Here is a 57,671-nt window from a genome sequence, read left to right as displayed (position 1 = left end):
CGTCTGGTCGCTAGTCAGTGTGGTTCTGCTGATTGCCGGTGTTGGCGGCCTGATCTGGGCATGGGCATTCCTGCGTAAAGAGGACGAGGAGCCGGAAGCTCCGCTCAAGGACCCACTGAGTGCTGTTGGACTCACCCCCTCCCAGAAGGCATTGGGCAAATACCTGGTCCTGGTGGTGGGCCTGTTTACCTTCCAGGTTATGCTCGGCGGCTTTACCGCACACTATACGGTGGAAGGGCAGAGTTTCTACGGTATCAACACCTCTGAATGGTTCCCCTACTCCCTGATGCGTACCTGGCACATCCAGGCTGCCATGTTCTGGATTGCCACCGGCTTCCTGGCCGCCGGCCTGTTCCTCGCCCCGATCATCAATGGCGGTAAGGACCCGAAATTCCAGAAGCTGGGTGTTGACGTACTGTTCTGGGCCCTGGTAGCTGTGGTTGGCGGTTCGTTCATCGGCAACTTCCTTGCCATCAACCAGATCATGCCAGCCAACCTTAGCTTCATGCTGGGCCATCAGGGTTACGAATATGTCGACCTTGGCCGTCTCTGGCAGATTGGCAAGTTCCTCGGCATCGTCTTCTGGCTGGTGCTGATGCTACGCGGCATTGTTCCCGCCCTGCGCCAGCCCGGCGACAAGAACCTGCTGGCCCTGCTGACTGCCTCGGTGGTTGCGATCGGCCTGTTCTATGGTGCCGGCTTCTTCTATGGTGAGCGTACTCACATCTCCATCATGGAGTACTGGCGCTGGTGGATTGTCCACCTGTGGGTAGAAGGCTTCTTCGAAGTGTTCGCCACCGCAGCCCTGGCATTTATCTTCTGCAGCATGGGCCTGGTATCCCGCACCGTGGCGACGTCCGCCAGCCTGGCCTCTGCTAGCCTGTTCATGCTCGGTGGTGTGCCGGGAACCTTCCACCACCTGTACTTCTCCGGCACCACCACACCGGTGATGGCGGTGGGTGCCACTTTCAGCGCACTGGAAGTTGTGCCACTGGTGGTACTCGGTTATGAAGCATGGGAGAACTGGAGGCTGAAATCCCGCGCGCCATGGATGGAGAACATCCGCTGGCCGCTGACCTTCTTCGTGGCTGTTGCCTTCTGGAACATGCTGGGTGCAGGCGTACTCGGTTTCATGATCAACCCGCCAATCGCGCTGTACTACATCCAGGGTCTGAACACCACGCCCACTCATGCCCACGCAGCCTTGTTCGGTGTGTACGGCTTCCTCGCCCTCGGCTTCGCACTGATGATTCTGCGCTACATCCGCCCACGCATCGTCTTTGACGAGCGGCTGATGAAAGTCGGTTTCTGGTGGCTGAACATTGGCCTGGTGCTGATGCTGTTCACCAGCCTGCTGCCCGTCGGCATCATCCAGTTCGTTGCCAGCGCCAGCGAAGGCCTGTGGTACGCACGCAGTGAAGCCTTCATGCAGAGCGACATCCTGCAAACCCTGCGCTGGATCAGAACCGTTGGCGACGTGGTCTTCATCGTCGGCGCCCTGGCAGTGACCTGGCAGGTGGTGAAGGGTGTGTTCTTCCCGGATCTGGAGCCGGCCACCCTCGACACTGATGAACAAGGTGCCGCCAGCGAGCTGCGCGCCTGATACAGCGGAGCCCGCGCCAGGGAAGGCCGGGCCCCGCCAAACCAACCAAGGAGTGCTGTCATGACAATCGCTGAACCTATGACCCAGGCATCCAACGAAGAACTGATCGAACATATCCTGACTCGTTACCACGACACCCACCGGGAGCAGTTGCCCGAACTGATACAGCTTTCCGAGCGGGTGGAGCGGGTCCATGGCGGGCACACCGCCTGCCCCGCCGGCCTCTCGGCCCACCTGACGCATATGGCTGATGAGCTGGAAACCCATATGTCCAAGGAAGAGCAGATTCTGTTTCCCATGATTACCCGTGGCATGGGCGCCATGGCCGGTGGCCCGGTGTCCGTGATGCGGAACGAACATGATGACCACGGCTCTGCGCTGAAGGAACTGGAGCGCCTTACCAACGGTCTGAGCCTGCCGGATGGCGCGTGCGGAAGCTGGCAGCGTCTCTATCATGGGCTGGCAAGATTCCGCGATGACCTGAAAGCCCATATCCAGACAGAGAACGACCTGTTGTTCAGCCGCATTGATGGGGGCCACTGAGAGGGGATACTCCCGCGGGGGTATCGGATTCGACAGGCTGATTTGCCATAATTGAGCTACACTCTCGAATGAGAGCTCATACAGCGAAGGACAGGAACGATTCCCATGCCCCAAGCCAAGCTGACCGACCGATTTGGCCGCACCGTCAACTATGTGCGTCTGTCTGTCACTGACCGCTGCGATTTTCGCTGTGTTTACTGCATGGCGGAGGAAATGACTTTTCTGCCCCGCCAGCAGGTACTGACTCTGGAAGAAATAGCCCGCGTGGCCAGAACCTTCGTTTCCCTGGGCACGGAAAAAATCCGCCTTACGGGTGGTGAACCCCTGGTGCGCAAGGACATTCTGGAGCTGGTCAAGGAAATCGGCAGCTATGGGCTACGGGATTTCGCCATGACCACCAATGGCAGCCAGTTGCCAACCATGGCCGAGCCCCTGCGCAAGGCCGGGCTCAAGCGGCTGAATATCAGCCTCGACTCCCTCGATGCCGACAAGTTCCACCGCATCACCCGTACCGGCCGACTAAGCCAGGTTCTGGAGGGAATTGATGCTGCCAAAGACGCCGGTTTTGAGGGCATCAAGCTCAATACGGTAGTGATGAAAGGCGGCAACGATCAGGAAGTGCCAGAACTGGTGGAGTTTGCTCGTAAGAAAAACGTGGACATTACCTTTATCGAGGAAATGCCGCTGGGTGAAATATCTGACCATGATCGCGGGCAGGTGCTGTGCACCAGCGATGAGGTTCGCGATATTATCGGCCAACGCCATAAGCTGATACCCACGCCAGAGGATTCCGGTGGCCCTGCCCGCTATTACCGCATGCCGGACAGCGATGTGCGGGTCGGCTTTATTTCACCCCATTCCCATAATTTCTGCTCAACCTGCAATCGCGTTCGGGTCACTGTAGAGGGTCGACTGTTGCTTTGTCTTGGTAATGAGCATTCGGTGGATCTGCGCCGCGTTCTGCGCGGTCACCCGGTGACTGACGACAAGCTGCGGGAGACCATCATCAACTCCATGGACCTGAAACCTGAGCGTCATCACTTTTCCACTGAGGGGGATGTTCAGATTCTTCGGTTTATGAACATGACCGGCGGTTGATGATTCTCACACGCTGATGCCACTGTGATCCTGACACTGCCCCAACTCATACTGTTCGGCGTCATATCGCAATTCCTGTTCCTGATTCTGCTTTGTATCGCGCCGTTGAAAGCTCGGCGCCTGCCTCGACAGCTCCTGGCGCTGATGCTTGCTGGCATGGCCGGCACTCTGTTTGAGGTATTTCTGCATACCACCGGCCTTGCCACCAGATACCCCGATACCGCCTTTACCGGCACCATCCTGGGAATGCTGCAGCCCGGCGCTATTTTCTTGTACGCTCAATCGGTTATGTATCGGGATTTCCGGTTAAGGTTGCGGCACCTGGTCCATTTTCTCCCGGTTCCGGGCGCCATTGTGATGTTCGCGATGGGTTACTACAGCCTTCCCGAGGAATCCCAGATAAGGATGCTGTCAGACAGTCACTACCCCGGCGTGATGAACTCGGTTGTACTTGCAATTGTCCTTCACGGCGTCGTAATCGGGTACCTGGCGGCAACACTGAAGAAAATCTCCCGCTTTGGTGTCGAGCTGCGGAATGTTTTCTCGGATCTTGGCAACAAGGAGCTGGCCTGGCTCCGGAATCTGCTGTTTGCTTACGGGACAGCCTGGTCACTCAGTCTTGTTTACTGCCTGCTCGCCCACGTGATGCGGGTCACTGGCAGCCATCAATCGCTGACCATTGCCACGACAATGGTCAGCATTGTAATCCTGCTGCCAATGTCGATACTGGCGTTCCGACAGCCCGCCGTGTTTGCTGGTATTGGTCAGACTGTTCTGGATGCCGAAGCGAACTCTGGGGCCTACGCTGCAGACTTGTCGCCGGGGTCACTAGCGAGTCGAATAGAGCAGCTCATGAAAGAACGTCAGCCGTACCTGTACTCGAACCTTACGGTAGAACGGTTGGCCCGTCAGGCAGAACTCACTCCCAGGGAACTGTCCCAATTCCTGAACCAGAAAATGGGCATCAACTTCTACGAATTCGTGAATGGTTATCGAATCGAACACGCGCGGCAACGTCTGGCAGACCCTTTAGAGACAGGGACCATCACGGATGTCATGTACGAATCGGGTTTCAATTCCAAGTCGGTATTTAACACACTTTTCCGTAAAACCAACGGCAAAACGCCATCCCAGTATCGCCGCTCTCTCCGTCAAAATTGCTAGTGGCCGTTCGGCAACACATCCGAACGTTCGCATTCCTGTATCCGAACGCCGGAGCTCCTCCTTTCGGACATAGTGGATTTGCAACCGGCAGCCTGCGGATTTTTCCCGGGCCGCCAAACAAATCCTGATAATACCGAGAGGTTAACCATGAACTCATTTGGCAAAACCAAACGAATCGCCACCCTTGCACTGATTGGTGGAAGCCTGCTCTGGAGTTCCGCGAGCTTTGCCCACTGCGACTCCATGGACGGCCCTGTTATCGAAGATGCCAGGACAGCGCTAAAGGAACAGTCCGTCCAACCGGTCCTGAAATGGATAGATCCCACCGATGAAAAAAATCTCACTGCCGCCTTTAACGACACTCTGGAAGTTCGAGTGGCCAGCCCCCAGGCCCGCAAACTGGCTGACAAATACTTCTTCGAGACGCTGGTGCGTTTGCACCGGATAACTGAAGGGGCTCCCTATACAGGACTAAAGCCGGCAGGTAGTGCTTCTGTCGCAGCCAAGGCTGCTGACAAAGCCCTTGCCGAAGGCAAGGTGGACGCACTGGCGCAAAAGCTGGGTGAGAATGTCACCAACTTTGTTACGAAGCAGTTTCGAGAAACCATTGAGGATGCTAACGCCGAATCCGTTCCGGACGGGCGCCAATTTGTCGACAACTACGTGCGTTATGTTCACGCCATTGAGGAGATCCACAGCATCATCGCAAATAAACACGACGAACACTGAAGCCCGTTCTGGTACATGAGACGTAACGATCTCAATGGTCCATGGAATGCTCGGTTGTTGAACGCTCACGCTCATCCATCTCGTGCATTCCGCTCATACCCCCGGCAGGACCACCTACATTCAGGTGGTCCATGGTGACTTCGTTATAGCTCAGAACCTCGCCACTGTAATTCATCGCAAATTTCTGAGCTGCCTCTTCCGTGGCAAATGAAGCCAGGGTTGGCCCCATGGCGCCAGTGCGCTCTGATCCCACCACAAAGAAAGCCTCCCGCGCATCGATCAATGCTGTGTCGTCAGGATGTTCCCAGTCGGTCTGAGCCATGTCGTGTACGTAGAGGGTGTGGTCGCGTTTGGCATTTTCGGGCTGCAGTACCCAGGAGAACATGTCACGGGTTGAGCAGAATTTATTCACCTTCTGTTCTCGGGCCGTTATGGCTTCACCCTTTGGCCCCGGGAAGCGCGTGATGGCCATGCCACACACGTGGCATTCATCACCGGATTCGAAATGGACCGGCTCTGGCTTTTCAGTAACCTGCTTTTCAGGGTCGGAGCAACCGGCCAGGAACACGGCAAACATCACCGCTACAGACAAGGTTTTAACAACACGCATGGAAATCTCCGGATCAGATTCGGCGGCGACGGAACAGAGCCCAGGCACCGGCAAGGGGGATAACAAACCACAGCACCAGGGCGAACCACATTCCTGCCGCCCCAATGGGCAGGTCTGCTCCAAGACTCAGCACGCCGCTTAATTGCGCGCCCTCGCCAAAGGCAACAATGTTGAGCAGGCGGTAGATGTCGGTGGGGTTGAGCATCAGCAACCAGGGCAGCAGCTCGGGGCTGAGTTTGCCTTCACTGGCCACCAGGATACCCAATAGCATCAGGTCGAAGACCAGGACAAAGAAAAACCAGATACCCAGGGCCAGCCCGGCTGCGACAGGCTTTTCGCTGACGCGCACGCTGATCATGTAGGCCAGCGCAATGAAGCCCCAGCCCAGCAGAATGGTGGAGACGATAAACCGGAACATGGCAGCAGCCAGGGCGCCAACAGCCACGTCTTCCACCAGCACGGCAATGGCAATGCCGGCAACACCGAAGCCGATCAGAGTGGCAAACGCCAGGGTCAGGCCATGGCCGAGGAACTTGCCGAACAACAGCTGACCACGGCTTAGCGGATACGTCATCAGCAGCAGTAGCGTGCCGCCTTCTTCCTCACCGACGATGGCGTCATAGGCCAGTAACAGGGCGATCAGGGGTATCAGAAATATACCCAGGCTGGCCAGGCTGGCAATGGTGGCCGGGGTGGAGGCGTAACCCACCTGCCCCGATGCCGCTGCGCCAAACCAGGCGATGCCCAGGGCCAGCACCGCAAACACCAGAGCGATGGCAATGAGCCAGCGGTTGCGCAGGCTGTCACTGAGTTCCTTACGGGCGATGGTCCATATGCTGCTCACTGGGCACCTCCACGGTGGGCCAGGCCACCGGAGCCAATAAAGTGCACGTACACATCCTCCAGAGTGGGCTGGTGAATACCCAGATCCCGAACCTCTCCTGAGCTCAGGAGATCCTGAATCAGCGCCATTTTCTCCGACGGGCGGACGTCCACCTGCAAGCGTCCGTTGTCTTTCCTGATCATCAGTCCATTACCCGCTGACGAGGCTTCAATCACTTTCTCCAGAGCGGATGAACCATTTGCAGGCTCAATGGACAGGGTTAACGCCATATTGGCCTGCCGACGCAGGGACGGCAGATCGCCCACGGCCTTGACAGCACCACCGGTAAGAATCGCAGCACGGTCGATATAGGGCTCTACGCCGGGAAGAACATGTGAACACAGTACGATGCCCGTGCCCTCGTCCCGAAGCTTACGCAACAACCGGTACAGATCGGCCGTGGCCACCGGGTCCAATCCCACCGTGGGTTCATCCAGCATCAACAGCTTCGGCTTGCCCAAAAGAGCCTGGGCCAGCCCCAGGCGCTGTCGCATTCCCTTGGAGTAGGTTTTCACCCGCGCATTCATCGCATCGCCAAGGCCCACCTGCTCCAGCAACTCCGGCACCTGTTTCAGAGTCGCCCCTTTGAGCCGGGAAAAATGATTAAGGATTTCCCGTCCGGTCAGTTGCGGGTAGAACATCACGTTCTCCGGCAGGTAACCAATATACTGACTGACATGAGGGTCACCGGCCTCGCCATCAAGCACCGACACCTTACCCTGGGTCGGCGTCATCAGGCCCAGGATCAGTTTGATGCTGGTGGTCTTGCCAGCGCCATTGTGGCCAAACAGGCCAAGTATTTCACCGGGCTCCAGGCGCAGGTCCACGCCATTCAGTACCAGTGCCTTGTCGTACCGGTAACTCACATTCTCAAGACGGAAGCAGCTCATCAGGACTCCGGTTGTAACGTTTCGGGCTGGCGCATCAGCGGGTGCGAATCGCTGACACCGGCGGCTTTGACCACCGGGAATGCATCCTGCACCCATCGCAAGGTGTCCACGGCCGGGCTGAACATCAGCACTTTGGCCTCCGGGTAGGTCCACAGCAACCGGTCCACATTGTCATTGGGCTCATAGGCCACATCGCCAATGCCATCCTGGTTGCGATCCCACCCCAGATAATCACTCCAGTAGTTGCCCCGCCCTTGCTTTGACCACTCCTGGGTGCGGGTGGCCACGTACTTCACCTGGCGCTGGTTGTTCACAAACGCATTATTGAATACCTCGTTCTCCTCCGACCCAGCCGTCAGATGAATCCCGATATTGCTGTCCCGGAACACATTGTCCTCGAAGGTGTTGTACAGCGAGTTGTAAATAAACACCGCCTTCCCCTCGGCCCCGGAAATCGAAACTCCCGCCGTCTGGCCCTGGGAAACCCCCGTCACCACATTACCCCGCAACTCGGAGTTGGTGATGAAATTCATCAGAATGCCGTAGTTCTCGTCATTCTCCGACCGGTTGTTGAACACCTTCAGATACTTGCTCTGCATCAACGCATACCCGGTACGCGTACCCCGGGTAACATTGCCTTCCAGCAGATTGTGCATCGAATACATATAGTGAATGCCATAACGCAGATCCGTCATCAGATTATCGCGGATCTCGTTGTTGTTGGCGGTCTCGATGTAAATGGCGTCCCGGGTCTGACTGATATCGTTGCCTTGAATCAGTGCTCCGGTGGTATTGAACAGATGAATCCCGTTACCCCGATCCTGGGAGCGAATAGAGGCGTCGCCGCGAATGTGGTTATTGCGAACCGTCACACCCTTCGTCGCATCCAACCAGATCCCGAACGCCGGCCCCTGCAAACGGTTATTCTCGATAACAGCGCCCCGAGCCTCAGGCGCCACAAAAATCCCCGCATCCAGCTCATTGAGATCACCGCCCCAGTTGCGGACCTCACAACCGGAAAACGTCACCTCCTCCGCCAGAATATCGACAGCGTTACCCTGCCCACCGCCGTCGATCACCGTATCGGCATGACAGGACACCATCACCCCGGGCACGCGGAGATCCAGCGACGAAAGTTTCTCGGGGGGAAGCTCAAAGACAGCACCGGGCTCCAGTGCATCAAGCTTTTGTTGCAGGTCCGCATGAGCGGTGAGCGATACCAGAGCGACTGTCAGGGCCACCCCATAACGCAATAATGGGTACATCAATTTCTCTCTGAGGATAAAAAAGTAAAGGCCGGCACCAAGGCGCGGCAAGCCAAGAGGAGACTGCTTTCCAAAACTGTGCGGAGCCATGGATGGCGGAGCTCAAGCGCCCCAAGGACGGGCTTGAGCGTGTTTTGGAAAGCAGTCTCCTCTTGGTTTGCTTCTCCCAAGCCGGAACTCCTATAAAAGGAGTTCCGGCTCAGATTCAGGCCCGAATCAGGCCTTCTCTACCAACATGCGACCACCCATCTCCATGTGCAGTGCATGACAGAACCAACTGCAGTAGTACCAGTAAACCCCTGGCTTGCCCGCCGTAAAGGTTACCGAAGACGTCTGCTGCGGACTGATTTCCATGCTCACACCGTGGTTCACCATAACGAACCCGTGAGACACATCCTCAATGGAATCCAGATTGGTCACATACACTGTAACCTCATCACCTTCCTTGACCTTGAACTCCGTCATGCCGTATTGCGGCGCCACAGAGGTCATGTAAACACGCACCTTGTTGCCGTCGCGGATCACCTCGTTGGCGGCCTCCAGAGTAACTCCGTCTTTCTCCGCCTGAGCACGGGCACTGGCAAAGAACGGATCATCACGCGTGTAGATCTTCTTCGTTTTGATCTGATCACGACGAACCAGGATACAGTCGTGGGGCTCCGCAAACGCTGGGCCATCGTGAACCAGCTTCATCTCCTCACCGGAAATATCAATCAACTGATCGTTCTCAGGATGCAGCGGGCCTACCGGCAGGAAGCGGTCCTTGGAGAACTTCGACAGAACCACCAGCCACTTGCCGTCCGCATCGCGGGATTCGGTCAGTGATGCATGGTTGTGTCCTGGCTGATAGTGCACGTCCAGCTTCTGACGAATGTAGTTGGTCTTCTCACCATTGTAATCCTTGATGGCGTCGGCGATGTTCCACTTACACACCTGGCTGTCGATGAACAGTGTGGTGTAGGCGTTGCCGCGACCGTCATAGGTGGTGTGCAGAGGCCCGAGACCCAGCTCTGGCTCGGCGACGATAACATCACGCAGCCCGATCTTGTCATCAAACATATCGTCCAGCTTGTCGATCTGGATAACGGAACAGGTCGGTGACAGCTTGCCATTGGCAATGAAGTACTTGCCGTCCGGTGATGTGTTCAGGCCGTGCGGGTTCTTCGGCACCGGGATGTAGCGAGTCAGTTTCGAGCCTTCACGTCCGTCCACGACTGGCACTTCGGAGTCACCAATGGTCTTGAAGTTACCGTTCTTGACGGCCGCTTCAATACGCTCGACGTTAAACACCACAACCCAGTCACGGTCGTTGCGCATGGTGCCGGCGAGATCCGCCGCTTTTTCAGAGTTGTAGCAGGTGGAAGCGGCATACTTACCGGTGTAATCAGCATCGGTGTTGTCCAGGTTGCCGTCGACAATCACCTGCCAGGCCACTTCCATAGTGTCCGCATCAACGGCACTGAACATGGTGTAGCTGTTTTCCAGGCTGAAATCGCTGCCATCGTTCGGGTGTGGAATCACAAACTCTGCATTACAGAACACGTACTTGGTGCGGGGCACTTTTTGCAGCCGCAGGCCGTGAATGGCCTGGACGTTTGGCACGTGAGTGATCTTGTCCGTCTTCATGATGTCCAGACGGATACGGGCAATACGGCTGTTCGCCTTGTCGTTGATAAACAGGTATTTGCCGTCGTAACGCCCGTCTTCCATGGAAATGTGGGGGTGGTGACAGTCACCGTTCAGGTACTGTCGATCACCGCCAAGGATTTCCTTGCTCTCATTGGTAATACCCCAGCCGGTGGCGGAGTCCACGTTGAAGACCGGAATGCGCATCAGCTCACGCATGGACGGCACACCGAGAACACGTACCTCACCCTGGTGGCCGCCGCTCCAGAATCCGTAGTATTCGTCCAGCTCGCCGGGGCCTACGTGAACCTTGTTTTTGGCATCCTTTACGGCCGCAGCCCAGGAATCCCGTGTCATCACTGCACCACCCAGGCCCGTTGCGCCTACAGCGCCGGCCAGTGCGGTCGCACCCAGGAATTTACGGCGGCTCAGGCCGCTCTCTTCCGGGGCGTTGTTACCAAGTTCGTCTTTCTTTCTCATAGCATCCAACTCCGTTGTTGGTAATGGCGGTATTGCATTTCTTTTTACTGCTTTTCTTATGTCACCTGGGTGACCGGTATCTGTTCCGGGTGGCCCGGTGCGTTATGGCCACGGCGTTTGCCACGGCGTTTTACAATCAATGGTGGGCACTTGTTATCGTTGAAGTAGGTCATCTGGCAGTCCAGGCAGTAATGACACTCCTGATAGTTGATGGTGCCGTCCGGATGGATGGCTTGCACCTCACATTCGTGCTCGCACAACCGGCAGGGATTTCCACACTCTTTGCGACGTTTCAGCCAGTCGAATACCCTCAACTTGGTGGGTAACGCCAGCGCAGCGCCCAGAGGGCACATGTACCGGCAAAAGACTTTGCGGGTGAACAGGTTCACAACAATCAGCAGTACCGCGTAGGTAACGAATGGCCAGCTGCGGTCAAAACGCAGGGTAATGGCTGTCTTGAACGGCTCGATTTCTGCCAGCTTTTCTGCGGTTGCGAGGGAATCCAGCGATACACCAAACAGCACCAGCAGAATGATGTATTTGATGGCCCAGAGGCGCTCGTGAATGGGAAAGGGAACAGTGTACTGGGGAACTTTCAGCTTGCGGGCAATTTCGTTTACCAGCTCCTGCAGCGCCCCGAATGGGCAGAGCCAGCCACAGTAAACAGCCCGACCCCAGAGCAGGATAATACCGGCGACCGTTGCCCAGAGAATGAATATCACCGGGTCAACGAGGAAAGTCTCCCACTGGAACCCACTGATCAGGCTATTGACGAACGTCAGCACATTGACGATGGACAACTGCCCCAGCGCAAACCAGCCAATAAAGAACAGGGTATAGGTCAGAAACGCATGGCGTATCCAGCGGGTTGCCCTGGGCTTTTTAACCAGCCAGTCCTGGAAAAAGAGGATGAACATCAGGGCGCCGATGCCAATGCCCAGGACAATAATCTGGAACTGGCGCTGATACCAGACCTGCACCCACAGGGGCTGTGTTTCCAGCCACTCTTCCTCGGACAACTCCACCTCTGGCCGGTTGTAATACTGATCCGGCAGTTGGTACTCCAGAGGGAATACCGCAAACTCACTGTCCAAAGGACCGGTCTGGCGCTTGACGGAAAGCTCCAGCGCCCAGGTAGTGCCCGGGTCAAAGTTATACTGCTGGCGAATAACAAAGATCGCCATCTCTGAAAATTCTGGCATGCCCCCCGCATAAACGTCGCTCAGGCGGTAAAAGTCCAGATCCCTGAAATTGAAGGTGTCGCCGAACTGGCGCACCTGGATGCGATCAAAAATGCCGCCACGCACATAGCCAGAGCCCTTGAAGGAGTACTCCCCGCTCGCCATCACGGCAATCGCGTGCTCACCCTCTTGCAACTCTGACATCAGCCACTGGTACTGGCTTTCACCCAACAGGTTCCTGCCAATTGTGGGTACATTCAGATAACCGGTGTAAAGGTCAATCAATGCCTCATCGCGCTCGGCAGGAGAAGCTTCATCAATGCCTTCTGCTCCGGTTCCCTTGAATGCATCGTCCACCTGCCCCTTGGTCACCAGCAGGCGGCGGAAAGAGCCATCACCGGTGAGTTCTTCCCAGCTTTTTTCGGTAAATTCGCCGGTGCGGACTTCCGCCACGGGCGGCCTGGCCTCACCTCCACCCTTGACCAGTCCCAACTCGGCACCCACACGGTGGGCTGTTTTCATGATGACTTCGTTGATTACCATCACCGTAACCGTGGCGCCAGACAGGCCGTCCACAGCAACACGGCGCTCGGACGACTTACCGCCCACCGTGACCCTCTGGTCTGCCTTGAGGCCAACGTACTGGTCAGTGAACTCGTGCATCTTGATTTCGGGAATGCCGATAAGAAGAATCGGCTCATCGTGGTGTATTACCCGCGCGCCCTTGATCTCGCCTTCGGTGTCGAGCACGACCAGGGCGTTCAGGGGCTTGCCGGAATAGGCCGGCGTCTGAACGAAATCCAGGGTCTGGTAGGCATAGCCCAGAAGCTCTTCGCCACGGCGAAGTTCCTGGATGGCGCGGTTATCTTCCCGCGGGGAGATATCATCAACCGAGGGAAAGGCTTTCTGGATCACCTGACGGGCCGCCAGTGGCTCGTATTCTTCGGGAGATTCCGCCATGACACCCGTTACCGGACTCAGGACAAGAAACAGCAATCCGAGGATTGATATGGCAGCACGCTGAATAAAACTCACGACACCCCCTGGGGACACCTGCATGAAGAGAAGACGAGCGACAGCGGCATACTATTCGCCTGACGCATTGGGATATTTGATATTTCTCACTGGTGACGGGCTGCTACATAAAAAAGCTAGTCGACATAACAAAAAGTTCAAATACCCTTTTCAAACGTGATTAACCCAGTGAAATGGCCTGACCATTTCGGTCCAGTGGCAGGTAGTTGCCAACGTGGCCCAGCCGGATCGACTCAACCATCATGGTTAGGGGCTGCTGGGCTTCATCGGAAGACGGTTGCATGCCACCGCGACCAGACATCGCGGCAACGAATACCACATCCCAGTCCTGGCCGGTCTGGCGGGACTCCTCAACAAGGGCGCCGAAGTCACTGACCTCTTCGGGCGTTTTATCAACGCATACCACCGGTGTCAGGGCGCCGCCCTCTCCGTTCGCAAAGGCGGCCTTTTCCGCGCGTGATGCATCGTCCGGGAGCTCTGCGCGGCAGAACACGAACAGGAAGCGCTGGGGATCGGGTTCCGCGTTGGAGGCTTTGAGCAAATCGGTGTAGCTTGAAATCATCAGTGTGTTCCTGCTTTGACTGTTTACTGGCTGATCTGGATCAGTCGAGCCGGGTCGGAGATAAACAACCGGCTGCGGTTAACGCGGACAAGCCCGTTCGATTTCAGGTCTGCCAGAATCCGTGAGAAGGTTTCCGGCTGCATCGCCAGGCGGGAGGCAACCAGGCATTTGGGAAGCGGCAATTCCACTTCGCCACCCTGTTCAGCGCCGCTGGGTAGCAGGTCTATCAAATACCGAATCAGCCTGTCCCGCGCGCTCTGTACCGTCATGATCTCCAGGTCGTGGAAGCGTGCCACGGCGCGCTTGGCGAAATGGCGCAGCGCCGGCTGGGTGTATTCGGGCTTTCTTTCCAGCAGATCCTGGTAAACCTTGACGGGGATCATCAGCACTTCGCTGGATTTGAGTGCCTCTGCGTAACAGGCGTACCTTGCCGGGTCTGCATAGATCATGACTTCTGCAAAGCAGTCGCCGGGAGCAATGCTGTCGAGTGTGCGGTCGATCCCGGACGCGTCCAGGCGGTACAGGCGCAGCCGGCCAGAGACCACGAAGAAGAAGTGGTGTGCAGGCATGTCCTGGCGGTAGAGCAGCTGGTGGTGGCCCAGCCGCAGTCGTCTGGACTGCTGCATCAAGTCTGCCAGATCTTCGTTCGTCAGCGATGAGAACAGCGCGTGCCGGCGCATCGGCGCCAGGCTGTCGTCCTCATCAAGTGGTTTGTTGACGGCAACCAGTACCGGTTTGCTGTAGCGTGTTTCGGCGGTTTGTAATAGTGCCATAGTCTTTGCCCCTGCATTAATAATGCATTTCATATCTGGTTTTATAGTAGTGGGGCTTTGGGGGAAAATCGCTCCCCCGATGGGGGTAGTTGGGCGGTTATTACTGAGTAATTGACTTAGCTCAAAGAGGGGGCCTTGCTGGCAGGGTGCTGGCTCTCTTGTTTACTTGGGAGCACAGACCAATGGGCCCCTTCTTCCCATGTGGCGCTTGAGCGTGTTTTGGGAAGAAGGGGCCCATCGGCCTCCCGGCACTGAAGCTAACCTCTTTACTGCATCAGCGGCGAGTCGGGGATTTCCATGTCCACACCTTCCACACCGGTTTCCGCTGCCAGTACCTGTAGATACTGACGGAATGCCCTTCTCGTCACACTTTCGCTCAGGTACTGCCGTATCTGCGGCTTAACATGCTCATAAGGCAGCTGTTCGCCATCGATACGCTGGTCGACTCTCACCAGATGCCAGCCGTAGCGGGTTTCGATCAGTTCCGGGTTGAGGCCTTCCTGCAGGGACAATACCGGGCGCTCGAATTCGTCGACGGTCTGGCCTTTGCTGATCTGGCCGAGGCTGCCGCCCTGGTGACGGGATTCGCACGCAGAGTACTGTTTGGCCAGTTCGGCGAACTGGGCGCGGCCATCGAGGAGAGAGGACAGCAGCTGTCGCCCGGCTTCTTCCTGGCGCATGCGTTCCTGGACGTCGTCCGGGGCGGCTGCCAGGAGGATATGGCTGACGGCCATCAGGGTGGGGCTGCGGAAACGGCTGGGGTTGGCGGCGTAGAAGCGTTCGCAGTCCTGCTCGCTGGGGTCAGGAACATTGAGTTCCAGCTCCAGCACGCGGGCGATGCGATCTTCTTCATCGGCGATATCGTCCAGATCGAGGCCCGCAGCTTTCTGAAGCAGAAGTTCACGGATGACGAGGCTTTTAGCGGCGTCATGCCAGGCTTCGGCGACCTCTTCGGCCGGGTGATGCTGCATTTCCCGGGCGATGTCGTCTTCACCGATCAGGGTCTCGCCCACGTACACCGGCGGGAACTGGTTTCTGGGTTTTTCGGCTTCGCCGACGGGGATGAGTTGCATGGTCTTTCTCCTTACGCGCGCTTACGAACGACCTGGTACTTCCGCCCGAAATACTCCACCGGCACGCTGAGCATGTGTACCAGGCGGGTGAACGGGAACAGGACGAAGATGGTCAGTCCCAGGAAGATGTGGGTCTTGTAAATCCAGTGCACGTCGGCGATGAAGCCGGCCACACCACCCTGCAGGGTCACGATGCCCTGAGCCCAGGCAGAGAACTTGAGCATGGTGCTACCATCCAGGTGCCCCATGGTGGGCAGGATGGTGAGCATGCCCAGCACCAGCTGTGCCACCAGAATGATAATGATCATGTTGTCGGCAAAGGTGCTGTTGGCTTTTACTCGGGGGTCGGTCAGCCGGCGCCAGGCCAGCATGCCGCCACCGATAATAGCCATCACACCGGCAATGCCACCCACCACAATTGCCATGATCTGTTTTGTTCCGGGTGTCATGAACGGTTCGTAGAGCGCATGGGGTGTCAGCAGGCCAACCAGGTGACCGAAGAAGATCACCAGAACACCCACATGGAACAGCACACTGGCCATCACCATGTTTTTCTTCCGCAGCATCTGGCTGGAATGGGCCTTCCAGGTGAACTGACCGTGGTCATAACGTGCCCAGGTGCCAATGACCAGAATAGCGATAGCAATGTAGGGATAGACCCCGAACAACAGTGTATTGAGATAGGACATCATTTCAGTTTCCTCCCGCGCCCTCAGGCGCCTCCTGCCTGACGGGGCGTTACGTCCGTCATCAACTGATCACTCAGGTGAATGGTCTGGGTCTGCTCCAGTTCGCGGCGGCGCTGACCCACAACTCCACCGGTACTGCAGGAACTGCCCTGATCGTCCACAAACTTGACCATTTCCTCTTCCCAGACCTTGTCCAGTGCTTCCGGGGTATCATCGCGTTCTTCGGAGGCGACGATTTGCGCCAGTTCCTGGCGATTCGCTTCCCGCCCCGACAGCACCAGCAGTGAATCCATCAACACGTGGTACAGGCTCTCGCGCTGATACAGTCTTTCTCCCAGAAGCCCCAGAATGTGGTGGATGTCTTCCAGCCAGTTCCGGATCTCTTCCCATGGCCGGGTTGAGAGATATTCCAGGAACAGCGGCAGATAGTCCGGCAGTTCCCTGGCATCAATTTCCAGACCATTGGCACGGTATTCCTCCATCAGGTCCACCATGGCCTGTCCCCGGTCACGGGATTCGCCGTGTACGTGCTCGAACAACAGCAGGGATGTTGCCCTGCCCTTGTCGAACGTGCCCACGTAGTTTTCCTGCATATCCAGCAGATTACCGTCGCATAGCAGGTCGATGCACCGCAGCAGCTGCTCCTTGTTCTGCCGTGGCAGCCGGTTGTCTTCCAGAGTTGCCGCCACCAGTGCGTCTTTGGAAGCCTGGAGTTCTTCGGTCGGGTACTCGAGCACCCGCGCTATCACTTTTAAGAGTTGCATCTCGGCCTCCTTATTTTTGCAGCTGCTTCGGGTCAACCTGTTTCACGGTGGACAACTTTTGCACCATGCTGGTGGTTTGCTTGCGGCCGCCGAACATATTGAATTTGCTGTCACCGTTGCAGCCGTCGCCAAAGCTGAAGCCACAGCCTCCCCGCTCACCATGAGCGTCAGGAAACGCTTCCTTTGCCAGTTCGCGATGGCTGGTGGGTATGACGAAGCGGTCCTCATAGTCCGCGATAGCCAGGTAACGGTACATCTCATCCGCCTGGGCCTTGGTCAGGCCACACTCCTCCAGAGCTCTCAGGTCTTCCTTGCCTTCCACGGTTTCGGCGCGCTTATACAGGCGCATTGCCATGATCCGCTTCAGCGCGCGAACGATCGGCTTTTCGTCACCTGCCGTCAGCAGGTTGGCGAGATATTTCACCGGAATCCGCAGGCTTTCGATCTTCGGCAATATGCCGTCGAACTCGACTTTTCCGGCTTCCGCCGCAGACTGGATCGGGCTCAGTGGCGGCACGTACCAGACCATCGGCAAAGTGCGATATTCCGGGTGCAGCGGCAGGGCCAGTTTCCAGTCCACTGCCATCTTGTACACCGGGCTGCGCTGAGCGGCTTCGATGACATTCATCGGGACGCCGTCTTTTGTCGCCTGCTCGATGACCTTCGGGTCGTTCGGGTCGAGGAAGATTTCCAGTTGCTTCTCGTACAGCTCGTGCTCACCCGGGGTGCTGGCCACTTCTTCGATCCGGTCTGCATCATAGAGCAGTACACCCAGGTAACGGATGCGGCCGACACAGGTCTCGGAGCACACAGTGGGCAGGCCCGCTTCGATCCGCGGGTAGCAGAAGATGCACTTCTCGGACTTGCCGGTTTTCCAGTTGAAATAGATCTTCTTGTACGGGCACCCCGACACGCACATCCGCCAGCCTCGGCACTTGTCCTGGTCGATCAATACGATGCCGTCTTCTTCCCTCTTGTAGATGGCGCCGCTCGGGCAGCTGGCCACACAGGTGGGATTCAGGCAGTGCTCGCACAGGCGCGGCAGGTACATCATGAAGGTGTTTTCGAACTGGCCGTAGATATCCGCCTGCACCTGATCAAAGTTCTTGTCCTTGCGACGCTTGGCGAACTCGGTACCGAGGATTTCTTCCCAGTTCGGGCCCCATTCGATTTTCTGCATGCGCTCACCGGAGATCAGCGACCGTGGCCGTGCTACCGGCTGATGTTTGCTATCACCGGCGGTATGCAGATGCTGGTAATCGAAGTCGAACGGCTCGTAGTAGTCATCGATCTGCGGCAGATCCGGGTTGGCGAAGATGTTCGCCAGAATCCGGAACCGGCCACCGATTTTCGGGCGGATCTTGCCGGAACTGTCGCGCATCCAGCCGCCCTTCCACTTGTCCTGGTTCTCCCACTCTTTCGGGTAGCCAATGCCGGGCTTGGTTTCAACGTTGTTGAACCAGGCGTACTCCATGCCTTCACGGCTGGTCCATACGTTTTTGCAGGTCACTGAACAGGTATGGCAACCGATGCACTTGTCCAGGTTCAGTACCATGCCGACTTGGGAACGGATTTTCATTTTACAGCCTCCTGAACAGTGTCATTACCTTCGCCATCGAGCCAGTCGATGTTGTGCATCTTGCGCACCACCACGAATTCATCGCGGTTCGAGCCTACGGTGCCGTAGTAGTTGAACCCGTAGGAATACTGCGCGTAGCCACCAATCATGTGAGTCGGCTTCGGGCACACCCGGGTGACCGAGTTGTGGATACCCCCCCGGGTACCGGTGATCTCGGAGCCCGGAATGTTCACAATCCGTTCTTGGGCGTGGTACATCATCACCATGCCGGGCATCACGCGCTGGCTGACCACCGCCCGGGCCGCAATGGCGCCGTTGGCGTTGAACAGTTCGATCCAGTCGTTGTCCTCGATGGCCAGCTCTCTGGCATCGTCTTCGCTTAGCCAGACGATGGGGCCACCGCGGGACAGGGTCAGCATCAGCAGGTTATCGCTGTAGGTGCTGTGGATACCCCACTTCTGGTGCGGTGTAATCCAGTTCAGCGCTTTCTCGGCGTTACCGTTGCTGCGCTGGTTCAGCATGCTGCTGACCGTCTTGGTGTTGATGGGCGGACGGTAGACCAGCAGGCTCTCACCGAAGGCGCGCATCCACTCGTGGTCCTGGTAGAACTGCTGACGACCGGTCAGGGTGCGCCAGGGGATCAGCTCGTGAACGTTGGTGTAGCCGGCGTTGTAGGACACATGCTCGTCTTCCAGGCCAGACCAGGTCGGGCTGGAGATGATCTTGCGCGGCTGTGCCACGATGTCCCGGAAGCGGATCTTCTCTTCTTCCTTGTTCTTTGCCAGATGGGTGTGATCCAGGCCGGTAAACTCGGACAATGCCGCCCATGCTTTTACTGCTACCTGGCCATTGGTCTCCGGAGCCAGGGTCAGGATCACTTCCGCGGCATCAATAGCACTTTCAATCTTCGGGCGGCCGGCGTTGGCTCCATCGATGTGCTTGTAGTTCAGGTCACCCAGGAACTTCACTTCCTTCTCGGTGTTCCAGTTGATGCCCTTGCCACCGTTACCCAGCTTGTCCATCAGCGGGCCAAGGGAGGTGAAGCGCGCGTAGGTGTTCGGGTAATCCCGCTCGACGGTAACGAAGTTGGGCGCGGTCTTGCCCGGAATCAGCTCGCACTCCCCGCGTTTCCAGTCCTTCACATCGAACGGCTGGCCCAGCTCGGCCGGCGCGTCGTGCAGCAGCGGCAGGGTAACCACGTCTTTCTCGACGCCCAGATGGCCTTCGGTGGCCTTTGAGAACGCCTTGGCAATGCCTTTGTAGATCTCCCAGTCACTGCGCGCTTCCCAGGCCGGATCGGTGGCCGCGGTCAGCGGGTGAATAAACGGGTGCATGTCCGAGGTATTGAGGTCGTTCTTCTCGTACCAGGTTGCGGTCGGCAGAACGATGTCGGAATACAGACAGGTAGTGGACATGCGGAAGTCCAGGGTTACCAGAAGGTCGAGTTTGCCCTCGGGCGCCTGGTCATGCCACTTCACCTCTTTCGGCTTGGCGCCACCCTCGTGACCAAGATCCTTACCTTGCAAGCCGCTGGTGGTGCCCAGCAGGTACTTGAGCATGTATTCATGGCCCTTGCCGGAGGAGCCCAGCAGGTTGGAGCGCCAGATGAACATATTACGCGGCTGGTTTTGAGGCGCCTCCGGATCCTCACTGGCAAACGCCAGGGAACCGTCCTTCATGGATTGGGCCACATAGTCCGAGACTTCCATTCCGGCTTTTTCCGCCTCGGCAGCAATTCCCAGCGGGTTGCGGTTGAGCTGCGGGGCAGACGGCAACCAGCCCATACGCTCGGCACGAACGTTGTAGTCAATCAGGCTGCCACCAAATCTCTCCTTGTCCGCCAGCGGCGACAGGATCTCGTCCACACCCAGTTTTTCATAGCGCCACTGGCCGGAGTGGGCATAAAAGAAGGAGGTGGAGTTCATGTGGCGCGGCGGACGCTGCCAGTCCAGACCGAAGGCCAGCGGCTGCCAGCCGGTCTGCGGGCGCAGTTTTTCCTGGCCGACGTAGTGGGCCCAGCCGCCACCGCTCTGACCGATACAGCCACACATGATCAGCATGTTGATCAGGCCACGGTAGTTCATGTCCATGTGGTACCAGTGGTTCATACCGGCACCGACGATGACCATGGAACGCCCCTTGGTTTTGTCGGCGTTGTCAGCGAACTCACGGGCAATGCGGATCACCTTCTCGGCGGGAACGCCGGTGATCTTCTCCTGCCAGGCCGGAGTGTACGGCTTCACTTCGTCGTAGGAAGTCGCGCCGTCGTCGTCACCAAGGCCACGGCTGATGCCGTAGTTGGCGACCATCAGGTCATAAACGGTAACCACGCGACCTTCTGAACCATCCGCCAACTGAACCTTGCGGGACCCCAGCTTGTGCTTGAGGATGTCCTTGATTTCGACGTGCTTGAAATGGTCATGCTCGATGCCGCCAAAATACGGGAAAGCGACATCGACGATGTCGTCGTGCTTTTCGACCATGGACAGTTGCAGCTCAACCTCGTTGCTGCTTGCAGTCTGCTTCAGGTTCCACTTGCCCTTCTCGCCCCACCGATAGCCGATAGAGCCGTTGGGCGCGGTCAGCTGGTTGGTTTTCTCATCAATGGCAATGGTTTTCCACTCGGGGTTGTTCTCTTCCCCGAGGCCATCCACCAGGTCACTGGCGCGCAGGAAGCGGCCCGGCACGTAGCTGCCATCTTCCTTCGCTTCCAACATGACCAGATACGGCATGTCGGTGTAACGACGCACGTAGTCGGTAAAGTACTCGCTGGGCTTGTCGACGTGGAATTCTTTCAGGATCACGTGGCCCATGGCCATGCCCAGTGCGGCATCAGTGCCCTGCTTGGGGTTCAGCCACTCGTCAGACAGCTTGGAGACTTCGGCGTAGTCCGGAGTAATGGCAACGGTCTTGGTGCCCTTGTAACGCACTTCGGTAAAGAAGTGGGCGTCCGGGGTACGGGTCTGGGGTACGTTGGAACCCCAGGCAATAATGTAGCCGGAGTTGTACCAGTCGGCAGATTCCGGCACGTCGGTCTGCTCACCCCAGGTTTGCGGGGAGGCCGGCGGCAGGTCGCAGTACCAGTCGTAGAAGCTCATGCACACGCCACCGATCATGGAGAGGTAGCGGCTGCCGGCGGCGTAAGACACCATGGACATGGCGGGGATCGGCGAAAAACCGAGAATCCGGTCGGGGCCGTACTTCTTGGCGGTGTAGACGTTGGAGGCGCCAATCAGCTCATTGACTTCGTCCCAACTGGAACGCACAAAGCCGCCCATGCCGCGGCGGGGCTTGTACTCGGCAGTTTTCTTGGGGTCTTCCACGATGGAAGCCCAGGCATCCACCGGATCCTTGTGCTCAACCTTCGCCGCGCGCCAGAGCTGCATCAGGTGCTTGCGCATCAGCGGATACTTCAGGCGGTTGGCGCTGTACATGTACCAGGAATAGCTGGCACCACGTGGGCAGCCGCGGGGCTCGTGGTTGGGCAGGTCCGGGCGGGTACGGGGATAGTCCGTCTGCTGCGTTTCCCAGGTGACCAGACCGTTCTTGACGTAGATCTTCCAGCTGCAGGAGCCAGTGCAGTTAACACCGTGGGTGGAGCGCACGATCTTGTCGTGCTGCCAGCGCTGGCGGTAACTGTCTTCCCAGTCGCGGCTGACATCGTGGGTTTCGCCATGGCCGTTGGAGAACGGCTCGCGCTTCTTCCTGAAGTAATTCAGTTTATCGATCAAATGACTCATGGTCTCTCTCTCCGTCTGCCGGATCGTTTCTCCGATTTGAGACCATTGTGGGTGAGAAAAACCCTGAAATCTGCGTGGTTACTACCACATAACCCACCCCTACCACCCAAGTGGTATGGGCGCTATGCACTATTGCGTAACAACGTCTGACGCTCCTCGCGACGATAGTCCCGGGCAAACAGATAGAGGCTGCCGGTGAGTAGCATGAAAAGAATCATGAACATGGCCGTACCCACGCCCACCCAATGAATCACCGCGCCAAAAAGCACCGGCAGCAGAAAGGCAACCAGGCAGGCGCTGACTAGCAACACTCCCGCCGCGAAGGCTGCTGCCTCACGGTTTTCCGCCACGACCATGCGCTGAAGGCCTCCCATGGCAGAACCCAGCGCAACCCCGAGCACAACGATGAAGACCCCTTCCAGAGCGAGAGGCAGGGCCAGTTCAATGGAGATTACCGAATCAATTCCATGAACTGACAAGGTCATCGGCGGGTAGGACAGCACGAACAGGGCCACCAGACAGATCATCAGCGAACGGACTATCACATGCCCCGCCCCGTAGCGATCCGACAGGCCGCCTCCAGCAATCTGCGCCAGGGCTCCGGGGATCACAAACCACAACGCCAGCCGGGCGCCCGATTCCATAGTCAGCAAAAAACGGGACGACATGAAGTCCGGTAGCCATAACGCCAGGGAAAAAAAGCTGCCGGCTACAACACCAAAGTACAGGTACAGTCGCCACATCCGCACATTTTCGAAGCGACCCAGTAGTTGTCTAACGCTGGTTTCATCATCGGGATCGCCACGGGAATCGGAGTCGTCTGTCAGCAATACCAGCAGCGCGGTCACTAGCAAGAGAACGACAAGGTAGGCTAGCGGGACCCCCTCCCAGGAGAAGGCCTGCAAAATCAGGGGAACAAGATAATAATTGAAGCCAGCGCCCGTCACGCCCGCACCAAATATGCCCAGTGCAAGCCCCATATGCCGGGAAGGGGCGTGACAGGTCACAAACTGGAGCCCCGCGCTATAAAATCCGCCCGCGAGGCCCAGGCCAGCCGCAACCAGCAGATAACCGCCCCAGGTTTCCACCAGCAACAACAGCGACATACAGACGGCAAGCCCGAGCAGGCAGGCAATCATTACCCTCCGTGCGCCTACCTTCTGGGCGGCAATTCCCGCTGGCACCGCCAACAGGGCACCAGCAGCCATGGGCATTGCCAGCAACAGGCCGAATTCCAGGCTACCCAGCCCGAGAGCGTTCCGAAGATACGCGCCAGCTACAGCAAATATGGTCCAGCAGCCGGCAGCAATAACAAAGCCAACGACTGCCAGCGGTAGAACCACGGCCAGCGAGGTCAGTTTATCGTTATCTTCGTCTTCTTCGACTGAATAAGGCTGCATGACAATACCCACTGAAAGCCAACTTCCAGTTTCCGGTTTTGCCCTGCACGGGGTCAAAGACTATGATGGGGGATTGCCTATTGGGGTAATCACGGGTGCTTGACTATCCTCAAGGAGGTACACTCAGGGAGTAAAACCGGCCAGGATCGCGCCGCCATATTCGTTGTACCCGATGAAGAGACCAGATGACACGCAACAGTCCCCTCGTTAAACGCATCTCCATAGTTGTTGGCGCCGTTGTACTGACCGCCATTGTCAGCATGGCAACCACTTTGGGGGTATCACACAGCATTGAGGGTAATGCGACTGCCATCAATATTGCCGGATCCTTGCGTATGGGCGCCTATGAGTTGCTTGCCCGCTCTGCGGCAGACCCGGCAGACGATCATTCCACAGCGTTCATGACCGGCCTGGAAGCCTACCGGGAACGCATGGCCCACCCGGGCTTCAACCGGGCAATCCCGGAGGCCAGTGACCACCCGCTGGCAAAACAGCACCAGAAGATGGAATCCATCTGGCGGGACGAGCTACAACCGTCACTGATTGCCAACGCCCCCAACAGTACTCGCGTGACGGAAGAACTTATAGCGGCAACTGAACGCTATGTGGCCGAGGTAGATCAGTTGGTCAGCATGCTGGAGCACCGGACCGAGGCCCGCGTTGATCTGCTGCACCTGATCCAGATTATCAGCCTGGTGTTCTCGATACTGATTATTTTTGGTCTGTTCCTGGATATCAAGAAAAGGATCCTTCGCCCCCTGCGCAAGCTAATGGACATCGCTGTTGCGGTCGGCGAGCAGGACTTCTCGCATAAGGCCAATCTGAAAGGCTCCGACGAACTGTCCCAATTGGGGGCTGCGTTTGACCAGATGACCAGTGAGCTGGCCCTGAGTTACCACGAGCTCAAAGAAGATGCGATGACAAAGACCCGCGAACTGGAGAAGAGCCACGCAGCCCTGGAACTGCTCCATTCGTCCAGCCGCTCCCTGTTCGCCAACCACGACCTTTGCAACGGCGCTATCCCCATGCTCCAGGACCTGGAGCAGTTGCTGGGCATCGGCCCCATCCGGCTTTTCCTGCACGATAAGAACTCCGCCGAACCAGTGCAAGCCGTTACCACCTCGACCAAAGAACGTCCTTACTACTGCAAGGACCACGATTGCGATGCCTGTCTGGTAACGCCGGAAGTATTTGATGAGCTGCCCTCGGAAGGCAATGACGGCCGGAGGTTGCTGTTACCCATTCGCACACCAGGGCAACTGCTGGGCACTCTGGAAGTCTGGTACCCGGCCAGCAAGGGATTGTCACAGACCGCTCGCCGCCTGCTCGAAACCCTGAGTGACCAGTTGGCCACAGCGATTTTCCTTGAGCGCCAGATTACCGAAGAGCAACAGCTCACCCTGGCAGAGGAACGCACTGTGATTGCCAGGGAGCTGCACGATTCCCTGGCCCAGTCACTGTCCTATCTGAAGATGCAGGTGGCACGGCTCCGCCGCCTCGACATTACCGGCGAGCATGAAAAGGTACACAACGCCATTCTGGAAGAGCTGAGCACCGGACTGAACAGTGCTTACCGTCAACTACGGGAGCTGCTGACCACCTTCCGGCTCAAACTGGACACCCCCGATCTGGCCACTGCCTTACGGCAAACCGCCCATGAGTTCTCGGAAAGGCTGGGCAGTGAAGTAAAGCTGGACTACCGTTTGCCACCGCAAACACTGTCCCCCAATGAGGAAATCCACACTCTGCAAATCGTGCGCGAAGGGCTGGCCAATGCGGTGAAACATGCGGAGGCTTCGGAGATTGTGGTGGAGGTGCTGTTTGAATCTCCCAGGGTTCGGGTCAGAATACTTGATGATGGTAAAGGACTACCACCCGGGGACCAGCCGTCACAACACTATGGCCTGGTCATAATTCAGGACCGGGCCCGCACTCTGGGCGGAAAGGTTAACGTTGCTAACCGTGACACCGGTGGCGTGGAAGTGGCGCTGAGCTTTGTCCCCAAGAGCAGGCACCTGATTACATCCGAAGCCGCCGGCAGCTGAGCATTGCAACACTACTTCAAATAATGAGAGGAACCATGTCTGACGCACCCGCAAGTATTCTGTTGATTGACGATCACCCTTTGCTTCGTCAGGGCATAAAACAACTGATCGAGATGGAAGACGAGATGCAGGTGGTTGGCGAGGCCAGCAATGCTGCTGACGGCATTCTTCTTGCCCAGGAGCTTGAGCCCGACCTGGTGCTGATGGACCTCAACATGCCGGAAATGAACGGTATTGAGGCACTGAAAAAACTGCGTGAGGGGAGTATCAGCTCCCGCATCGTGATGTTCACGGTATCTGACCATGAAGACGACGTGGTCTCGGCCCTGAGAGCCGGCGCTGACGGCTACCTGCTGAAAGACATGGAACCCGAAGACATGATGAGGCAGTTGCACGACGCCGCCGTGGGCAAGATGGTCATCAGCGACCGCCTGACTGCCCTGCTGGCCCAGGCGTTGCGCTCGCAGAAACCCCAGCAGACGTCACGCCCGGACTTCGACAGCCTGACCCCAAGGGAAAAAGATATCCTCCGCCTGATCGCCGAAGGCCTTTCCAACAAAATGATTGGCCGCAAGCTGGACATCAGCGACGGCACCGTGAAGGTGCACGTGAAACACCTGCTGAAAAAGCTGAACCTGCGCTCACGCGTGGAAGTCGCCGTATGGGCGGTAGAAGAAGGCCTGCACAAGGGCTGAGTTATATCAAATTACTGTGCCCTGGTTTCCGGTACTCTGGGCAGGTTTCTGACCGCCCGGAGTAAACCATGGCATTCCCCCTACCTCCCATTACCTCACTGAACAGCCCGCTTCTCGACCAGTCCCTGGCTGTCCTAAGGGAGTATCTGCCCTCGCCTTTCCCGGTACTTGAGGCCCTAGACCGCCGCATTCCGGTTCCATTCAAACAACTGGCCGCGGAAGCACCGCTCAACCGCCTGTTTGCAACCGCCATCAAGGATGGTGAGTTCGATGATTTTGAAGGACGCCGGATACGCCTGGAAGCAAACGGGGGACAGCCGGGCATTACCATTGGTTTCTGGGCCGGCCGCCTGCGCATTGTCGACGGCCCGGGTGAGGCCACAATACGGGGCTCCTTGAGCGCATTCAGAACACTGGCGGAGCGACGGCAGGACCCTGACCAACTTTTCTTCCAGCGCCGGCTGGTTATCGAAGGCGACACCGAGCTGGGCTTGGGGCTGAAAAACCTGCTTGATAGCCTGGAGTGGAGTTTCGTTTCCATTCGGCGACTCCGGCCCCGTTGTTGAGCAATCAGATCAGCCCCAACTCCAGCCTCGCTTCCTCCTCCAGGTTGTCATAACTCCAGGGAGGATCGAACACGATATCCACCCTGGCGTCTTCCATGTGGGGAACCTGTAACAGTTTGCCTTTCACGTCGCCGGCAATGATATCGCCCATTCCGCAACCCGGTGACGTCAGTGTCATTTCGACACGCACAAAATGCCTGTCCTGATCAATCTCCAGTTTATAGATGAGCCCCAGCGCGACCACGTTCACTGGAATTTCCGGGTCGTAAACCAGTCGTAACGAATCCCAGCATTGTTGCTCACTGATCCGCCCGTCCTCCGGCGCCTCGAACAAGACGGCATCCGAATGAAAGCCCAGTTGTCGCGTGACCTCCGGAGAGAGGCGGTACAGATTGCCCTCGAAGTTAACCGTGAAGCTGCCCCCAAGCGCCTGGGTTATCGACACAGACGCCCCCTCCGGAAGGGTAACCGTGTTTCCGTATGGCACCCTCAGGGCTTCACACTCTTGCGACAGAACAAAGGTTTTAGGTGGTTTTGCCGGCTGTTTCGAATTCGGGGCCTTGATGGTCAGGCACCGGAGTTTGCCCTCCCCCTGAACACCAATCTTCATGTCCTGCAGGTACGGGACACTTGCCTCTTCGAAATACAGCACCAGTCCATCAAACTCCTTACGGACATCTCCCGGCGACTCCTCACCTGGCGGACAGAAGGCCAGGCACGTCTCGGCGTGCTGGGTGCCGGCCTTGTCCACATAAACACGTGCCGCCATCCCCGGCACTTCCTGCTTCGCAAGTAAAGTGACCAGATAGTCACGGGCCTCAGGTGTCACTTCAGCATTGATGTTCACGATCTACTCACCTTTCCTGCGTTTTTTACGTTCCCGCTTGACCTGGTTGGACCTGCACTCGTTACTGACAAGATCCAGCCACTGCCGGTGCTGCTCCCAGACCTTGTCTTTAATGTGTTCAGGCTTGCTGCAACTCATCGCTACACCTCCATGCACCAATAAAATGAGAACAATTCTTGACAACCTTTAAAAGGTATTTTATATATATCTTAAAGCAAGAAAGGAGAATCAGCAATGAACTATCAACAGACACCCGCCGAGAAGTTGGACACAGACGCACTGCTGGATCTTATATTACGCGGCTACGATGCTGCTCATCTTGAACAGCTACCCAAACTGCACCGGCTTGCGCGCAAAATCGAGGCCGTACACAGGGCAAACCCCGACGTCCCGAAAGGCATTACCCTGGCGGTAAAAAAACTGGAGCACAGCCTCACTGATCACATTGAGAGAGAGAACGCCTACGTTCTGAAACGAATGGAGCATGATCAACCGCCCATGCCCGACACACCCATTGCACAGATGAACGAAGAGCATTCTGTCATTCAACGGCAGCTGAAAAAGCTACGCCAGATGACCCGGAACTACCGGGCTCCGGGTTCTGCCTGTCGGTCGTGGCAGCGTTTCTATCTCGAGCTGAATGCTCTGGATTCCAGCTTATCAAAGCAGATCTATCTGGAGCGGGACGTGTTATTCCCGAGATTTCAGTTCTGAGCAAGACGATAGCGGGAGAGGGAGCAGTGTCCCCGTATCTCATCGGGGGCTCTTTCTCTCCTGCAAATACTGCCGGTACACCCGAATGGAAGCCAACAGACTTTCCCGGTATGCGGCGCCATATCCGTTACCACCGGAATCAGCCTCTCGAATAGCCGATTCATACTGACCAACTCCCTGTTCGGCAAAGGTCTTCGCGGCCGATTCACCATCCCTGCTCGCGACAAAGGCTATTCGGGCCCACTCTCGAGATTCCTCACTATCCATATCACTCTCCCTTAATGATTGTGCTGGCGACACCGTCGTGGTTCGACCAACTTCTTTTGGAAAGCCTGACCGGGCGGAGCTCGGGCGATGATGAACTGACTTCATGGAAATGAGAATATTTCTTGACACCTATTAAAATGTATTTTATATATATCTTAAACGAAGAAAGGAGAATCAGCAATGAATTATCAACATACACTTGGCGAAGAGCTGGATACAGACGTACTGCTGGAGCTCATATTACGCGGCGGCTTCACGTAAACCGGGAAGTGCAGTTCTCAAGATTTCAGGTCTGAGAGGAGGGCAGGATCATGGCATTCAAACAACTGAAAGACCTTATTGAATGGATTACCGAATACCACGAAATGCTGGAAAAGCAGTATGAAACCCTGGCCAGTAGCCAGGACGATGAACGCATGCAAATGGCGCTAAGCTTCCTGGCCAGCCGTGAACATCATCTTGCGGAAATGATGGAGGATTTTCTTCAGGACGCCGATGATGATCTGATGGACAGCTGGCTGGTGGATTCACAGGAGTTCGACAGTCGGAAAATTCCGTCCCACATTCCGGAATGTACTGGGTGCGAGGACATACACGATGTTCACAAGAACATCATGCAGGCCAACAAAACTCTGACCGACATGTACCAATTACGGTCCATGCTGGCTCAGAACACCCGGGAGGCGGAACTCTTCCGGGAACTGGCAGACAATCAGCAGGCGGAAGCGCGTCTGCAGTCCAAGGACATCGGAAGACTGGAAATGTATTAGCGCGCCATGGAAGAGAAGCCCCTGCTTGTCTAGCCCCCGGATTTATTCGGGGGCTCTCTGTTCCCCTCAGACTGCACGCGTTAACTCAACCGACCATCTCTATCGGCGGGCAAGTAAGACAAAATGCCGCCACATCCCCAGACTGGTTATCACCCAGGCCCCGAACGCCAGCCAGAGGGTAACTGCAGGGATTACCATCAGAAAAGTCGTGTCCAGCGCATCCACAAGCCGGATTGTTCCCGTGGTGTACATGGCCAGAGGAAACACCAGGCTCCAGAGTTGCGGTTCATATCTCAGCTTATGGCGCTGAATAAGATGACGCCAGATTGTCAGTCCGATCAGCAGTGGAATCCACCAGCTTGCTATCGACCAGAAAAACAGGGTGAAGCCTTTCATAAACGGAAGGAAGTCCACCAGAAGACCACCCTCCTGCCCACGCAGGATCAGCGTGGAGCCGGCCAGAGTTGCAATGGCAACAGCTCCCATGTTGATCCAGTATGGCGGGCTCAGGGTTTCGGCGCTCAGCTTCAGAAATGTCAGCCTGTAAAAAATCAGGGTGATGATCGCAAGGTAGAGCATGCACCCGATCATGAACATACAGAGCGCAAAAAACAGCCGCAGGTCCTCTGGCCCGCTCCAGGGTACCAGTGCGGTCAGTATGGCAACCGACTGGGTACTGACCGCTGCCAGTAACCAGGCACCATTAATACCAGTATCCAGGGTGGGCTTGTCCTGGCGGGTGGTGACTGCCATGAAAAACAGATACATGATAACCAACCAGAGGATGACGCCAAACCACCAGAAGGCGGCTGCGACGGTATTCCATCCAAGCAACAGCTGGAACTGGGAGCCGAGAATGCAGGTGCCCGCGATGAGAGTAAAAAAGCCCGGCCCCCGCGCGTGACTCATCATGTCGTCAACCAGAGATGCCGGATACCACAACACCCGTATTGCCGTGAGAAACCACAGGAAACCATACGCCAGACAATTGGCCGCCAGTAACGCCAGTGCCAGAATATTGTGCCCCATCAAGCTCAACGCAATGGACGTGGCCCCCGTCGCCATCACAACGGCAAAATACCCGGGAAACAGATTCGCCGCTGCACTACGGATCAGACCAATCGGGCACATAGGCCATTCCTTAATTGTTGCTGCCATCAGAGTCCGCTCTGCAAATACGCGGAAATACAATTGTTGGTTTCGGGAGTCTGGCACCGAATCCAGATTCCGTACTCAGAGTTTGATTGCTTGAATCATCTGCTAACCTTCATACTGAATGTGTCTTCTTTCAAGAACAACTGCATCAAGTCAACGTAAGGGAGGCCAGTGCCATGAGTGGTTTTATAGTCAGACTGTATCGCTACCACCCGGAGCAGGATGATATGCCTTACAGCCAGGATATCGAAGTTGGTGAGGAATTCCGAAACCGCATGGTGCTGGACGTGCTGGAATATCTGAAAACCCGGGACCCCACTCTGGTGTTCCGACGCTCCTGCCGTGAAGGCGTCTGTGGTTCCGATGGGCTCAGCATCAACGGCCGTAATGGCCTGGGCTGTATTACCAATGTTGCGGATGCCCTGGGTAAAAAGAACGTGCTGGAGATTCGGCCACTGCCGGGCATGCCTGTGATCCGCGACCTGGTGGTTGACCAGTCACTCTTTTTCAAGCAGTACGAACGTGTTATGCCCTGGCTGGTCAACGACAGGCCAAACCCGGCAATCGAAAGGCTGCAGAGCCCGGAAGACCGCGCAAAGCTGGACGGGTTATACGAGTGTATTCTGTGTGCCTGCTGCACCTCCGCCTGCCCCTCCTGGTGGTGGAACCCGGAAAAGTACATCGGGCCATCGGGGCTGTTGCAGGCTTACCGGTTTCTGTCAGATTCCCGGGACACCGCCACACGCGAGCGTCTGGAAAAACTGGAAGACCCATTCAGTGTGTTCCGGTGCCGTGGCATAGGGAACTGTACAGCTTACTGCCCCAAAGGGCTTAACCCCATGAAAGCCATTGGTCACATCAAGGCGATGCTGGTTCGGGAGCAGATTTGATCACTTATGACCGACAATTATCCAACAGCGCCCTCCACGCGCCTCATCCATAATCGCCGTCACCGGGATGCCTTTGGCAGTCCCTATTCACCGGTCTATAACACGACCACCTACCGCTTCCCTGACACCGAAGCACAGCTGGACGTTATCGAAGCGAGAAAACCGGGCTACCTATACACCCGCTGGGGAACCAACCCGACCATTCAGGAGCTGGAACAGGGCCTGGCAGCCCTGGAACAGGCCGAGGCAGGGCTGGCTTTTGCCTCGGGCATGGCGGCGATTTCCGCAACCATCCTTGCCCACGGCCAACAGGGCGTCGTCTGTGTTGGTGACATCTATGGCGGCACTCAGGAGCTGCTGGCCAATCATTGCCAGCCACTGGGTATCCCGGTCACCTTTCTTCTTCAGGCCGATGCAGAGCAGCTCAAGGCTTCTTTAACCACGCAGGGCATGCTTGTGTTCTGCGAAACACCGGCTAACCCCACCCTTGCCATTCTTGATCTCCGGGCCATAGCCGGGATTGTTCAAGAAAAGGGAGCACTGCTTGCCGTCGATAACACCTTTGCTTCACCCATAAACCAGCGGCCGCTGGAACTGGGTGCAGACCTTGTGGTTCACAGCGCAACCAAGTATCTGGGTGGCCACAGTGATCTTACCGCAGGTGCCATGATGTCGTCGGCGCGATTGACAGAAACCGTCGCCGCGTGGCGTAAAAACCTCGGCCAGTTGCTCTCGCCCGAGACTGCTGCCCTGCTGTCCCGGAGCCTGCGCACCCTGCCCCTGAGAATCCGGCAGCACAATGAGAATGCCATGGCTGTCGCGCGGGCCCTGGACGGGTATCCTGGCGTGGCCCGGGTTCTCTACCCTGGCCTGCCCTCCTTCCCGGGGCACCAACTGGCCAGAGAGCAGATGAACGGTTTCGGCGGAATGATGACCATCGAAATTGCGGGCGGAGGGGCAGCCGCCACAGCCGTTGCCGATAACCTGCGAATCTTCCTGTTGGCAACCAGTCTTGGCGGCGTAGAAAGCCTGGTCAGCCAACCTGCCATCACCAGCCATCACGACATCGGCGCGGAAGAGAGGGAAAACCGGGGGATCAGCGACAGCATGCTCAGATTTTCCGTTGGCCTTGAAGATCCGGCCGATCTGATTGCGGACCTGCAACAGGCGCTAGACAAGGCAACTGCCAGAGACAAAACACGCCCTTGATTCAAATCATCGGGCCAGCCATCAATTGACTTATCTTCAAGAAAACAAATCGGCGCTCTGTTAGCCTGAAGGAACCTATTTTCGTTTCGAGGATTAGCAATGGCAGACGATCCCCGCACCCCGGACTGGAACCCCCGAGCGGATGAGGTCCTGGGTGACCAGATACGGGCCTACGATACCATGCGCGCTCAGTGCCCCGTTGCCTGGAGCGACTACCAGCACTGGACGTTATTCAGGCATGGCGATGTAATGCGAGTTCTGGAAGATCACCAGACATTCAGCAGTGCGGCATCCAGCCACCTTTCTGTCCCCAATAGCATGGACCCGCCCGAACACACGCCCTATCGAGAGATAATCGAGCCCTATTTTTCTCCACAGGCAATGCGCGAATTCGAGCCAACCTGTCGGAGCATTGCCCGCAATCTTGTTGATAGCCTGCCCGACAGTCAGCCGTTCGATGTCGTTGAACGGTTCAGCCGGGCCTTTGCCCTGCAGATACAGTGCGCTTTTATGGGATGGCCTGACTCCCTTCACGAACCATTGAGAGAATGGGTACTGAAAAATCACCGGGCTACCCTCGCCAGTGACCGGCAGGCCATGGCTGACGTTGCCCATGAGTTCGACGGCTATATTCACGATCTTCTGGAAACCCGGCGCCAGGCCGGCCCCAACGCCCCGAGAGACGTCACCACCTCGCTGATGGAGGAGACGGTCAATGACCGCACCATGACTGATGAAGAGCTCACCAGCCTAATGCGGAACTGGACAGTCGGTGAACTGGGCACTATCAGCTCCAGCGTATCGATTCTGCTGAGTTACCTGGCTGAGCATCCGGATCTGAGGCAAAGCCTTGCCAACGATACCACTGAGTTGACGGACGCCATCGATGAAATATTGCGAATGGATGCGCCGCTGATGTCCAACCGCCGGATCACAACCCGGGAGGTGGAGATTGGAGGGCGAGCAATTCCTGCCGGTGAAAAAGTTACCGTTATGTGGGCGTCCGCCAACCGTGACGAGAGGGTGTTCGGCGATCCGGATGCGTTCTGCCCCCATAAGAACCGTGACCAGAACCTGTTATATGGCGCCGGCATTCACGTATGCCCGGGAGCACCTTTAGCCCGGATGGAGCTCAGGGTTCTGATGGAAGAGTTTCTTTCCGCTGTCCACACTGTGGAACCGGCGACCGATGCACACCCTGAACGGGCCGTTTTTCCGACTGGTGGTTTCAGCTACCTGCCGCTGACCATCAAAAAACAATAAGTGAGACTGCCTTACCACGAAGATGGCGGCCCTGACGGCCGCCATCGTCCGGCTTATTTCCAATAGTTGTTGGCAGCAGCCACGGTCTGGAAATGGACGGCAATGACCTCAGAGGCATGAATCAGCGCCTCACCCTTCTGGGCGTACTTTTCACGCTCGCGGAACAGCGTCTCTTTATCGGGCTGGGTGCTTTTCACGCCCATCCGGGACAACTTGATAGCCAGCTCAAAACCTTCTTGTGGTGTTTCAGTAACCAGACTCGGCAGCCAGGTGTCCGACTTCTTTTGATTTTCCGCCTGTACCGTAAGGGGCATACTCAACGCCAGCGCTGCAAAAATCGCCAAAATTTGGTTTCGTGGTTTCATCATTACTATCTCCTTGGATCTCATCAGACTTTGGGCCTCTATCTCTAGTGAGGCTCTTCCAGTAATGGACCATTTTACATATATTTTCAATACATCTTTTATAGCATATACACTCCGCTCGTTAAACAGCCCTTCTCATGAGGCAGTTCAGGCTGTCTGAACAGAAACCAGCCTTCTCAACCGGCTCATTACATCCAGGTTATTGGCCTCCATGGCTTCCAGTGCGCTCAAAGCCTCTTCAGGCCGATTCTCATGGTGTGCCTGGACAGCCTGTATGGCATACATATGCACAAGTCGATGAGGCTCTTCAATCGCCTTGAAGTCCACCCGTCCTGAATAGTGTTCGTTGCCGCCACCCTGGTAGTACCACTGACCAAGCCGGCATTCGGTTTCGGAGGGCAGGGAAACGGCCGTGCGCTCCGACAACCCGGCCAGAATCTGATAAACGGTAAGCTTGATTTCCAGTTCTTCCAGATTGGCCAGTTCTATTTCCGCCAGCAAAGCAGCATTGCCAAGAGCGGTAGAAGAGTTGTCCGCCAGGTCAATCAGCGCCATCAGGCGATCTCTGGCGGTTTCGGCCTCTTTAGCGAGAGTTTCCATTTCCTCACTGCTGGCCTTGCTGGCGCCGGAAACCGCCGTGGTCTGGGTGCGAATCCGTCCGATGGCTTCATCAATCTCCCGGGTGGCATCTCCGGCACGAAAGGCCAGGTTGCGGACTTCCGTTGCCACAACGCTGAACCCCCGGCCATGTTCACCCGCCCGGGCCGCTTCGATACTCGCGTTCAGGGCTAGCAGCGAGGTCTGATCCGACACGCCATCGATGACATCCACCAGTGACGTAATGCTTCCGGTTTCCGCCTCCAGCTCTTCCATCTGGCCAGCAGAACTCACCACCCTATGGCGGGCGCCGTCCAGGCGCTGAACCAGTGTTGCCATGCCGTCCCGCACCTGGCCGGATTCATCGCGGGTTTTCAGGGCTTCGGTGCGTCGGGAGCCCAGCAGCGCCGATAACTCACTGAATGACCCCTTGAGCTCCGCCAGTGATGAGCCGAACAGGCCAAGGCCGGCCATGAGCCGATGACTAAGCTGAAGTTCCGCCCGGCTTTGCGACAGCGCTCCCGACTCTTCATCCAGTCGCGCTTCCAGCCTGCTATTCTGCTCACTGATCTCGGCAAAGGCCTTCTTTAATGCCGACAACTCCCACTCCAGCGCTTCTGCACGCTTTGTGGACGGCCAAAAACCCATAAGATACTCCAGGCCAATATATAGATTTATATTATATACATGTATAAAGGCCAAAGGGTACGGATTTGCCACTAGTGCTTCACTATCAGCCTGCCGCTAGTAGCGCTGAACGAGCTACGTCAAAGCCTGTCTTTAAGAACAAAGTCCCGAAGCGCGACGGCATTATTGTGTTCAGTATCTTTCGCCGCATACACCAGGGTTATGCGCTCCTTTTCTTCAAGTAGCTGTTTCAGTGCCTGAACATCGTCGCTGGCATCATCGGAATTCAGCTCTTTAAGGTATCGCTTCTGGAATTCTGCCCATTTATCCGGATCGTGGCCGAACCATTTCCGCAACTCGGTAGACGGGGCCAGTCCTTTGAGCCAGTGGGCTATATCAGCGTCAGCTTTAGCCACCCCGCGGGGCCAGATGCGGTCGACAAGTACCCGGGGGCCATCCGAGCGGGCAGCGGTTTCGTATGCTCGTTTCAAGCGGATGTCCATAGGTCCCTCCCTAGATGAACATGACAATTCGAGCCTACTCCAGGATGTCTCGGGGTGCAAAATCAGGCGAACGGACAACGTCAGAGCAAATCCATTTGCGCTTTTCCCGACTCCGGGTTAGATTCATCTTAAATCCTTTTGAATGTCAGAATCATCTTGCGACCAGTCAACACCCTGACCATTCCCCGGGCTGTTCTCTCTGACAGACCCGGCTTCGCTACAGCGTTACTTAACTGACGCTGGGCCTGCGTTCGCGCCTGGCTCAGCGACCTCTATAAATTCCCTTGTTCTGATACCGGAGTTAACCATGTCCGATTTACCTGCGATTACCGTTGCCGAGGAAGACTACAACCGCCTTTCTGCTCTGCTGGAAAAAACCGACGACACCACCGGCGTGGCTGAAAGTCTTGAAGATGAGCTCAGCCGCGCTGACCTGCTGCCACTGGCAAAGGTACCGGAAACGGTCGTCGTTATGAACTCGGTGGTACTTTTCGAAGATCAGGACAACGGCAAGCAACATCGGCTCCAACTGGTCTATCCACACCAGGCCGATGGCAGCCCTGACAGGATTTCCATTCTCGCCCCCGCCGGCGCAGCAATGATTGGCCTGAGTGTCGGAGACAGCATCGAATGGCCACTGAAGGGACGAAAGCCCCTGCACCTGAAGGTTGTCAGCGTTACCCGGTCAGAGTAACTGGCAACTGGCCTCTTGGCCGCTGATTCAACTGCCGACGTGGTCCATGCCCGGCTTGCCATACCAGTACCCGTTGCAGGGAGGGGCTTCGACAAGTGCCAAGGGATCGGTGTCCGGTGTTTCGCCACGTCGCACCTGATCAAAGCGCCGGACCACCTCATCCATACCCTGGTGCTCCGGGCTCAGGCGTACCGTTGCTACGCCCATGCGCGCCATGGCCGGCAGCTCATGCATGAGGTCATAGCGTGAACCGGACAGCGTGGAAATACCGTTCAGTCGAAACAGCTCCTGAGATTCCCGGGAGCGCAATTCCATGCCATCGGGATGCTCGATGCAGCGGAACTCGCAGTTATCCTTGGGCAGATTGTAATGGCGTGCCGTGAAACAGCGCGATGACCAGGCCAGGGGAAGAAATCCCCAGGCGAAGACTTCCGCCGGCAAATCCAGACCTTCTTCTCTCAGCCCCTGGATCAGCTGGCTCAGTGTTTCCTTGCCCAGTTCCACCGGCAGGTTCCATCCCTTCAGGCCCTGCTTCGCCAGTATCTTCAGTGTTGCCACATTGTAGATATTCATAGAGGGGCCGGTGACAAACGGAATGCTGTTCTTGATGGCAACCTGCAGGGCACTCTGATCGTTTGCTTCTACCACGAACTCATTCTGATCACAGATCCGGCGCAGACGGCGTAAATCGGCTTCTGACTCGATCAGTGTCTGCGTGGAAAGCACCACGTCTTTACCGCAGGCCTTGAGATCACGGGCAAGATCGAACCAGTCGTCGGGCTTCAGCTCACGCCTGCGGGAACATACGGCTTCACCCAGGTAGATGGTTTCTACGGGCCACTCGGCCGCCTTGCCATAGAAATCGAATACGCTTTGTTTGGACCAGAACCACAGAATCGGTCCCAGGGATAACTTCATCATAATCGGCAGAACCTTATTTCCACTTGCGATGGTAGGCACCCAGGGTAGTCAGACCACCTTCAGACAAGCCCGAAAGGGTGTTTCTCCAGGCCGGGTCAACCTTATAGTCGTCAGGCCGGGCGCTCAGGTTATCCAGGGCATGTCGCCAGGTGCGGGCCACATCGGCAATGTAGGCGGGGCTGCGTTGACGGCCCTCAATTTTTACAGCACTGATACCCAGTTCCTTCAGTTTCGGCAGCATGTCCAGAGTGCTCAGGCTGACTGGCTCTTCGATGGCGTGATAGACACTGCCTTCAACCTCAAAACGGCCTTTACACAAGGTAGGGTAACCGGCGGACTCACCGGGGCCATAGCGGTCAATCAGGACATCGTTCAGGCGCGACTCCAGCCCCTGCGGCGTTTCCTGCCACCGCACTGCCTTGGCCGGGGAACAGGCACCACGGGTATTCGGGGATTCGTCCGTAAGATAGGAAGAAAGATAACAGCGGCCTTCGGCCATGATGCACAAACTGCCGAATGCAAACACTTCCAGCTCTACCGGACTGTGTTTTGCCACACCCCGAACCTGGTCCAGGGAGAGCACCCGGGGTAACACGGCACGGCGGATATCAAAGTTGTTCTTGTAGAACGACAACGCCTCGTAACTGGTGGCAGAGCCCTGAACAGACAAATGCCGGGGGATATGTGGGTATCTATTGGCGGCGTAATCCAGCAGGCCCATATCGGCCAGGATGATGGCATCCACACCCAGGCCTGCTGCACGATCCACTGCCCCTTTCCACTGCTCCCAGCCATCCGGCTGGGGATAGGTGTTTATGGCACAGAAGACACGGCTGCCTTTGGAGTGCGCATACTCAATACCCTCACCGGCACGCTTGTCATTAAAATTAAGCCCCGCAAACTGGCGGGCATTGGTGCTGTCGCGGAAACCGAAGTAAACCGCATTTGCACCATTATCCACGGCGGTTTTCATGGCTGGCAAACTGCCGGCCGGGCATACGAGTTCCATAACCCCTCCGCTGAAATAAGCAGGGGACAGCCTACCGGCTATGTCCTGGAGGGGCCTTGATCATTATCACTCAGATAGCCCGATCAGATGAGATCCTCATCGGATTTCCGGGCCCTGCGAACGTCCCGGGCCACGGCCCCGCAAATAACCCCCAGCACAACAAGCGTTATTGCCGGCCAGATCAGAATGTACGCCCCGTACACCAGTTCACTTGTCATCTTGCACCCTCCGGAATCATTGCAGCATCGCTTTCAGTATCGGCGTCGTCGTAATCACCGACCCGCTTCTTGATCAGATCGAAATCGAAACGTTCGTTGCTGGTCAGCGTCATGGCGGTACAAACCACGGCACTGGCGCCATACGCTGTCAGCGAAGCCACGAGCACCATGTAATCCCGCAGGAAACCAGTGGCAAAAACCAGCATGGCAATCAGGGTGATCAGCCCCGCCAGAAGCCCTGCTGCCCGACCAAAAAAGCCGAACACCATCATCCCAATGACCACGGCACCGCCAACGGAGGCCAGTGCCTCGAATACCAGCACGGTAAAGCCGGTCATCTCCAACAGCTCGAAGCGGGCGATGCAGAACAACGCCATAGCCACCACCACTGACCAGGTGAACGCGGCATTGGTCACCCGGTCCCAGTAACAGCTGACGATCACCGGGAACACAATAGCTCCCCAGAGTGCGCCCACAAACACCAGCATTACCAGAATATCGAGAGAGAAACTCGCAAAGACCAGGCCTGCCACTGTGGCGACGATCATGGTGATACGCCCTACCAGCATCATTACTCTGGGATTCGGGTTGTTCCGGGCAATGTTCTTGCCATACACATCCGCCATCATGATGGTTGACAGGGCAGACAGGTCCGAGTCAGCGGTGGACGACAGGGAGCCGATAACCAGAATGAAGAACAGGGCCACGAAGACTGGCGACAAATAGGTGGATACCATCTGGGGGATCAGGTTGTTCATGTTGCCATCAATAGGCTTCATGCCCACGGATAGTGCCATCAGGCCAATCATGCCAAGGCCGATGACTATGGCGCCATAACCGATGGTGGCTGTTACAAATGTCGATTTTATGTGGCTCTCACGTACCGCAAACAGGCGCTGGGAGATGGTCTGATTACCGATGGCATAGGCCAGAACCGCAACGAAGAAAGGCGCGCCCTGGTTCATGATGGCGTCCACCGAGAACAGGCTCGCCTGCTCATCCGTCATCAGGCTCAGGCCATCAACCATCACTTCCGTACCACCGGCGGAAAACAGGACAGCCGGAATGATAATGATGGCGACAGCCATCAACGCCACCAGTTGTGCGAAGTCAGTAAACACCGATGCGCGGAAGCCGGACGTCAGGGTATAGGCCAGCACACCGATACCTGCAACAATCACACCGGTTTCGAACGACAAGGGTGAAAGCACGGCGACCAGGGCACCGGCAGCGGTAAAATTCACCATCAGGCTGATCACGCTTCCAAGGACATTGGACCCGGCCAGAATCAGTTGACTGGAGGCGCCATGCCGCGCATGGATCAGCTCACCCAGGGTGTGGCCATTGGGTGCCAGTTTGCGGAATCGGCGACCAAACGGGTAGATGAACAGAATCATCAGGGCGCCCCAGAGTCCATAATGAATGGGCCCGGAAACGCCATAGGTATACCCGGATGTCGCAGCAGCATAGAAAGAGGCCGCCCAGATCCAGGTGGCTGTCATACTCGCAGCGCCCATGCCAAAGCCAACATGGTGTCCTGCCACCATAAAGCCGGATGTGTCTTCCTTGTCTTTCCGGATCAGTAACGTAAGCAGATAGGTACCGCCGTAAAAGGCGGCCAGTAGTAACAATACAGTGAATGTCGAAAACTCGGTAAAGCCGGTGTCTTTCAAACCACAACCTCTTTTTCAGAACAACAAACAACCGCCATTGGTCCGAATTATGAGAAATTCGGCCATCAGGAAGCAGGCGTCGGAAAATATCGTGCTCAGGCGTCAGTGCGGCCGTTCAGGCCCGCGTGATGCAAAAGCCGCTGCATGGATTCGAGGTTGCTAAGGAAAGCTGAGGTGAGGCAAAAGCCCACAAAGATCTTTAGATGTCATGCTATTTTTCGTCCTCTTAACCAAAGCCATGGAAGGCCAGATGAGAGAGCGCAAGACAATACTCAATAACCTATCCGGAGTCCAGTTATTAGAGGACGAAATGTTAGCATGCAACGCAGATTACTGATTAGCAGACCGGTTCAGATGATTCGTGAGAACCGTTTGCTGGCACCCTCCTTGCGATAAAGGTCAAAGATCTGGCAGATCGCCCTGATCAGCAGCCGGCCGGCTGGCTGAACCTGGAGTGCGTTGCCGTCATCGGCGATCAGTTCATCCTGCATCATGGGTTTCAGTCGGCGCAGTTCATCGGTGAAATAACGATCCAGATCTTCCTGCCATACCTCCGCGAACAGTTTGCGGTCCAGCCTGAACTGGCAGATCAGCTGGCCGATGACCCAACGGCGGATGCGGTCATCCCGGGTCAGGTTCACACCTTTGGTGATGGCGAGCTGGCCAGAATCGATCGCCGCTTCCCAGGCCGGCAGGTCGTGATTGTTCTGGAAGTAGGCGTCGTCAGTCTGCCCGATGGCGGACACCCCCAGGGATACCAGGTCACATTCTGAGTGCGTGGTGTAGCCCTGGAAGTTCCGGTGCAGCCGGCCTTCACGCTGCGCCACCGCCAGGCTGTCGTCCGGCTTGGCGAAATGGTCCATGCCGATGTATTCGTAACCTGCTTCCAGCAACCGGTTGATGGTGTTGTGCAGGATGGTCAGTTTCTGCTGCGGCGTCGGCAGGGTGTCGGCCAGAATCCGGGTTTGCGGGTAGAAGCGGTCCGGCAGGTGCGCATAGCTGAACACTGAGAGTCGGTCGGGGGACATTTCAATCACCGCTTCCAGGGTTTCGGCGAAGCTTTCAGGGGTCTGGTGTGGCAGGCCGTAGATCAGGTCCAGGTTGATGGAGCGGAAGCCGAGCCGGCGGGCCTCATTCAGCACGGCCTCGGTCATTTCCCGGGGCTGGATGCGGTTAACGGCTTTCTGCACCTTTGGATTTACGTCCTGGACACCCAGGCTTATGCGGTTGAAACCCAGGTCCCAGAGCGTCGGCAAGGTGTCCTGGTCGACTTCGCGCGGGTCGATCTCCACGCTGTAGTCCCGGTCGTCACCGGTCTGCAGGTTGAACAGTTCTCCGTACCCGGCCATCAGGTGTTCCATCACATCCTTTGGCAGGAATGTGGGTGTGCCGCCGCCCCAGTGGAGTTGCGTCACGGGCCGGTTACCACCGAACAGGCGCGACTGGATTGCAGCTTCCTTCAGCACCCGCTCTACATAGGGCATGGCCTTGTCGCGCTTCTTGGTGATCACCTTGTTGCAGGCGCAGTAGTAACAGAGGTGCGCGCAGAATGGCAGGTGCGTATAAAGCGACAGGGGCCGGTCGCTGGCCTTGCTGCGTGCGGCTGCCTTTACCATCTGTTCCACCGGGTAGTTCTGGTTGAACTCAACGGCCGTTGGATAGGAGGTGTAGCGAGGGCCGCTGAGGTCGTAGCGGCGGATCAGCGCTTCGTCCCAGATGAATTCCGGGAGGGTGGTGTCGGCGGTTTTCAGTGTGGCAGTCATAATCAAAGCTCTGGGTTCGAATCGGGGGTCATCCGGGAAGTGCCGGCATTCTGGAACATTCCGTGGATCCGCATGTTGATACGGGTCAGCTGACCAATGATTTTAGTTTACCAGTCCTCTTTATGAACCACCCTTGGGCTCTTGGCGTACTCTTGCTACCCCTTATGGGGGGGTATTTTGTGTTCGGCACCCGGCAAGTGGAGGGGGTGCCCTGCCAAAATACGCTGTGAATACGTCCCTGTACGCTCGGCTCCGCCATCCATGGCTCCGCACGATTTTGGCAGGGCACCCCCTCCACTTACCTGACTTATCTGCCAGTCCGCCAACCCAAAAACGGAGTACAGCTTCCGCCATGCCAAACCTGATTCTGATTCTCGGCGACCAGTTAACGACCGATATAAGCGCCCTCGAGAACGCTAACCGGGATCACGACAGAGTCGTGATGGCCGAAGTCCATGACGAGGCCAGCTATACCAACCACCACAAGAAAAAGCTGGTGCTGCTGTTCAGTGCCATGCGCCATTTCGCTCGGCGCCTGGAAGCCGCTGGATGGCGGGTTTACTACCAGACGTATCATCCCGACAACGATGCCCAAAGTCTGGAGGCGGCCATCGCCAGCCAGCTCAAAGAGCCCGGGGCCGACAGAGTGATCACCACGGAATGTGGCGAGTGGCGGCTGCATGAACAGATCGAGCAGTGGCATGAACGGCTTGGGGTACCGGTGGAGATCCGTCCCGATACGCGCTTTATTGCCAGCAAACAGGAATTTGCAGGCTGGGCCGAGGGGCGCAAGCAGTTGCGGATGGAGTTCTTCTACCGGGAAATGCGGCGAAAAACCGGTCTGTTGATGACTTCCGATGGCAAACCGGAGGGCGGGCACTGGAATTTTGATGCGGCCAACCGGCGCAAGTGGAGCGGCAAGCCAGCGGCCCCTGCCCCTTTTCGCGTGGCGCCCGACAAAGTGACGCGTGAGGTGATTGAGCTGGTTGAGGAGCATTTCGCCGGTCATTTTGGCACTACGGAGGATTTTCACTTTGCCGTGACGCCGGAGGACGCAAAGCAGGCGTTGGATTACTTCATCGATTTTGCCCTGCCCTGTTTTGGCGATTTTCAGGACGCCATGTCGGAGGATGAAGACTGGCTGTTCCACTCGATTTTGTCACCCTACATCAACTGCGGCCTGCTGGACCCATTGGCTGTCTGCGAGGCTGCAGCGCAGACCTGGTACGCCGGGCGGGCGCCGATCAACGCGGTGGAGGGGTTCATACGGCAGATTCTGGGCTGGCGGGAGTTTGTGCGGGGGATTTACTGGATGAACATGCCGGAGTACGCCCGGGAAAACCGGCTTGGTAATACCCGCGCCCTGCCCTGGTTCTACTGGACCGGGGAAACCAAGATGCGATGCATGCACAAGGCCATTGATGCCACCCGCCGCAATGCCTATGCGCACCACATCCAGCGGCTGATGGTCACCGGCAATTTTGCACTGCTGGCCGGTGTCAAACCCGAGGAGATTTGCGACTGGTATCTGGCGGTGTATGCCGATGCGTACGACTGGGTCGAACTGCCCAACGTGCTCGGCATGGTGATGCACGCCGACGGCGGTTACCTGGGCTCGAAACCCTACGCTGCCAGCGGCAAGTACATCCAGCGGATGTCGAACCATTGCAGCAACTGCCACTACAAGGTGAACAAATCCACGGAAGAGGATGCCTGTCCGTTCAATGCCCTGTACTGGCATTTCATCAACCGGCATCGGGAGGATTTCGCCAATAACCCGCGCATGGGGATGATGTACCGCAACTGGGACAGGCAGAAGCCGGAGAGGCGGCAGGCGCTGCTCCAGCGTGCCGAGGACTTGCTGGCACGGCTGGAGCAGCTCTGAGGAGAGATTTTAGCGGATCGCTCAGGGACGAATGCGTTTCTCGCTTTCCGGGTCGAAGAACACCACCTTCCTCATGTCGAACATCAGTTCGGCCTCCTCGCCCCAGTTCACCGGATGCTCGGCATCCAGCCGGCACTGTACATCAATACCGTTGAGGCGAATGATGGCGAGCACGTCTGGCCCGGTCGGTTCGGTGACTTCCACTGTGAACCGGCCCTCAGCCACCATGGGGTTATCCCTTTTCTGTTCATCGGGCTGGCTTACGTGTTCCGGGCGGATGCCAAGCACCACCCGTTTACCAGCCCAGCTCCCCAGATACTCCGGCGCCGGCAATGCAAGCGTGCGGCCGTCGCTTCCTTCAACCGTCACTGACAGGCCCGCATCAGAGCGTTCAACGGTTACACCGATAAAGCTCATGGAAGGCGACCCCATGAAGCTGGCGACGAACAGGTTCTCCGGCGTGTCGTAGACTTCCTTTGGCGTACCCAGTTGCTGCAACTCGCCGTCTTTGAGCACCGCAATCCGGTCGGCCAGCGTCATGGCCTCGATCTGGTCGTGGGTAACGTACACGATGGTGGTTCTCAGGCGCTGGTGCAGCTTCTTGATCTCGGTACGCATTTCCACACGCAGCTTGGCGTCCAGGTTGGAAAGCGGTTCATCGAACAGGTAGATCTTCGGCCTCCGGGCCAGGGCTCGCCCCATGGCTACCCGCTGCTGTTGCCCGCCGGAAAGCCGCGAAGGCTTCTTGTCCAGCAATGCGGATATCTGCAGCAGGTCGGCCACGCGCTCCACTTCCTGACGGATTTCCTCCTTCGGCATGCCGCGAATCTTCAGGCCAAAAGCGATGTTCTCCCGCACCGACATGGTGGGATACAGCGCATAGGACTGGAACACCATGGCGATGTCACGGTCCTTCGGCTCCATACCGGATATGTCCTTGCCATCCACCACAATCGAGCCGCCGGTAATGGTTTCCAGGCCGGCAATGCTGTTCATCAGCGTGGATTTGCCACAGCCAGATGGGCCGACCAGGGTGAGAAACTCACCGGATGCGATGTCTATGTTGATGCCCTTGAGGGTCTCGTCCAGGGCGCCTGCGTATGTCTTGCGGATGTCCCGCAGTTCAAGTTGTGACATGGTTGTTTTACCCTTTAACCGAGCCGGCCGTGAGGCCGCGTATGAAGTACTTGCCCGCCACGATATACACCACCAGTGTAGGCAGCGCGGCAATCATGGCGGCCGCCATATCCACGTTGTATTCCTTTACCCCGGTGCTGGTATTCACCAGGTTATTCAGGGCGACTGTTATGGGCTGGCTGTCCCCACTGGCAAAGACCACCCCGAACAGGAAGTCGTTCCAGATCTGGGTGAACTGCCAGATCAGCGACACCATGAAAATTGGTGTGGACAGCGGTAGCAGAATGCGGAAGAAAATAGTGAAGAAACCGGCCCCGTCCAGCCGTGCGGCCTTGATCAGGGCATCGGGAATGGCCACATAGTAGTTACGGAAGAACAGCGTGGTGAACGCCACCCCGTAAATGACGTGGACAAGTACCAGGCCGGTCGTTGTGTTCGCCAGACCCAGCTTGCCCAGGGTGGCCGCCATGGGCAGCAGCACCACCTGGAACGGCACAAAACAGCCAAACAGCAGCATGCCGAACATCAGGTCTGAGCCTTTGAACTTCCATTTGGACAATACGTAACCGTTAAAAGCACCCAGCAGTGTGGAAATCAGCACCGCAGGCACGGTCATCTTGAATGAATTCCAGAAGTACCCCTTGACGCCCTCGCACTGCACGCCGGTGCAGGCTTCCGACCAGGCCTTGGTCCAACCCATAACCGTCCAGTCCGCAGGCAGCGCCAGCAGATTGCCGGTACGGATATCCATGGGTGTCTTGAAGCTGGTGATCAGCATGATGATCAACGGAATCAGGTAAACCAGGCACGCCAGCAGCAGCACTCCGTATATGGCAATACGGCTGGGGCGAAAGCCGGTACGAACTACATCAGTCATGGCGCTTCTCCCTCAATTCGGAATACAGGTACGGCACCAGCAACGCAAGAATGGCCCCCAGCATCAGCATGGCGCTGGCAGAGCCCAGGCCCATCTGGCCACGGGTAAAGGTGTGGGCATACATGAACACCGCCGGCAGGTCGGTGGAATAGCCCGGCCCGCCAGAGGTCATGGCCATCACCAGGTCAAAACTCTTGATGGCGATGTGGGCCAGCACCATCACGGAACTGAAAAACACCGGCCGCAGGGAGGGCAGGATGATTTTCCAGTAAATCACCGGCAGGCTGGCGCCATCCACTCTTGCAGCGCGAATAATAGAGGCATCCACGCCCCGCAACCCGGCCAGAAACAGAGCCATCACAAAACCGGACGCCTGCCAGACAGCAGCCATCACGATGGTGTAGATGGCAAAATCGGAGTTCACCAGCCAATCAAAGCTGAACGAGGTCCAGCCCCAGTCATGCATCAGCTTTTCCAGCCCCAGGCTTGGATTCAGAATCCACCGCCAGACTGTGCCCGTGACAATCATGGACAGGGCCATGGGGTAGAGATAGATCGTTCTTATGGCGCCCTCCTGGCGAATGCGCTGATCCAGGAAGATGGCCAGTACAACACCGATCAGCAGACAAATGCCGATGAACAGCCCACCGAAGATCGCAAGATTTTTTGAGGCGACCAACCAGCGCTCGCTCTCCATCAGCTTGGCGTACTGGTCAAGGCCGACGAAATTGTAGCTGGGCAGAAAGCTGGAATTGGTAAACGACAGCACACCCGTCCATAGCATGTAGCCGTAGATACCAATGCCAACCAGTATGAAGGTTGGCGCCACTACCAGTTTGGGCAGCCAGCGTTGCAGGCCATCCATCAGGCCGGACGATGCCCTGGCCACCCCGGCAGGGCGACGTTGAGTGTGTTCCATTAGGAATCCCCTGAAAAAACCCGAAGGCCGCCCACCGGGCGGCCAGGTGCGGTATTACATGGCGGATTGAATGGCTGCTGCCAATTGGTCCGTGGTTTTTGCCGGGTCCGGGTTGCTGGAGTTAACGAAGTTGGTGACCACGTCGAAGATCTGGCCCTGGATGTAGCTGGTCGTCGCCAGGCCATGAGAGAAGCTTGGTACCAGCCCCCCATCCTCGGCACTGGACTTGAACGTGTCCATAGAGGCCTGGGCGCAGGTATCGAAGGCTCCCATATCCATGTCGGTACGTACCGGAATGGAGCCCTTGTTCTGGTTGAACAGGGTCTGGAACTCCGGTTCGAGAATAGTTCGGGCCAGGTCCTTCTGTGCCTTGACGTTCTCTTCGTCCGAGAGACTGAACATGGCGAAGGAGTCGACGTTAAACGTGAACTGGCCTTCGGTGCCCGGCGCTGGCGCACACAGGTAGTCTTCGCCCGGTGTCAGCTCCGCGGCCGTAAATTCACCCTTGGCCCAGTCGCCCATGATCTGCATGGCCGCCTCACCGCGAATCACCATGCCAGTGGCCGTATTCCAGTCCCGGCCGGCAGCGTCGTCATCCACGTAACTCATTACCCTGGCGAACTGTGAGAATACCTCTTCCATCTTTTCGCTGTTGATCACATCCATGTCGTGGTCCACGAACGCCTTGCGGTAATCGTCAGGACCCAGTTCCGCCAGTGCCACCGCATCGAACACGGTCGCGTCCTGCCAGGGCTGGCCACCGTGAGCCAGCGGTATATAGCCCTCCGCCTTTAGCTTGGCCGCCACTTCGAAGAATTCATCGAGTGTGGTGGGAACTTCAACGCCGACATCTTCCATCACCTTCGGGTTCACCCACAGCCAGTTCACCCGGTGCACGTTCACCGGCACGGCCACGTACTCACCTTCGTACTTCATGACATCGGAAATCATCGGCGGAATGAGCTGATCCCAGTTCTCGGATTCAGCCACACTGTCCAGGCTTGTCAGAAAACCGAGTTCTGCCCACTCCCGGATATCCAGGCCCTTGATCTGGGCCGCTGCAGGTGGATTACCGGATACAGCGCGGGTTTTCAGTACGGTCATGGCGGCTTCACCACCGCCGCCGGCTACCGCAAAGTCTTTCCAGGTGTGCCCCTGCTCTTCCATCATTTCTTTCAGGGCAGCGGCGGCACGAGCTTCCCCACCGGCGGTCCACCAGTGCAGAACTTCCACTTCACCGGCGTGAACGGCTGCTGCAGGCATCAGGGCGGCAGACACCGCCAGGGCTGTCAGGTTACGCTTGAGAGTATTCATAAAGACTCCTTGTTTTTGTAATGGAGACACTTGTGGGTTATCAGAACCAGACTTCCATCTGGGTACCAAAGGTCCACTGGCTACCACCAAAGTCGTCCTGGCCCAGGGCATCGCCACCGTCATAGCGGTTAAGCTCATCATCCTAGGTGGAGTAGCTGGCAAACAGGCGGATCTCCGGGCGATTCCAGAAGTCGCCAACCTGTGGCTTGAAGGTGGGTGCAATGGTAAAACGGGCGTAGTCGCCGTCGACATCACCACGTCCCTCGTAGCCTTCCGTCTGCAGATCCATGACCTGCCAGGACGCCTCGTACTGCATCTCGAAGTTGGCCCCCAGTTCGTTGGCCAGGCGGGTGTTGAAGGTGAGCCATTGGTACTCGTCCCCTTCCACATAACGGTCCTTGCTGGTTTCCGCCATGATGGCCGGAGCAATGCGCCAGCTGTCGCTCAGCCGGGTGGTGCCGTAGGCGGCTATCCGGGTGCTGACAGCGTCTTCATGCAGGTTGCCGTCGGCGCCAAGGTTCTTGACCTCCGCACCCAGGCCCTGGCCGTGTAACAACGCCACTTTGAAGCTGCCGTCCGACAGTCCGAAGAAGCTGTCACCATGGTAGGCCAGCATGGTTTGCACACCAGTGTCGGCTGCTTCCATAACGCCGCCGACCACACGCTCGTCATTATCCGCCGCGGACATGCCGTTGATCAGCCACTGAATATTGCCGAAGTAGTTATTGGCCGTCAGGATCAGGTTGTCGGTGTCCGAGGTGCCCTCGGTGGTGTCTGGATCGGAGGGAAAGTCCAGGAAGCTGCGGCCGTAGAGCGAGAAGTTGGACTTCACCGACTCGCTGAAGGTGACATCGTAAAGACCGGCACCGGTGCCCCCCAGAAAGACGATATCGCTGTCGAGCCAGTGGATGTCAAAATCCAGGTCCCGGTCAAAGCGCTTACCGGCCCAGATCGACGCATCCTCGAAAATGCCGGTAAACCCGGCCAGGTTGCTGAATTCCACGTAAGCCTGGCGAACGTTCAGGGCGCCATCCCCGGCGGTCCAGTCATTTGAGGAAGTGGTGGAATCGGCAATCATCAGGCGGTAATGGGACCTGGTGCCATTCTCTGCCACGCTCTTGTAGTTGAGGATGGCTTCCAGGTAGGTGTCCGGCTCGTTGCCCAGCCGGCCGACTGCACCGCCAACGGAACCGGCCGGGGTCAGGTAGGGGCCGCCTGGCGCGCTTTTGCCATCACTGTTGAGAAGCAGCCCCGAGCGGGCGTAGGTGTTGAAGGAGAAGCCCTGGTCGCCCCGGGCATGGGGTTCGACCTCTGCCAGCTGTTGCTCCAGGGCCGACAGGCGTTCTTCCACACTCTCCTGGGCATGGGCCTGGGTGGCAAGCAGACCCAGGGAAGCCACACTCATGGCAATCGCCAATCGATGGCCGGGAGTGGCGTTGTTAGTGCCCACGGAATAATACGATTTACAGGTATTCATCATGACTCCTTGTTTTTGTTGTATTGGCAACATCAGAGTCTATGGCAATACCCGACAGGGGAACGTATCAAACTGAAAGACCGATGTAACACGTTTGTTACATTGAAATTTCAATGTCGTGGGAGCGAAAGGGTCACGTCCAGGCCCCCGCCTGACCAATTGGCTATCCTGAGGTCGCCCCCATGGCTTTGAGCAATGTTACGGGCGATTCCGAGCCCGAGCCCGTGTCCTTTCCGGTGCTCCTGACCAAGGCGGTAATAGGGCTCGAAAATCCGGTCCAGCTCCGACTCGGGGATGCCAGGGCCGTGGTCCCTGACGTGGATGACCAGTTGTTCGGGAGAGTCTTCAACGCAGATCGTTGCCGCCTCCCCATACTTGACCGCGTTGTCCATCAGGTTACCCAGGCAGCGCTTCAATGCCAGGGGTTTGCCTCGATACGGGGCACAGCTTCCCTCCACCCCCACGCGAGGGCTGCCACCGGTATAGGCTTCGGCCATTCGACGCAACATGCCATCGATATCAATCAGCTCAACGTTCTCGTGAATGTCCGTGTCTTTCATGCTCTGCAGGGCACCTTTCACCAGCAATTCCAGTTCCTGGAGATCGCTTTCTAGCCGTTCGCGGGTATTGTCGTCCTCAATCAGGTCAGCCCGCAGGCGCAGCCTGGTGATCGGGGTTTTAAGGTCGTGGGAGATCGCCCTGAACAGTTGGTCCCGGTCGCTGATGTAGCTCTGCAGCCGCCGATGCATGGTATTAAAGCCGCGTGTAACAGCCACAATTTCCGCACTGCCCTGTTCCCGCAACGGTGGCTGGCATTCGTCCAGTGGCAGGTCACGGGCGGCCCGGGCCAGTTTGTGCAATGGCCGTGTCTGGCGGCGTACGAGCCAGGCCAACACGGGAAAAAGCACGCCGATCATCACCAGGATAAACACTATCTGCTGCTCCGGGATGCTTTCGTCGTCCAGCGACACGTAAGGGGCGGGCAACAACGACGCCAGATAAAGCCACTCGCCCGTGGCCACTTCTACCTGAGTGACCAGCACCGGGGGCTTGATGGGCTCAAGGGTCAACGCGTGGTGCGCCCAGGACTTGGGTAGTGCATCCAGTGGTAATTGGGTATTGAGGATTCGAAGGTCATCCGGGTGAACAAACTCCACATACAGATTGGTCGATTTACCCAACCGGCTCCTGAGCACTGCCTCAACTTCCTCGGTAACCAGTTGCTTGCGCTCGCTGTCTGGAAGTGCCCGCATTTCTATGCGCTTGTTATTGAGGGAGACAAAAAAGCGGGAGCCGCCCATGTCCCTCAGCTGATCCAGCACAATATGCCGGTACTGGAGCGGCAGAGACTTGAAGAACTGCGTGGTGGCCGCCGCCGAAGAGGCAAGATTGCGGGTGGTATTGACCAGCCCCTCAACCTGCTGGGCGCGGAAGGTACCTACCCAGATCATACTCGAGGCCACCTGGGCCACCCCCATGGCCAGCAGTGTCAGCAGCAGGATGCGCCCCAGGAGCGACGAGGGCACTAGGCGCCATACCCGGCGCCCGGTATCGACCGCCCCGCCCTCATTCCGCGGCATAAGACACTGTTGCCGCCAGCAGATACCCGGCACCGCGCACCGTCTTGATCAGCCTGGGGTTTCGCCCCTGATCCCCCAGGCGCTGGCGCAGGCGGCTGACCGCAACATCCACAACCCGGTCAAGGGGCATGGATTCCCGGCCACGGGTAACCCCGGAAATGGTGTCACGGTCCAGCACTTCGTTTGGGTGAGCGAGAAAGAGCTGTAACAGCGCAAAGTCGGCGCCAGACAGGGGGATGGCTCGTCCCTGATCCGAGATGAGCTCATGGGCCAGTGTGTCCAGACGCCAGCGATCAAAACGCACGAACCGGGGATTGTCCGCTCGGGTAAAGCTTGAGCGCCGCAACAACGCCTTTACTCTGGCCTGCAGCTCACGGGCGCTGAACGGCTTTGCCAGGTAATCGTCGGCCCCTATTTCCAGGCCCACCACCCGGTCGGTTTCATCGGAGCTTGCCGTCAGCATGATGATGGGCACCTGCGAGTGCTCACGGATTTCCCGGCAAAGCGTGAAGCCATCGTCGCCGGGCATCATAATGTCGAGCACGATCAGGTCCACCTTTGACTGTGACAGCCGTTGGCGCATGCCATCACCTTCGGCGGCAGTCATCACGTCGTAACCAACACGGGACAGATGTTCCTGCAATAGCTCACGTATCGCCAGGTCGTCGTCGACAACAAGAATCGATGCTTTTACATCAGACATTTAAAAACCTTTATTGTTGTTCGCACCTGCAAGCATATGTCTAAAAGTTGTGAGGCAAAAGCCCCGAGTGAGTGCTAGGCTGAGTTCAAGATTGTTAACAAAAATGGGTGAAACGCTCTCCATGGATTTCCGGCCTGTGGTTCTGGGTGTAATCGGCACGGTTGCCTTGTCGGTCTGTTATGCCCGGCCCCCTGAACTCAATCTCTATACGTTTGCGTCATCGCCTTACCAGGTCCCGGCACTAGGAGGCCCTGGCGACTCGAAGGTAGTTGGCGAGACGGCAGATACGGTTAACTGCGCTGCGAGCCGGGCCGGCTGGTCGACCCGCATTCGGATCACGCCGCAAAATCGGGCCGTACACTCGTTGCAAAGGAACCTGATCGATGGTTACTTTGCCATAGATCCTTCCATCGAACTGGATACTACTGCGAAAAGAAGCAACCCGGTCGCCCTTGAGAAATGGTATTTCTTCACAACTGATCCGGACGTAGTGCCGGAAACTGCCCGCATCGGCGTTGTGGACGGCAGTAATGAGGAGGCCTGGCTTGAGAACAACGGTTTTGACGTTTTCATGAGCGTCTCACTACCAAGCCAGTTGCTCGCCCTGTTAAAGCGTGGCCGAATCGATGCAGCCCTTATGGACAGGCGCGCCATGATTGACCTGCACGAGCCAGACAAGTCGCGCGCCGACGAACTGAACGCCCACTTTCTCCGTTACGCACCCTTGTATATGTATCTCAGTGAAAACTTCACCGCCAACAACCCTGACTTCCTGCCCGCTTTCAACCAGTTCCTGCCCGCCTGCATGGAAGGCCAGATCACACTTACTGCCGATGAGGAGGCACGGATAAAAAACCTGTCAGAGCGACTGTTCAACGAAATCGAGGGGATGCTCAACCTGCAACAGGCGATCGACGCCGGCCCACCCATTGAAAACCTGACCGATGTGCTGACGTTCGACGCCAAATGGCAAGCGCTGGCACCCGCGACAACGCCCGAACTTGCAAAAGCCATCCTTGAATTGCCCGGCTCCCGAACCCTTCACGCCTGGAAGCTGACCCACAGAGACACTGTCACCGAGGCTCTGCTCACTAATAATCTCGGCACACTCGTCGCCATGAGCCAGCTTGCGTCTGATTACTGGCAGGGAGACGAGCCCAAGTTTACCCATGTTGTGGAAAACACCCTTGCAGGCTCAACCGGTGTGGAGGCCATGTACCTATCGGACATTCGTTACGATGCTTCCACCTCACGCTTTCAGGTAACCGTCAGCGCGCCGGTGGGGCCTGTTTCAGACGGTCTGCCCAAGGGCGTGGTCATATTGGGGCTGGACATTGAAAAGGCATTGGGTAGCCGGTAAGAAGACGGACCTCACGGCGGCCCGACCTCACAGGCCAGCACCAGAGCCCAGAACTCCGAAAAGTCGTTAACCACCACATCCGGTTTATCCGGGTGTTTGTGGGTGCCCGGAAAAATCCGGTTCAACCACGGCAGATCCCATTGCGCACCGTTAAAGAACACGGCGGTCATGCCCGCACGCTTCGCGGCGATGACATCGGTAGTGCTGTCACCGACGTACCAAACGCTTGGGTCCGGCGGGTAGTCCAGCTTTTGCACCGCGAGATAAAGCTGGTCCGGGTGGGGTTTCCTCAGGGGCGTGTCATCGCCACAGACATCCACATCAAACAGGTGAGTCCAGCCGGTGTCTTCCACGGCGGCCAGCTCATGCTCGAAAAACTCCCGGTCACGATTGGTAATCACCCCTACCTGGATACCAGTGCGCCGCAACCCCTCAAGTACCGCACGCACTTTGGGTTCGAAGGCTTTCACCGTGCCGTAATGTTCCCGGTAGTGGCGGTTGAACACCTTGTGGGCCATCTGTTTCGCGTCCTGGTCCTCACCGAAGAGCACTTCAAAGATATCCGTGCGTGATATCTTTCGATCGGCCCGCACCTTGGGGTGCAGTCTGGCAAACTCGCGAACGTAAGCCACAAGACGGGCATCCTCAGGGGTTTTACTGTCTTCGGGCGCCAACATGCGGTCGGTAAGCCCCAGCGCCTCAAATTCGGGAAACATGTCGTCCACCGCGTGGTACATGGCGTCCAGGGTATCCACCAGGGTCGCATGCCAGTCAAACAACACCACCGATGGCCGGATAAGACGGACAACCGCGGGATGCCAGTCAGGCTCAATACGGGGCTGAGGCGGTTCCGGGCGCGGATAGGGTCTGGGGCGGACTTCGGCAGGGGGCGCCCGGAACGCGTCCGGCTCCTGCCGTTCAAGCAGGGCCAGCAGGTTGATGAGATCCTCGAAGCTGTCGAGAATCGCAGCCGGAGCGTCCCGGTGACTGAACCAGCTGTCAATCCGCCCGGACTCCCAGCAGGCACCGTTATAGAAAACGCCCGAAACTCCCGCGCGGTTGGCGGTGAGCATGTCAACATAACTGTCGCCCACGTACCAGGCCCGCTCATCTACCGGCAAATTCAGCTTCTCCAGGGCGCGGGTGATGACTTCCGGATCGGGTTTGTATTCGGTCACGTCATCGGCACAGACCGTGGCATCAAAAAGATTCTGCCAGCGCCCTTCGTCGACCATCTTCAGCTCTTTATCCAGGAACTCCCGGTTGCGATTAGTGGACACCGCCAGCCGGATTCCCATCTCTTTCAGGGCAGTGAGATATTCGTAGGCACCTTGTTGGAAGGGCCTGACCTTGCCGAAATATTTTCGGTAGCAGTGATTGTAGGCCTCGTGGGCGATTAACCTGGCCTCTTTGTCGTCACCAAAGATGGCATTGAAGATATCGGTACGTGACACCCGCCGCTCTGCCAGAATACGCGGATGCAGGCGACGGAAAATCCGGATGTAACGCACCAGGCGAGCGTCATCGGCGGTGCGGCATTTGTCTTCAGGCAACAACCTGTCCACCAGGCCCAGATCTTCCAGTTGCGGAAGCATGTCTTCCATGGCGCTGAACATCGCATCGTGGGTATCCACCAACGTGCCGTGCCAGTCGAACATCAGCACTGATGGTGCGGGCAATCCATCGCTGAATCTCGTCACAGTCAGTTTCCCCGTGGTTTCCTGGTGGTCTCAACATGGGTAACCCGGCCATTGCGCATTCTGATGATCCGGCGAAACTGGGTCTTACCGGTTTCATACATCCACTCCTCCACCGGCACCAGGGTACCGGGCCGGTAATGCCCGGCAATGTCTGACCCACGGCCGATGGCTTCCCAGGTGACCCGCCGGGAAACCGGCTCGCCGCAATAGGCCACCATCTCGAATTCGCTGACCCCACTTTGCAGTCGGGCCGGCGAACAGTCACCGGCGCTGTCTCCGGAAAAACCATAGCCCAGGCTGTGCTCACTGCGCAGCTTGCCGTCACGAAATTCGAGGCGGCGGATGAATCCGTGGGGGCCAGGGTTGTAATACCAGTGCTCTACCTCGCCCACAACGCCGACGCCGGGAACGGTAGCCGTCGGGTAAGTGGCCACGTAATCCGGCGCTCCGCAGCGCTCTTCCACTTCCACCGGCCAGTCGCCGACGTCCACCAATGAGGAACCGCAACGAAAGGCAGTATTACCGGTGCCGGGCAAGACAGCCAGGCCAGGAAGTAAAATAAGCCCCAAGAGTCTGATGGATAACAGCAAGCGCATGACGTTTCTCCCGGTTGTGCACTACTGATTTTTCAATACCAGAACGATAAAGTCAGTCCGGGCTGCCATACCATGGCACTCCGGCCCGCTCACAGCGCTCCAGCTCCGCGATCACCTGGGCTCCCAGCAAGAGAATAATGGAGCCCACTTCCAGGCTGATCAACAGAACGATGATGGTTGTCAGCGACCCGTAGATCACGTTGACGAAAGAGATATTGAGAAAATAATACATCATGACCAGCCGGGTTGCCTCCCAAAGGATGGCCGCCACCAGGCCTCCAACCACCGCTCTGCGCGGGGATATACGCATAATGGGCAACACCTTGTAGATAGCACTGAACATGATGAAGACACTGACAAAACTGAGCAGGTAGAGGATCATCCCCGGTTCGTCGTAAAGCGTATTGATGAAGGCAAATAACAGGGTCATGGTAAGCAGGCCGGCACCCAGCACCAGCATGAACGCGTATGGCAGCACGGCTGAAAGCCAGAAGCTGCGCCGGGGGATGTCCGGGCGGTGGAAGATAATGGCAATCGAGTCCTCCAGCATCCGGAAGGCAAAGGAGCTGAAGAAAAGCAGGACCGGAATACCTGCAATTCCAATGATATCCCGGGATTCCATGAAGGCACGCACGGCATCCAGCCACAGGTCAGCGTGAGCAGGCGCAAAATGCTGGGCCTGGATCGCCATGACCTTCAGTAGTTGCTCCTCGTCCACCAGACGAGTGAGCAAGACCCCGAGCAGAGCCAGCAGGGGCACTGCCGACAAGAGCACGTTGTACCCAACTCCCCCTGCCAGCAGAACCCCACGGTTGCGGAGAAAATCCCGCATCACCCGGCGCGAGAACAGCCAGAGCCGCCGGATCAATACCATTGGTGAGCCATCGGTCATGTCAGTTGTTGGCCTGCTTTATCTGGTTTTCAGCACCATTGCTCACCTTTTCGAGTATCAACAGCTCGGAGGCCCGGATCCCGGTTCGACATCATTCATGAGCAGCTCCAAGGTTACGGAGACCTTCATCCGGCCTGAACCGGTCGCCATGGGCATTTGCCAAAGCTTCCAGTGATTCCCGGATGTCATCCATGCCCCGTTCATGGGCGTAATTCATGGGGCCGCCACGGAAAGGGGCAAAGCCGGTACCAAAGATCATTGCGCCGTCCACCAGGGATTCATCCTCGATCACGCCTTCACGCAGGCAGGCAAAGCAGGCATTCAGCATCGGCAGCAGCAACCGGTCGAGGGTGTCGTCCGGGGCTGGCTTTGTCTTGTCCTGCTTGTCCGCCTGGCCTTTCTTCCACTGGTACAGACCTTCACCGGACTTCTTGCCCACCTTGCCGTCTTCAACCTTCTGTTTGAGCCAGTCCGGCGCCGGCGGCAATTTGGTATCCAGGCGGTCACGCAGCATCTCGGCCACGCTCAGACAGATGTCCAGGCCCACCTGGTCGGCCAGCTCTATCGGCCCCATCGGCATGCCGAACGCTTCCGCTACCCGGTCGATGCTTTCTGCGGCAACGCCCTCATCCAGCATGACCATGGCTTCCACCAGGTATGGCGTCAGTGCCCGGTTCACCAGGAAGCCGGGCGCGGTTTCCACCGGTGCCGGGAGCCTGTCAATCTGGCCAACGAAGGCAAGGGCGCGGTCCA

The 57,671-nt window shown here is 57.2% G+C and carries 53 protein-coding genes (2 of these 53 running past the window's edge); 16 read left to right on the top strand and 37 right to left on the bottom strand.

The genetic code is table 11. The features are described from left to right. The 5 genes from ABJM11_RS10085 to ABJM11_RS10065 form a co-directional block, all read left to right on the top strand. Window positions 1–1,603: the 3' portion of a nitric-oxide reductase large subunit gene (locus ABJM11_RS10085; RefSeq protein ID WP_348295184.1), read on the top strand. It extends 689 nt beyond the left edge of the window; the window shows 1,603 of its 2,292 coding nt (coding positions 690–2,292); its start codon lies off the left edge, out of view; it ends in the stop codon at window positions 1,601–1,603. Between the two features lie 60 nt (window positions 1,604–1,663). After that, window positions 1,664–2,146 (top strand): hemerythrin domain-containing protein, encoded by a 483-nt coding sequence (locus ABJM11_RS10080; RefSeq protein ID WP_348295185.1) that lies wholly within the window; start codon window positions 1,664–1,666, stop codon window positions 2,144–2,146. Window positions 2,147–2,251: 105 nt separating this feature from the next. Continuing rightward, a complete protein-coding gene (moaA, locus tag ABJM11_RS10075) occupies window positions 2,252–3,244 on the top strand; it encodes a GTP 3',8-cyclase MoaA (protein WP_348295186.1) in 993 nt (330 codons plus the stop codon). Window positions 3,245–3,268: 24 nt separating this feature from the next. Then, on the top strand, window positions 3,269–4,408 hold the full coding sequence (locus ABJM11_RS10070) for an AraC family transcriptional regulator (protein WP_348295187.1): 1,140 nt from the start codon (window positions 3,269–3,271) through the stop codon (window positions 4,406–4,408). 147 nt (window positions 4,409–4,555) lie between these two features. Further along, complete coding sequence (locus ABJM11_RS10065; protein ID WP_348295188.1) at window positions 4,556–5,137, top strand: DUF6448 family protein; 582 nt, start codon at window positions 4,556–4,558, stop codon at window positions 5,135–5,137. A gap of 31 nt (window positions 5,138–5,168) precedes the next feature. On the opposite strand, the gene ABJM11_RS10060 is transcribed toward ABJM11_RS10065, so the two are convergent. From ABJM11_RS10060 to ABJM11_RS09995, 14 genes are all read right to left on the bottom strand, one after another. Next, window positions 5,169–5,747, bottom strand: coding sequence for a nitrous oxide reductase accessory protein NosL (locus ABJM11_RS10060; protein WP_348295189.1), 579 nt, complete (start codon window positions 5,745–5,747; stop codon window positions 5,169–5,171). A gap of 13 nt (window positions 5,748–5,760) precedes the next feature. Continuing rightward, window positions 5,761–6,591 (bottom strand): ABC transporter permease subunit, encoded by an 831-nt coding sequence (locus ABJM11_RS10055; protein ID WP_348295190.1) that lies wholly within the window; start codon window positions 6,589–6,591, stop codon window positions 5,761–5,763. After that, the gene (locus ABJM11_RS10050; RefSeq protein ID WP_348295191.1) at window positions 6,588–7,520 is read right to left on the bottom strand and encodes an ABC transporter ATP-binding protein; all 933 of its coding nucleotides are present in this window, start codon (window positions 7,518–7,520) and stop codon (window positions 6,588–6,590) included. Before ABJM11_RS10050 ends, ABJM11_RS10055 begins: the two co-directional genes overlap by 4 nt. Then, window positions 7,520–8,785, bottom strand: a complete 1,266-nt coding sequence (locus ABJM11_RS10045; RefSeq protein WP_348295192.1) for a nitrous oxide reductase family maturation protein NosD — start codon at window positions 8,783–8,785, stop codon at window positions 7,520–7,522. Before ABJM11_RS10045 ends, ABJM11_RS10050 begins: the two co-directional genes overlap by 1 nt. 216 nt (window positions 8,786–9,001) lie before the next feature. Next, on the bottom strand, window positions 9,002–10,891 hold the full coding sequence (nosZ, locus tag ABJM11_RS10040; protein WP_348295193.1) for a TAT-dependent nitrous-oxide reductase: 1,890 nt from the start codon (window positions 10,889–10,891) through the stop codon (window positions 9,002–9,004). Between the two features lie 56 nt (window positions 10,892–10,947). Beyond that, on the bottom strand, window positions 10,948–13,032 hold the full coding sequence (nosR, locus tag ABJM11_RS10035) for a transcriptional regulator NosR (protein ID WP_348295196.1): 2,085 nt from the start codon (window positions 13,030–13,032) through the stop codon (window positions 10,948–10,950). Between the two features lie 235 nt (window positions 13,033–13,267). Continuing rightward, window positions 13,268–13,669, bottom strand: a complete 402-nt coding sequence (locus ABJM11_RS10030; protein WP_348295194.1) for a ribonucleotide reductase subunit alpha — start codon at window positions 13,667–13,669, stop codon at window positions 13,268–13,270. 23 nt (window positions 13,670–13,692) lie between these two features. After that, complete coding sequence (locus ABJM11_RS10025) at window positions 13,693–14,442, bottom strand: Crp/Fnr family transcriptional regulator (RefSeq protein ID WP_348295195.1); 750 nt, start codon at window positions 14,440–14,442, stop codon at window positions 13,693–13,695. Between the two features lie 266 nt (window positions 14,443–14,708). Further along, window positions 14,709–15,515, bottom strand: coding sequence for a peptidylprolyl isomerase (locus ABJM11_RS10020; protein WP_348296070.1), 807 nt, complete (start codon window positions 15,513–15,515; stop codon window positions 14,709–14,711). Between the two features lie 11 nt (window positions 15,516–15,526). Beyond that, entirely contained in the window at window positions 15,527–16,204 is a 678-nt protein-coding gene (narI, locus tag ABJM11_RS10015; RefSeq protein ID WP_348296162.1) for a respiratory nitrate reductase subunit gamma, read from the bottom strand. A gap of 23 nt (window positions 16,205–16,227) precedes the next feature. After that, entirely contained in the window at window positions 16,228–16,968 is a 741-nt protein-coding gene (narJ, locus tag ABJM11_RS10010) for a nitrate reductase molybdenum cofactor assembly chaperone (protein ID WP_348296071.1), read from the bottom strand. 10 nt (window positions 16,969–16,978) lie between these two features. Then, a complete protein-coding gene (gene narH, locus ABJM11_RS10005; protein WP_348296072.1) occupies window positions 16,979–18,547 on the bottom strand; it encodes a nitrate reductase subunit beta in 1,569 nt (522 codons plus the stop codon). After that, complete coding sequence (locus ABJM11_RS10000) at window positions 18,544–22,287, bottom strand: nitrate reductase subunit alpha (RefSeq protein ID WP_348296073.1); 3,744 nt, start codon at window positions 22,285–22,287, stop codon at window positions 18,544–18,546. Before ABJM11_RS10000 ends, narH begins: the two co-directional genes overlap by 4 nt. A gap of 122 nt (window positions 22,288–22,409) precedes the next feature. Beyond that, window positions 22,410–23,687, bottom strand: a complete 1,278-nt coding sequence (locus ABJM11_RS09995) for an MFS transporter (RefSeq protein WP_348296074.1) — start codon at window positions 23,685–23,687, stop codon at window positions 22,410–22,412. Between the two features lie 185 nt (window positions 23,688–23,872). Here ABJM11_RS09995 and ABJM11_RS09990 point away from each other — a divergent pair, with 185 nt between their 5' ends. The 3 genes from ABJM11_RS09990 (at window position 23,873) to ABJM11_RS09980 (ending at window position 26,993) form a co-directional block, all read left to right on the top strand. Next, window positions 23,873–25,732 (top strand): histidine kinase, encoded by a 1,860-nt coding sequence (locus ABJM11_RS09990; RefSeq protein ID WP_348296075.1) that lies wholly within the window; start codon window positions 23,873–23,875, stop codon window positions 25,730–25,732. Between the two features lie 35 nt (window positions 25,733–25,767). Beyond that, on the top strand, window positions 25,768–26,427 hold the full coding sequence (gene narL / locus ABJM11_RS09985) for a two-component system response regulator NarL (protein WP_348296076.1): 660 nt from the start codon (window positions 25,768–25,770) through the stop codon (window positions 26,425–26,427). Window positions 26,428–26,495: 68 nt separating this feature from the next. Further along, window positions 26,496–26,993, top strand: coding sequence for an SCP2 sterol-binding domain-containing protein (locus ABJM11_RS09980; RefSeq protein WP_348296077.1), 498 nt, complete (start codon window positions 26,496–26,498; stop codon window positions 26,991–26,993). 4 nt (window positions 26,994–26,997) lie between these two features. Here ABJM11_RS09980 and ABJM11_RS09975 read toward each other — a convergent pair whose 3' ends face one another. After that, on the bottom strand, window positions 26,998–27,840 hold the full coding sequence (locus ABJM11_RS09975) for an iron-sulfur cluster assembly protein (protein WP_348296078.1): 843 nt from the start codon (window positions 27,838–27,840) through the stop codon (window positions 26,998–27,000). A 3-nt stretch (window positions 27,841–27,843) separates the two neighbouring features. After that, the gene (locus tag ABJM11_RS09970; RefSeq protein ID WP_348296079.1) at window positions 27,844–27,978 is read right to left on the bottom strand and encodes a hypothetical protein; all 135 of its coding nucleotides are present in this window, start codon (window positions 27,976–27,978) and stop codon (window positions 27,844–27,846) included. Between the two features lie 96 nt (window positions 27,979–28,074). On the opposite strand from ABJM11_RS09970, the gene ABJM11_RS09965 reads away from it, so the two are divergent. Further along, window positions 28,075–28,554, top strand: a complete 480-nt coding sequence (locus ABJM11_RS09965) for a hemerythrin domain-containing protein (RefSeq protein ID WP_348296080.1) — start codon at window positions 28,075–28,077, stop codon at window positions 28,552–28,554. A gap of 39 nt (window positions 28,555–28,593) precedes the next feature. Here the strand turns inward: ABJM11_RS09965 and ABJM11_RS09960 are convergent, their stop codons facing one another. Continuing rightward, window positions 28,594–28,821: a hypothetical protein gene (locus tag ABJM11_RS09960; protein ID WP_348296081.1), complete on the bottom strand. Its 228-nt coding sequence runs from the start codon at window positions 28,819–28,821 to the stop codon at window positions 28,594–28,596. A 311-nt stretch (window positions 28,822–29,132) separates the two neighbouring features. Between ABJM11_RS09960 and ABJM11_RS09955 the strand changes: the two genes are divergently transcribed. Then, window positions 29,133–29,591: a hypothetical protein gene (locus ABJM11_RS09955; protein ID WP_348296082.1), complete on the top strand. Its 459-nt coding sequence runs from the start codon at window positions 29,133–29,135 to the stop codon at window positions 29,589–29,591. Between the two features lie 99 nt (window positions 29,592–29,690). On the opposite strand, the gene ABJM11_RS09950 is transcribed toward ABJM11_RS09955, so the two are convergent. Continuing rightward, window positions 29,691–30,749 (bottom strand): tellurite resistance/C4-dicarboxylate transporter family protein, encoded by a 1,059-nt coding sequence (locus tag ABJM11_RS09950; protein ID WP_348296083.1) that lies wholly within the window; start codon window positions 30,747–30,749, stop codon window positions 29,691–29,693. 173 nt (window positions 30,750–30,922) lie between these two features. Here ABJM11_RS09950 and ABJM11_RS09945 point away from each other — a divergent pair, with 173 nt between their 5' ends. The 3 genes from ABJM11_RS09945 to ABJM11_RS09935 all read left to right on the top strand — a co-directional run bounded on the left by ABJM11_RS09945 (window position 30,923) and on the right by ABJM11_RS09935 (window position 34,108). Beyond that, window positions 30,923–31,636: a succinate dehydrogenase iron-sulfur subunit gene (locus tag ABJM11_RS09945; protein ID WP_348296084.1), complete on the top strand. Its 714-nt coding sequence runs from the start codon at window positions 30,923–30,925 to the stop codon at window positions 31,634–31,636. Between the two features lie 6 nt (window positions 31,637–31,642). After that, entirely contained in the window at window positions 31,643–32,845 is a 1,203-nt protein-coding gene (locus ABJM11_RS09940) for an aminotransferase class I/II-fold pyridoxal phosphate-dependent enzyme (protein ID WP_348296085.1), read from the top strand. Window positions 32,846–32,944: 99 nt separating this feature from the next. Further along, the gene (locus tag ABJM11_RS09935; protein ID WP_348296086.1) at window positions 32,945–34,108 is read left to right on the top strand and encodes a cytochrome P450; all 1,164 of its coding nucleotides are present in this window, start codon (window positions 32,945–32,947) and stop codon (window positions 34,106–34,108) included. Between the two features lie 53 nt (window positions 34,109–34,161). Here the strand turns inward: ABJM11_RS09935 and ABJM11_RS09930 are convergent, their stop codons facing one another. From ABJM11_RS09930 to ABJM11_RS09920, 3 genes are all read right to left on the bottom strand, one after another. Next, a complete protein-coding gene (locus ABJM11_RS09930; protein ID WP_348296087.1) occupies window positions 34,162–34,476 on the bottom strand; it encodes a hexameric tyrosine-coordinated heme protein in 315 nt (104 codons plus the stop codon). Window positions 34,477–34,620: 144 nt separating this feature from the next. Next, window positions 34,621–35,718, bottom strand: coding sequence for a methyl-accepting chemotaxis protein (locus tag ABJM11_RS09925; protein ID WP_348296088.1), 1,098 nt, complete (start codon window positions 35,716–35,718; stop codon window positions 34,621–34,623). A 119-nt stretch (window positions 35,719–35,837) separates the two neighbouring features. Next, window positions 35,838–36,200 (bottom strand): DUF488 family protein, encoded by a 363-nt coding sequence (locus ABJM11_RS09920; RefSeq protein WP_348296089.1) that lies wholly within the window; start codon window positions 36,198–36,200, stop codon window positions 35,838–35,840. Window positions 36,201–36,507: 307 nt separating this feature from the next. Here ABJM11_RS09920 and rnk point away from each other — a divergent pair, with 307 nt between their 5' ends. Next, a complete protein-coding gene (gene rnk / locus ABJM11_RS09915) occupies window positions 36,508–36,894 on the top strand; it encodes a nucleoside diphosphate kinase regulator (RefSeq protein WP_348296090.1) in 387 nt (128 codons plus the stop codon). 27 nt (window positions 36,895–36,921) lie between these two features. On the opposite strand, the gene ABJM11_RS09910 is transcribed toward rnk, so the two are convergent. From ABJM11_RS09910 to hemN, 5 genes are all read right to left on the bottom strand, one after another. Then, a complete protein-coding gene (locus ABJM11_RS09910) occupies window positions 36,922–37,815 on the bottom strand; it encodes a U32 family peptidase (protein ID WP_348296091.1) in 894 nt (297 codons plus the stop codon). 13 nt (window positions 37,816–37,828) lie between these two features. Then, a complete protein-coding gene (locus ABJM11_RS09905; RefSeq protein WP_348296092.1) occupies window positions 37,829–38,824 on the bottom strand; it encodes a peptidase U32 family protein in 996 nt (331 codons plus the stop codon). 83 nt (window positions 38,825–38,907) lie between these two features. Further along, window positions 38,908–39,042 (bottom strand): putative transporter small subunit, encoded by a 135-nt coding sequence (locus ABJM11_RS09900; RefSeq protein WP_348296093.1) that lies wholly within the window; start codon window positions 39,040–39,042, stop codon window positions 38,908–38,910. Further along, on the bottom strand, window positions 39,039–40,715 hold the full coding sequence (locus ABJM11_RS09895; RefSeq protein ID WP_348296094.1) for a sodium:solute symporter family protein: 1,677 nt from the start codon (window positions 40,713–40,715) through the stop codon (window positions 39,039–39,041). Before ABJM11_RS09895 ends, ABJM11_RS09900 begins: the two co-directional genes overlap by 4 nt. 350 nt (window positions 40,716–41,065) lie before the next feature. After that, entirely contained in the window at window positions 41,066–42,478 is a 1,413-nt protein-coding gene (gene hemN, locus ABJM11_RS09890) for an oxygen-independent coproporphyrinogen III oxidase (protein ID WP_348296095.1), read from the bottom strand. A 352-nt stretch (window positions 42,479–42,830) separates the two neighbouring features. Between hemN and ABJM11_RS09885 the strand changes: the two genes are divergently transcribed. Further along, complete coding sequence (locus ABJM11_RS09885) at window positions 42,831–44,363, top strand: cryptochrome/photolyase family protein (RefSeq protein ID WP_348296096.1); 1,533 nt, start codon at window positions 42,831–42,833, stop codon at window positions 44,361–44,363. Window positions 44,364–44,384: 21 nt separating this feature from the next. Here ABJM11_RS09885 and ABJM11_RS09880 read toward each other — a convergent pair whose 3' ends face one another. From ABJM11_RS09880 to ABJM11_RS09850, 7 genes are all read right to left on the bottom strand, one after another. Beyond that, complete coding sequence (locus ABJM11_RS09880; RefSeq protein WP_348296097.1) at window positions 44,385–45,500, bottom strand: sn-glycerol-3-phosphate ABC transporter ATP-binding protein UgpC; 1,116 nt, start codon at window positions 45,498–45,500, stop codon at window positions 44,385–44,387. A gap of 7 nt (window positions 45,501–45,507) precedes the next feature. Further along, window positions 45,508–46,377 (bottom strand): carbohydrate ABC transporter permease, encoded by an 870-nt coding sequence (locus ABJM11_RS09875; RefSeq protein WP_348296098.1) that lies wholly within the window; start codon window positions 46,375–46,377, stop codon window positions 45,508–45,510. Further along, window positions 46,370–47,296: a sugar ABC transporter permease gene (locus ABJM11_RS09870; RefSeq protein WP_348296099.1), complete on the bottom strand. Its 927-nt coding sequence runs from the start codon at window positions 47,294–47,296 to the stop codon at window positions 46,370–46,372. The genes ABJM11_RS09875 and ABJM11_RS09870 overlap by 8 nt, the downstream gene beginning before the upstream one ends. Window positions 47,297–47,350: 54 nt before the next feature. Further along, entirely contained in the window at window positions 47,351–48,610 is a 1,260-nt protein-coding gene (locus tag ABJM11_RS09865) for an ABC transporter substrate-binding protein (protein WP_348296100.1), read from the bottom strand. Between the two features lie 142 nt (window positions 48,611–48,752). Further along, the gene (locus ABJM11_RS09860) at window positions 48,753–50,087 is read right to left on the bottom strand and encodes a carbohydrate porin (protein ID WP_348296101.1); all 1,335 of its coding nucleotides are present in this window, start codon (window positions 50,085–50,087) and stop codon (window positions 48,753–48,755) included. A gap of 110 nt (window positions 50,088–50,197) precedes the next feature. Then, on the bottom strand, window positions 50,198–51,667 hold the full coding sequence (locus ABJM11_RS09855; protein ID WP_348296102.1) for an ATP-binding protein: 1,470 nt from the start codon (window positions 51,665–51,667) through the stop codon (window positions 50,198–50,200). Then, on the bottom strand, window positions 51,654–52,370 hold the full coding sequence (locus ABJM11_RS09850) for a response regulator transcription factor (RefSeq protein WP_348296103.1): 717 nt from the start codon (window positions 52,368–52,370) through the stop codon (window positions 51,654–51,656). Before ABJM11_RS09850 ends, ABJM11_RS09855 begins: the two co-directional genes overlap by 14 nt. Before the next feature lie 103 nt (window positions 52,371–52,473). Between ABJM11_RS09850 and ABJM11_RS09845 the strand changes: the two genes are divergently transcribed. Beyond that, window positions 52,474–53,730 carry a transporter substrate-binding domain-containing protein gene (locus tag ABJM11_RS09845; protein WP_348296104.1) on the top strand — a complete coding sequence of 419 codons (1,257 nt, stop codon included), beginning with the start codon at window positions 52,474–52,476 and terminating at the stop codon, window positions 53,728–53,730. A gap of 11 nt (window positions 53,731–53,741) precedes the next feature. Here ABJM11_RS09845 and ABJM11_RS09840 read toward each other — a convergent pair whose 3' ends face one another. From ABJM11_RS09840 to ABJM11_RS09825, 4 genes are all read right to left on the bottom strand, one after another. Further along, on the bottom strand, window positions 53,742–55,430 hold the full coding sequence (locus ABJM11_RS09840; protein ID WP_348296105.1) for an HAD-IA family hydrolase: 1,689 nt from the start codon (window positions 55,428–55,430) through the stop codon (window positions 53,742–53,744). A gap of 2 nt (window positions 55,431–55,432) precedes the next feature. Further along, window positions 55,433–56,026, bottom strand: a complete 594-nt coding sequence (locus ABJM11_RS09835) for a DUF2845 domain-containing protein (protein WP_348296106.1) — start codon at window positions 56,024–56,026, stop codon at window positions 55,433–55,435. Between the two features lie 52 nt (window positions 56,027–56,078). After that, window positions 56,079–56,918 carry a YihY/virulence factor BrkB family protein gene (locus tag ABJM11_RS09830; protein WP_348296107.1) on the bottom strand — a complete coding sequence of 280 codons (840 nt, stop codon included), beginning with the start codon at window positions 56,916–56,918 and terminating at the stop codon, window positions 56,079–56,081. 91 nt (window positions 56,919–57,009) lie between these two features. After that, a protein-coding gene (locus tag ABJM11_RS09825; protein ID WP_348296108.1) for a 3-hydroxyacyl-CoA dehydrogenase NAD-binding domain-containing protein crosses the window boundary here: on the bottom strand, window positions 57,010–57,671 show its final stretch. Its footprint extends 1,459 nt past the window's final position; the window shows 662 of its 2,121 coding nt (coding positions 1,460–2,121); its start codon lies beyond the right edge, outside the window; it ends in the stop codon at window positions 57,010–57,012.

The organism is Marinobacter sp., assembly GCF_039977835.1.
In the GTDB taxonomy this organism is placed as follows: Bacteria; Pseudomonadota; Gammaproteobacteria; order Pseudomonadales; family Oleiphilaceae; genus Marinobacter.
This window is presented reverse-complemented; position numbering and strand designations above follow the sequence as displayed.

Excerpts from the sequence above, each read along its gene's own strand:
- ABJM11_RS10080 (WP_348295185.1), top strand. The coding sequence starts at position 1,664 with ATGACAATCGCTGAACCTATGACCCAGGCATCCAACGAAGAACTGATC.
- moaA (WP_348295186.1), top strand. The coding sequence starts at position 2,252 with ATGCCCCAAGCCAAGCTGACCGACCGATTTGGCCGCACCGTCAACTAT.
- ABJM11_RS10065 (WP_348295188.1), top strand. The coding sequence starts at position 4,556 with ATGAACTCATTTGGCAAAACCAAACGAATCGCCACCCTTGCACTGATT.
- ABJM11_RS10060 (WP_348295189.1), bottom strand. The coding sequence starts at position 5,747 with ATGCGTGTTGTTAAAACCTTGTCTGTAGCGGTGATGTTTGCCGTGTTC.
- ABJM11_RS10050 (WP_348295191.1), bottom strand. The coding sequence starts at position 7,520 with ATGAGCTGCTTCCGTCTTGAGAATGTGAGTTACCGGTACGACAAGGCA.
- ABJM11_RS10045 (WP_348295192.1), bottom strand. The coding sequence starts at position 8,785 with ATGTACCCATTATTGCGTTATGGGGTGGCCCTGACAGTCGCTCTGGTA.
- nosZ (WP_348295193.1), bottom strand. The coding sequence starts at position 10,891 with ATGAGAAAGAAAGACGAACTTGGTAACAACGCCCCGGAAGAGAGCGGC.
- nosR (WP_348295196.1), bottom strand. The coding sequence starts at position 13,032 with ATGGCGGAATCTCCCGAAGAATACGAGCCACTGGCGGCCCGTCAGGTG.
- ABJM11_RS10030 (WP_348295194.1), bottom strand. The coding sequence starts at position 13,669 with ATGATTTCAAGCTACACCGATTTGCTCAAAGCCTCCAACGCGGAACCC.
- ABJM11_RS10025 (WP_348295195.1), bottom strand. The coding sequence starts at position 14,442 with ATGGCACTATTACAAACCGCCGAAACACGCTACAGCAAACCGGTACTG.
- ABJM11_RS10020 (WP_348296070.1), bottom strand. The coding sequence starts at position 15,515 with ATGCAACTCATCCCCGTCGGCGAAGCCGAAAAACCCAGAAACCAGTTC.
- narI (WP_348296162.1), bottom strand. The coding sequence starts at position 16,204 with ATGTCCTATCTCAATACACTGTTGTTCGGGGTCTATCCCTACATTGCT.
- narJ (WP_348296071.1), bottom strand. The coding sequence starts at position 16,968 with ATGCAACTCTTAAAAGTGATAGCGCGGGTGCTCGAGTACCCGACCGAA.
- narH (WP_348296072.1), bottom strand. The coding sequence starts at position 18,547 with ATGAAAATCCGTTCCCAAGTCGGCATGGTACTGAACCTGGACAAGTGC.
- ABJM11_RS10000 (WP_348296073.1), bottom strand. The coding sequence starts at position 22,287 with ATGAGTCATTTGATCGATAAACTGAATTACTTCAGGAAGAAGCGCGAG.
- ABJM11_RS09995 (WP_348296074.1), bottom strand. The coding sequence starts at position 23,687 with ATGCAGCCTTATTCAGTCGAAGAAGACGAAGATAACGATAAACTGACC.
- ABJM11_RS09990 (WP_348296075.1), top strand. The coding sequence starts at position 23,873 with ATGACACGCAACAGTCCCCTCGTTAAACGCATCTCCATAGTTGTTGGC.
- narL (WP_348296076.1), top strand. The coding sequence starts at position 25,768 with ATGTCTGACGCACCCGCAAGTATTCTGTTGATTGACGATCACCCTTTG.
- ABJM11_RS09980 (WP_348296077.1), top strand. The coding sequence starts at position 26,496 with ATGGCATTCCCCCTACCTCCCATTACCTCACTGAACAGCCCGCTTCTC.
- ABJM11_RS09970 (WP_348296079.1), bottom strand. The coding sequence starts at position 27,978 with ATGAGTTGCAGCAAGCCTGAACACATTAAAGACAAGGTCTGGGAGCAG.
- ABJM11_RS09965 (WP_348296080.1), top strand. The coding sequence starts at position 28,075 with ATGAACTATCAACAGACACCCGCCGAGAAGTTGGACACAGACGCACTG.
- ABJM11_RS09960 (WP_348296081.1), bottom strand. The coding sequence starts at position 28,821 with ATGGATAGTGAGGAATCTCGAGAGTGGGCCCGAATAGCCTTTGTCGCG.
- ABJM11_RS09955 (WP_348296082.1), top strand. The coding sequence starts at position 29,133 with ATGGCATTCAAACAACTGAAAGACCTTATTGAATGGATTACCGAATAC.
- ABJM11_RS09950 (WP_348296083.1), bottom strand. The coding sequence starts at position 30,749 with ATGGCAGCAACAATTAAGGAATGGCCTATGTGCCCGATTGGTCTGATC.
- ABJM11_RS09945 (WP_348296084.1), top strand. The coding sequence starts at position 30,923 with ATGAGTGGTTTTATAGTCAGACTGTATCGCTACCACCCGGAGCAGGAT.
- ABJM11_RS09940 (WP_348296085.1), top strand. The coding sequence starts at position 31,643 with ATGACCGACAATTATCCAACAGCGCCCTCCACGCGCCTCATCCATAAT.
- ABJM11_RS09935 (WP_348296086.1), top strand. The coding sequence starts at position 32,945 with ATGGCAGACGATCCCCGCACCCCGGACTGGAACCCCCGAGCGGATGAG.
- ABJM11_RS09930 (WP_348296087.1), bottom strand. The coding sequence starts at position 34,476 with ATGATGAAACCACGAAACCAAATTTTGGCGATTTTTGCAGCGCTGGCG.
- ABJM11_RS09925 (WP_348296088.1), bottom strand. The coding sequence starts at position 35,718 with ATGGGTTTTTGGCCGTCCACAAAGCGTGCAGAAGCGCTGGAGTGGGAG.
- ABJM11_RS09920 (WP_348296089.1), bottom strand. The coding sequence starts at position 36,200 with ATGGACATCCGCTTGAAACGAGCATACGAAACCGCTGCCCGCTCGGAT.
- rnk (WP_348296090.1), top strand. The coding sequence starts at position 36,508 with ATGTCCGATTTACCTGCGATTACCGTTGCCGAGGAAGACTACAACCGC.
- ABJM11_RS09910 (WP_348296091.1), bottom strand. The coding sequence starts at position 37,815 with ATGATGAAGTTATCCCTGGGACCGATTCTGTGGTTCTGGTCCAAACAA.
- ABJM11_RS09905 (WP_348296092.1), bottom strand. The coding sequence starts at position 38,824 with ATGGAACTCGTATGCCCGGCCGGCAGTTTGCCAGCCATGAAAACCGCC.
- ABJM11_RS09900 (WP_348296093.1), bottom strand. The coding sequence starts at position 39,042 with ATGACAAGTGAACTGGTGTACGGGGCGTACATTCTGATCTGGCCGGCA.
- hemN (WP_348296095.1), bottom strand. The coding sequence starts at position 42,478 with ATGACTGCCACACTGAAAACCGCCGACACCACCCTCCCGGAATTCATC.
- ABJM11_RS09885 (WP_348296096.1), top strand. The coding sequence starts at position 42,831 with ATGCCAAACCTGATTCTGATTCTCGGCGACCAGTTAACGACCGATATA.
- ABJM11_RS09880 (WP_348296097.1), bottom strand. The coding sequence starts at position 45,500 with ATGTCACAACTTGAACTGCGGGACATCCGCAAGACATACGCAGGCGCC.
- ABJM11_RS09875 (WP_348296098.1), bottom strand. The coding sequence starts at position 46,377 with ATGACTGATGTAGTTCGTACCGGCTTTCGCCCCAGCCGTATTGCCATA.
- ABJM11_RS09870 (WP_348296099.1), bottom strand. The coding sequence starts at position 47,296 with ATGGAACACACTCAACGTCGCCCTGCCGGGGTGGCCAGGGCATCGTCC.
- ABJM11_RS09865 (WP_348296100.1), bottom strand. The coding sequence starts at position 48,610 with ATGAATACTCTCAAGCGTAACCTGACAGCCCTGGCGGTGTCTGCCGCC.
- ABJM11_RS09860 (WP_348296101.1), bottom strand. The coding sequence starts at position 50,087 with ATGAATACCTGTAAATCGTATTATTCCGTGGGCACTAACAACGCCACT.
- ABJM11_RS09855 (WP_348296102.1), bottom strand. The coding sequence starts at position 51,667 with ATGCCGCGGAATGAGGGCGGGGCGGTCGATACCGGGCGCCGGGTATGG.
- ABJM11_RS09850 (WP_348296103.1), bottom strand. The coding sequence starts at position 52,370 with ATGTCTGATGTAAAAGCATCGATTCTTGTTGTCGACGACGACCTGGCG.
- ABJM11_RS09845 (WP_348296104.1), top strand. The coding sequence starts at position 52,474 with ATGGGTGAAACGCTCTCCATGGATTTCCGGCCTGTGGTTCTGGGTGTA.
- ABJM11_RS09835 (WP_348296106.1), bottom strand. The coding sequence starts at position 56,026 with ATGCGCTTGCTGTTATCCATCAGACTCTTGGGGCTTATTTTACTTCCT.
- ABJM11_RS09830 (WP_348296107.1), bottom strand. The coding sequence starts at position 56,918 with ATGACCGATGGCTCACCAATGGTATTGATCCGGCGGCTCTGGCTGTTC.